The organism is Mycobacterium shunyiense, assembly GCF_058270035.1.
In genome coordinates this window covers 1-57353 of sequence record NZ_JBZDPT010000021.1, presented here as the reverse complement: position 1 = coordinate 57353, position 57353 = coordinate 1, and the positions used below count along the sequence as shown (strand labels likewise).

Below are 57353 nucleotides of genomic sequence, written 5' to 3'. Positions count from 1 at the left end.
GTGCTGCGGTGGTTTCGCGGCGGGCTGCACCGCGCGAAGAATTTTCGAAAATTGCTGAGCACCTGCTTAGCATGTCGTTAGAGTCATGGTCAAGATCACCTGGCTGCGTGAAAGTTACGATCAGCCATACATTGTCGGGAACTTGTCGTGAGGAGGACCGATGGCATCGGCGCGAAGGATCGGGGCGCCGGACGCGAAGAACCGGATCGTGCTGCTCGACGCCGCCGAGGCGCTGATGATCGAGGAAGGGTACGTCGCGGTCACGTCCCGGCGAGTGGCAGAACGGGCCGGGCTCAAGCCCCAGCTGGTGCATTACTACTTCCGCACGATGGACGACCTGTTCCTGGCGGTGTTCGTGCGACGTGCCGACGAGGGGTTGGCTGCGCAGGCCGAAGCCCTGAATTCGCCGCAGCCGCTGTGGGCGCTGTGGCGGTTCGGCACAGACCCGAGCGCTACGCGTTTGACGATGGAGATGACCGGGCTTGCCAACCACCGACCGGTGCTGCGCGCGGAGATCGGCCGCTACGCCGAGATGTTCCGCGAGGCGGAGACCAAGGCGATCGAGGCGGCGCTGCGGCGCTACGGCGTCGATGCGTCCGAGGTGCCGCCGATCGTGTGGACATTCATCGCGGCCAGTGTGTCGCGGGTGATGGTGATGGAGCAGGCGCTCGGCATGACGGCAGGCCACGCCGAGGTGCTTCAGTTCTGCGAGGACTGGTTGCGACGTCTGGAAGGTGAGCCGCAGCCGCTCGAGCTGCCGGCCTGAGGCCCGCGTCCGCCTGAGCGCTCCCCCGCAAGCGGGAGGGGCCCCCAGCGAACGTCCCCCGAAACCATGGTTGCGGGGGACGTTCACGTGGGGGCTCGGGAAACTAGAGCGAGAGGATGGTGGCCGAGGCGGTTCCCGGCGCGCCGTAGACCTGGGCCAGGCCGACGCGCGGGTTGCCCGGTACCTGACGTTCGCCTGCCTCACCGCGTAGCTGACGCACGAGCTCGTGCATCTGGCGTAGGCCCGAGGCGCCGATCGGCTCGCCGTTGGCGATCAGCCCGCCGTCGGTGTTGACCGGCATCGTGCCGTTGATCTCCGTCGCGCCTTCGAGCAGCAGCTTCTCCTGGTCGCCGTCGGCGCACAGGCCGGTTTCGGCCATGTGGATCACCTCGGCGCCGGCGTCGGTGTCCTGGAGTTGGGCGATGTCGACGTCCTCGGGTCCGATGCCCGCGGCCTCATAGGCGGCCTTGGCCGCGTACACCGTCGGCGAGGGGTCCTCATCCAGCGGAGCCGAGGTGCCGTGCACCTCGTAGGCGCCGTAGGTACGCGTACGGATCTCGCTGGCCCGCACATATACCGGCTTGTCGGTGTACTTGTGCGCGATGTCGGCGCGGCACATGATGACCGCGGCTGCACCCTCGTCGGGGGCGCAGAACATGTACTGCCGCAGCGGGTAGTTCAGCACCGGCGAGGCCATGATCTCCTCGACCGAGATCTCCTTGCGCCGGAACGCATTCGGGTTCTTCTCGCCGTTGCGGAAGTTCTTGTTGGCCACCCGCGCCAGCATCTCCTCGGAGATGTTGTGCTTGTGGATGTAGTGGTTGGCCTTGATGCCGAAGAACTTGGTGGTGACGAACTGGCCGTTCTCGGCGTACCACTGCGGCAGAGCGAGTTTCGCCGGATCGTCGGTGAACGCGCCGCGCGGGTGCTTGTCCAGGCCGATCGCGATGCCGATGTCGTACTTGCCCAGCCGGATGGTGTCGGCGGTCTGCTGGATCGCGCTGGCGGCGGTGGCGCACGCGTTGAACACGTTGGTGAACGTGATGCCGGTCAGCCCGACCAGGCGGGTGACCGCATCCGGGTTGGACACCTCATAGCTGCCGCCGAATCCGAACTGGATGTCCTTCCACTCCAGGCCGGCGTCCTCGAGCGCCAATTGGATTGCCTCGGCACCCATCTGCATCGCGGTCTTGTCGAAGCGGCCGAACGGGTGCAGGCCGACTCCGATGATGGCTACATCGTTGGTCATGTTGTTGCCTCTCTACACCGGCTGGAAGGCGAAGGTGACAACTTCGTTGCCATCTTCATCGGTGGTGAACGGGATCATGGTGAGTTCGACGTCCATGCCGAATTGCAGTTTGGCGGGGTCGTTTTCGGTGAGTCGTCCTTCGACGCGGATGACGGGTCCGTTGTCGTCGGTGAGCTCGACGAGGCCGACGCCGAAGGGGACGAAGTTCTTGCCGGTGGGGCCTTTGTAGGGGGCGCCGGGTGGGAAGCCCTGGGTGGTCCAGGCGATGACGGTGCCGCGTCGGGGCAGTAGGGCTTGTTCGGTGTTGCCGCCGGAGCACTTGGGGCAGCGGGCCTGGGCGGGGAAGGTGGTGGCCGCGCAGTCGGTGCAACGGCTGCCGATCAGCTGGGGTTCGGCGTCGGGCCACGTCGAGATCTCGGGCGCCAGAGCAATCTGTGTTGACACGTCGCTGACGATAACTGGAAATGCAATTCTCGTCTAGTGAGAACCGCTTCTCGGTAGGCTCTCGTGGGCAGTTCAGACGGGACGGCGGAGGGAGTCGGCTTGAGCGAGGTTCTACCCGGGGAGGTCCGCCAGATCGGGTACGTGGTCACCGACCTGGACGACGCGATATCGGGCTGGCTGAAGATGGGCGTCGGCCCGTGGTTCGTGATCCGCAACCTGCCGCAGCGAGTGAGCTACCGCGGTGAGCCCTGCGAGGTGAGGCTGTCTCTCGCGTTGTCCAACAGCGGTGACCTGCAGGTCGAGTTGATCCAACAACTCGATGACACGCCCAGCATCTTCACCGAGTTCCTCGCGGGCGCTCCGACCGGTGGCGGCTTTCACCAACTCGCCTATTGGACAGCCGATTTCGATACGGCGATGGCGAAGCTCGCCGAGGCCGGTTGGCCCCTGGTGTGGTCGGGTGGCGACGGCGAGGGCGTGCGCTTCGCTTACTTCGAACCGCCGACCGGGGCGGCGATCGTCGAGAGCCGCTGACCCATGCTTCGGGCGGCATGGGTGCCTATGTGCGGGAACAGGCTGTCGCTTGGGACGGCAGTGATCCGGTCCGGGAATTGGGCGGCTGATCCCGGTGCGGTGACGTATGCCCGCCGGCGATGATTCAAGCCGGCGGTCAGTGGGAACCCAGTCGTTCCGAGCGCAAAAAGTGCCCTGGCTGAACTGGAGTCTCACCATGTCAATAACCCGGCCTACGAGGACGGCCCGTAACGGCGACCCTTGGGTCCGTGTCCGGAAGTGGTCGATGACCGTGGGGATGGGCCTCGCGCTCACCGCGGCGCCACTCGCCGGTTGCGGGTCGAGTGAGGACACTGCCCCGTCGACGACATCTGTCACCACGCCCACCACCACCGTCACCACACCCGCCACTGTGGAGACCACGGCTCCGGCCCCCGGTGGCGAAGGCACCGTTCCGGGTGGTCCCACCGGTGGCGGCGGTCCCGAAGGCGGGGGTGGTTCGATTCCCGGTGGCCCGACCGGTGGCGGTGGCCCCGGCGGTGGCGGCGGTGAGATTCCCGGTGGCCCGACCGGCAGTGGCGGACCGGGCGGTGGCGGCGGCTCGATTCCGGGTGGCCCGACCGGTGGCGGCGGACCGGGTGGCGGTGGCGGCTGCGTTCCCGGCGTGGGCTGCGTGCACGTGCCCTGACGTTGCCCGCAAGGCCTACTTACCCTTGTTCATCACCTTGTCCGCGGCGGCCCAGTGCTCGTCGGCGCACCAGAGTCGGGCGAAGGCCGAAACGGCCTCGGTGGTGGACACACCGTTGATCACTCGTTTGACCTCACCGGCCTGACGCCGCGCCAGCAACTGCGCCGTCGACCGCCAGGTCTCGGCGAACTCGGCGCGGGGTACCACCTGGTCGATCAAGCCGAACTGCTCCGCCTCGCGCGCACCGAAGATCCGGCCGGTTCCGGCAAGCAGCAGGGCCCGGCTGCGACCGACCAGAGTGGCCAGCCGTTCGGCCCCGCCCCAGGCAGGCATGATCGCCAGGGCGACCTGGTTGAAGCCGATCTTGATGTCATCGGCGGCGATTCGGATGTCTGCGGCCACGGCGACCTCGGCCCCGCCGCCCAAGGCATGGCCGTTGAGCGCCGCGATGACCGGTCCGTCGAACCCGGCGATGCGGTCGCAGATCGTGCGCATCCGCCAGGCCATCTCCGACGCCTCGAGTTCCGTGCGCAATGCTGCCAGTTCTTTGAGGTCACCTCCGGAGACAAAGGCGCGGTCGCCGCCCCCGGTGATCACCAGAGCGGAGGCGCCGGCGGCGCCGTCCAACGCTTTGTTCAGCGCATCCATGGTGTCCAGCGAGATGGCATTGCGTGCCTGCGGGCGGTCGATCGTGATGACCGCCAGTTCGCCGTCGATTTCGAGGTCGACCATCAAACGTTCTCCAGTTCCGGGATTGGCATTCTCGTTTGATGAGAATAACATCACCGTTGTGCGCGACATCCCCGTTGAGCTGACCAAACGGTACGTCGAAGAAGGCTGGTGGCGGCCCGAAACCTTGGGCCAGATGCTGGCCGACGGTCTGGCTGCCAGCCCCGATGCCGGCTTCCACGTGCATTCCGCGACACGTCCGTACCGCGGCACCTTCGGCGAGGTCGAGCGCACCGCCCGGCGCCTGGCGGCCGGGCTTCGTGATCGCGGAGTCGGGCCCGGCGACGTCGTGGCCATGCAGCTGCCGAACTGGATGGAGGCTGCGGTCGCGTTCTGGGCCTCGGCGTTCCTCGGAGCTGTGACGGTGCCGATCGTGCACTTCTACGGACGCAAGGAACTCGGCCACATCATGGCCACGGCGAAGCCGAAGGTGTTCATCACCACCGAACAGTTCGGCCGGATGACGTTCCAGCCCGACCTGTGTGCCGAGGTGCCGATCGTCGGGCTGGTCGGACAGGCCAGTTTCGACGACCTACTCGCCGACGAGCCGATGAGCGGCACGCTGACCGCCGATCCGGCGGCGCCGGCCCTGATCGCGTTCACCTCTGGAACCACCCGTGAGCCCAAGGGCGTCATCCACAGTCACCAGACGCTGGGCTTCGAAACCCGCCAGCTGCTGGAGAACTACCCGCCGGACCGGGGCCGTCAGCTCACCGCCACGCCCGTCGGGCACTTCATCGGCATGCTCGGCGCGTTCCTGATCCCGGTGCTCGAGGGTGCGCCGATCGATCTGTGCGACGTGTGGGATCCGGGCAAGGTGCTGGAGCTGATCGAGCAGGACGAATTGTCGATCGGCGGCGGGCCACCGTATTTCGTCACCAGCCTGATGGACCATCCGCAGTTCAACGAACGCCATCTGGCCCGGTTCACCACCGTCGGGCTGGGTGGCTCGACGGTGCCGGCGGCCGTCACCCGGCGACTGGCCGATCTGGGCCTGTTCGTCTTCCGTTCCTATGGGAGCACCGAGCATCCGTCGATCACCGGGTCCGGCGCAGGGGCTCCTGAAGCCAAGCGGTTGTACACCGACGGCAATGTGCGTCCCGGCGTGGAGATCAGGCTCGGGCCCGACGGCGAGATCTTCAGCCGCGGACCGGACTTGTGCCTCGGCTACACCGACGATGCCCTCACCGCAAAGCATTTCGACGCCGACGGGTGGTACCGGACCGGGGACATCGGGGTGCTCGACGACGACGGGTATCTGACGATCACCGACCGCACCACCGATCTGATCATCCGCGGCGGCGAGAACATCAGCGCGCTGGAGGTGGAGGAGGTGCTACTCGGCCTCCCGGATGTGATCGAGGCGATCGTGGTGGCCGCTCCCGATGCCCGGTTGGGGGAGCGGGTGGCCGCCGTGCTGCGGGTGCGCGACGGCGGCACGATGCCCACCCTCGATCAGGTCCGGTCGCATTTCGAATCCAACGGGGTGGCCCGGCAGAAGTGGCCGGAAGAGCTACATCTGGCCGAAGACTTGCCCCGCACGGCCAGCGGCAAGGTGCAGAAGTTCGTCATCCGTCAGCAGATTGCTGCAATCGCCCGTTGAGCAGCCTCTGGGGCCAGCTGGGCATTGCGGCAGCTAGCAAGTGAGAATATGATTCTCGTGAATTGCAAAGGAGTTTTCCATGGGACAACTGTCGCATAGGGTCGACATTCCGTTTCCGCTGTTCGATGCGGACAACCACCTGTACGAGCCGCCGGAGGCGATGACCAAGTACCTCCCCAAGGAGTACAAGGACATCGTCCAGTACGTCGAGGTCAACGGCCGCACCAAGATCGCGATCGACGGCCACATCAGCAACTACATCCCGAACCCCACGTTCTCGCATGTCGCCAAGCCCGGCGCTTGGGAGGAGTACTTCAAGTTCGGCAACCCGGACGGCAAGAGCAAGCGTGAACTGTTCGGTGAGCCGATGCGGTCCATCCCGGCGTTCTTCGAGCCGGCTCCGCGCCTGGAGCTGATGAACGAACTCGGCGTCGACCGCAGCCTCATGTTCCCGACGCTGGCCAGCCTCATCGAGGAGCGGCTGCGCGACAACCCAGTCGCCATCCACGTCATCATCCACTCGCTCAACCAGTGGCTCGACGAGGTCTGGGGCTTCAACTACCAGAACCGCATCTTCGTAACCCCGGTCATCACCCTGCCGATCGTCGAGAAGGCGATCGAGGAACTGGAGTGGGCCGTCAAGCGCGGTGCCCGCGCCATCCTGGTCCGCCCGGCGCCGGTGCCCGGCTTCCGTGGCCCGCGCTCGTTCGCGTTGCCCGAGTTCGACCCCTTCTGGGAGCGCTGCGTCGAGTACGACGTGTTCGTCGGCATGCACTCCTCCGACAGTGGTTACTCGCGCTACACCTCGGAATGGGACGGCACCGTGCAGGAAATGCTGCCGTTCCAGACCAACGCGATGGGCATCCTCAACGAGTGGCGCCCGATCCAGGACGCGGTGGCATCCTGGGTCATCCACGGAGCCCTGTTCCGGCATCCGAAGCTCAAGGTCGGCATCGTCGAGGCCGGCTCCAAGTGGATGTTCCCGCTGCTGGATTCGATGGCCGAGGTCTGGAAGAAGGCTCCGGAAGCTTTCCTTGGCAACCCGATCGAGGAGATCAAGAACCGCATCTACGTCAGCCCGTTCTACGAGGAAGGCATCGATGACCTGATCAACCTCATCGGTGTCGACCAGGTGCTGTACGGCTCCGACTGGCCGCACCCGGAGGGTCTGGCCGAGCCCACCCACTACGTGACTGCGCTTGAGCACCTCGCTGTCGAGGATCAGGCCAAGATCATGGGTGGCAACCTCGGTCGCCTCGTCACGACGTAACGGGTGTCGAACTGGCAGACCATCCCCGAGATGGTCTTGAGTGCAGCGGACCGGTTCGGCGAGGCCGAAGCTGTCGTCGACGGTCCGCTGCGTCTGTCGTTCACCGAACTCGTCGAGCGCATCCGGAGGGCTTCGGGTGCGTTCGCCGAGTTCGGCGTCGACAAGGGGGACCGGGTCGCGGTCTGGGCGCCCAACTCGGCCGAGTGGATCATCGCCGCGTTCGGGATCATGGCCGCCGGCGGCGTCCTGGTTCCGGTCAACACGAGGTTCAAGGCCGACGAGGCCGCCGATGTGGTCGCGCGGAGCGGCGCCAAGGCGGTGATGATCCAAAAGGGTTTCCTGGGACAGGATTTCGCGTTCACCGGGACCGATCTCGATGTTCCGACGATCGATCTGAAGTCGGACTTCTTGAGCAGTGGAACCCCGTTCACCCGGGACGTGAGCCCCACGGACGTCTCCGACGTCATCTTCACGTCGGGTACCACCGGCAGGCCCAAGGGCGCGATGATGAATCATCGTCAGACGCTGCGGGCCTACGAGGAGTGGGCCACCCTGGCGGATTTGCGCGAGGGTGACCGCTATCTGATGATCAACCCGTACTTCCACACTTTCGGGTTGAAGGCCGGGTTGGTGGCTTCCTTCCTCCGCGGTGCGACCATGCTGCCGGTCGCGGTGTTCGACGTCGACAATGTCGTGGAACTCATTGAGCGCGAGCGCATCACGATGCTGCCCGGGCCGCCCACGCTGTACCACTCGCTGCTGGCCGTCGCCGACCGCGACCGGCTGGCGACGTTGCGCGCTGGGGTGACCGGCGCCGCCGACATTCCGGTGGAACTGGTGCGACGCATCCGTGAGGAGCTGCCGTTCCAGACACTGATGACCGGCTACGGGCTCACCGAGGCGGGCAACGTCACGTTGTCACGACCCGGTGACTCGGCCGAGGACGTGGCCACCACCGCCGGACTTCCGTGCGGGGACGTCGAGGTGCGCATCGCCGATGACGCCGAGGTGCTGGTGCGCGGATACAACGTGATGCAGGGCTACCTGGACGATCCGGCCGCCACCGCCGAGGCGATCGACCCCGACGGCTGGTTGCACACCGGAGATCTCGGCGAGTTCACCGAATCCGGTCGGCTGCGGATCGTCGGACGCAAGAAGGACATGTTCATCGTCGGCGGCTTCAACGCCTACCCCGCCGAGATCGAAGGATTCCTGCTGGAGCATCCGGCGATCGCCCAGGTTGCCGTCATCGGCGTCGCCGACGAGCGGATGGGCCAGGTCGGCAAGGCGTTCGTCGTGCTGCGGGCCGAGCCCGCGGTCTCGCCTGTGGTGGCCGAGGACCTCATCGCGTGGAGCCGCGAGCGCATGGCTGGCTACAAAGTGCCTCGGTATGTCGAGTTCCTCGACGAACTGCCGCTCAATGCCACCGGCAAGGTGATGAAGAACCAGCTCGAGTCCCGGATAACCGCCAGCCCGGGTTAAGTGAACGCACAGCACGTAAACATCATTTCCGCAGGTAAATGGCCATTTAAGTGCCTGCTGTCGATGATGTACTCTCGGGTCACTACCGCAAACTGATAACGTTATTCTCGTTAAGCAGGCTGCTGAACGGACAGGAGGTCGGCATGCCGTCCCGCAAGCCTTCGTCGCCGGTACTCGATACTAGCGAAGATGACGCGTCGCCAGGCGACGCACTCGAACAGGCCGAGTTGGCCGAGGCCGAGGCCGCAGAGGCCGAGGCCGTAGCGGCTGCCGCACGCGCCAGGGCCCGCGCCATTCGGCTGCGCAACCAGGCTGCCGCGGACGCGGTGGTCACGACGGTGACCGAAGATGCCGACGATCCGGCGGACACCGAAAGCTCCGATACCCCTGAGATCACCGAAACCACCGGCGTAGATGCAGAGGCAGGAGCCGTCGAGGCCGAATCGATCGACGATGCCGAACCGGAGACAGCAGTAGCGGTCGCCGACGGCACGTCGTCGCGTCGCCTGCCGCGGCTACAGGTCTCGCGCCTGTTCTGGAAGGTGCTGGCGAGTTGCCTGACGATCATCGTCATCGTGGGCCTGCTCGTCGCCAGCGGCTGGATGATCTGGCACCACCGCCAAGCTGAGCATCGCCAGCAACTCGCGGCCGAGTACACCGCCGCAGCCCGCCAGACCGTCGTGACGCTCATGTCGCTGGATTTCAACCACGCTCAGGACGCCGTCAAGAACATTCTCGACAACTCGACGGGCGAGTTCCGGGGCGATTTCGAGTCGCAGTCGAAAGACTTCGTCAAGCTGGCACAGGACGCCAAGGTGGTGACCGAGGCGAAAGTGACCGCCGCCGCTGTGGACACCATGAGCGATGACAAAGCAGTGGTCCTGGTCGCGGTCAACACCCAGGTCACCAACACCACAGGTGCCAACAAGCAACCGCGGCCGTGGCGGGTGGCCGTTGACATGGTCCGCGAGGGCGACCAGATCAAGCTGTCGAAAGTCGAGTTCGTGCCGTGACCGTGGACATCAAGAAGACCGAGAAGGACACCGAGACGGCAGTCGAGATCGACGGCACCGAGACGGCAGTCGAGATCGACGGCACCGAGGCGGCAGTCGAGATCCAGAGCCCCGACGAGGCCGAGAACGTCACCGACACCGCAGCCGACGAGCCCGCGTCAGGGTGGTCGCAGAAGCTGGCGAAGCTGTGGGTCCCGCTGGCCCTGGTGGTGGCGCTGATCGCGTCAGCAGCTCTCGCCGGGTGGCTGTACTTCGCGCAGTTCCGCAACGACCAGCAGACCGGTGAGGCAGCGTCGGCGACGGTGCTCAAGGCGGCGAGCGACGGCACCGTGGCCCTGCTGAGCTACGCGCCGGACAGTCTCGACCGGGACTTCACAGCGGCCAAGACTCATCTGACCGGCGATTTCCTGTCCTACTACACCCAGTTCACCCAGGAGATCGTCGCTCCGGCGGCAAAACAGAAATCGGTCAAGACCACCGCTGCGGTGGTGCGCTCGGCCGTCTCGGAGATCCATCCGGATTCAGCCGTGGCGCTGGTGTTCGTCAACCAGGCCACCACGAGCGCCGAGAACCCCAACGGGAGCTTCACGGCCAGCGCGGTCAAAGTGGGACTGAGCAAGATCGACGGCAACTGGTTGATCTCGTCGTTCGATCCGGTGTAGCGGGACCTTCCACCGACCGGCGTCAATCCTGAGCGTGACGCTCGTACTCCCAGCGCTCCAGCCACGTCTGCAGCTCGTGTACCGCCAACGCGGTCGCGAATGCGCTGACCACGACGAGGCCGAGCAGCAACGCACTCATGGTCGGCACCATGCGTTGTCGTTGTGGCGGAGGCCCCCGCGGGCGGCGGGACGGTGCGCAGAGCCTCCGACCGCGTAGTGCGTTACCTGCCTCGGCACGGCGCTGTCGGGGGTGTCCCGAACGGACTGCTGGATGGCTCGGTAGCGGTCACGCTCGGTCTTGCACCAGGAATCCGTCCAGCCTTCGAGCAGGTCGCCGCTGCGCACCAGCCGGTGCAGGGTCGGATGAGCGCCCGCGGGCACCGGTCGTCCTTCGATCATGGTCAGCGCCTCGTGCAAGGCGACCGCTTCGTGCCAGTCGACCGCCACCTCGGGCGCCAGGCTGACGTACTGGTGTCGCACGACGAGCAATGCGTCGGCTCCCAGCGGCCGTAACCGCCACAGCGCAGAACGCAGCGAGGACACCGCCTTGTGCGGAGGGCTGCCCGGCCACAGCAAGTCACAGACCCAGCTGCGGTGCAGCTCACGGCGCTTCACCGCAGCCAGGGCCACCAACCGGCGACACGACGGCGGCAATACCAGCGGTTCCGTGTCTCGATACACGGCGAACTCGCCGAGGAGGTTCAGCCTGAATTGCTTGGACATATACACATCCTCGAGTGAGGCCGGCGCCCTGGCATCAGTAGTCGACTACTTGTATTTCGGTGAGTTTCTGCCCACCACGCCGTCGGCAATCCACTGTCCTGCGCCCGGATGCGATGGAATTGCGGGAAATCGTGGTGAGAAAGGGACACATCAGGTTGAACGAAGAAACATCGAACCCGGTTCAATCCCACCGCCTGAGCAGGATGTCCGGACGCGACCCGCACGAGCAGCACCGGGTGGCGAGTCCGTTGGAACTGCTGTTCGACCTGACGTTTGTCATCGCCTTCGGGGTGGCCGCCGCACAGTTCGCGCATCTGATGGCCGAGGGGCATGTGTCGGCTGGTCTGGTGGGCTTTGCCTTCGCTGCATTCGCGATCTGGTGGGCGTGGATGAACTTCACCTGGTTCGCGTCTGCCTATGACACCGACGACTGGGTGTACCGCGTCATGACGATGCTGCAGATGGTCGGCGTCATCATTCTCTCGCTCGGCATACCGGCGATGTTCGCGTCGGTCGAACACGGTGGGCACGTCGACAACTCGGTACTGGTGGCCGGTTATGTGGTGATGCGAATTGCTCTGGTGGGGCAGTGGTTACGGGCTGCTGCGCAGGATCGACAACATCGGTCCGCCTGCCTGACGTACGCCTGTGCGGTCGTCGTCGCCCAGATCGGCTGGATCGTCCAGATCTTCGTGGAGACCTCGGTTCCGGTCTTCTTCGTCACCGCGCTGGGGCTGGTGCTGGTGGAGATCAGCGGTCCGCTGCTGGCCGAGCGGCGCATGGGAGGCACGCCATGGCACGCCCACCACGTCGCGGAACGATACGGACTGCTCGCGATCATCGCGCTGGGCGAAGGTGTGGTCGGCACCGTGGCGTCGTTGACGGCAGCGGTGGGGGAGCACGGCTGGTCCACCGACGCCATCCTGCTGGTGGCCGCAGGCACCGGTCTGACCTTCGGTATGTGGTGGGTGTATTTCCTGATTCCGGCCGGTGAGTTGCTGCACGCCAGGCGCCAACTGTCGTTCTGGTACGGCTATCTGCACGTGGCAGTGTTCGGTGCCATCGTCGCGACTGGCGCCGGGCTCCATGTGGCCGCCTACTACGTCGACGGCCAGTCGAAGCTGGATTCCGTCGGCACCGTGCTGGCGGTGGCCATCCCGGTGGGCATCTACCTGTTGTCGATGTTCGTCATCTACTCATGTCTGGTGGGCGAGACCGATCTGCTCCACGCGCTGTTGCTGGTGCTGGCCGGGGCTGCGCTGGTGGCTGCGGTGGCGCTGGCCGCATCCGGAACGTCGATGGCGGTGTGTCTGTTGATCGTCACCGCGGCTCCCGTGGTTGTCGTCGTCGGGTTCGAGGCCGTCGGGCACCGGCATGCCGCGGCGATCGTCAGTCGGCGTCTGGACATTCATCGACCGGGGTGAGTTTCGAAGCTTTCCAACAGCATTCGTTCCTGCTCGGCAGCCAGTAGGCGGCGCGTCTTGTGGCGGGTGATCAGGATTCCGATGGTGGCGAGGACCCACACCGCGTACTGGACGGACCATGCCACGCGGAACGAGGCGAACGAGTAGCTGTCGGTGCCGGACAGGATCAGTCCCATGGCCTGCATCACCAGCAGTGCCGCCAGGAAACCGCCCATGTTCACCATGCCCTGCGCGGTGCCGAGGTTGTGACTCGGATTGAACGTGCGGGCGAAGTCGAAGCCGACCATCGACCCGGGGCCGCCCACCGAGATGACCACGATGAGCACCACCAACAACCACACCGGCGCCGGGCCGGGCAGGGCCAGCACTACGGTCCACACCAAGGCGTTACTGGCGATGATCCAGAGCACGAGGCGCGACCTGCGGTGTGGATGGCGCCCGGTGAAGATACCGATCATGATCCCGGCGGAGATGGCGGCCACCACCGAGACGGTCAGCAGCGACCCCGCCGCTGTCTCCGAAAGCCCCTGCGCCACGGTGAGATAGGGCACCCCCCACATCAACGCGAAGACCGTCACCGAGAACTGGGTGCCCATGTGGGTGAAGAACCCGAGCCGGGTGCCGGGTCGGAGCCAGACGGTCTTGATGCGAGACAGGGTGGTGTGCATCGAGATCGGCTCGGGCGTCATCGCCGAACCGTGCGGTGTGTTGCGGATCAGCGCCAGTGCCAACACGATCACCACCAGGCCGAATGCGGCGACCGACAGATAGGCGGGCGTCCAACCCCTACCGGTGAGGATCGCCAGGAACGGGACCGCGGAGAGCACCTGGCCTAGCTGGCCGCAGATGCCGGTCAACTGGGCCACCAACGGGACCCGAGCCGGCTCGAACCAGTGGGGCACCAGGCGGAGAACCGAGATGAAGGTCAGTGCGTCGCCGAGGCCGACGATTGCCCGTGCACCGATGGCGGCCGGTAATGACTCGCTGAGCGCGAGCACGAGCTGCCCGGCGGTCATCAGCGCGGCCCCGCAGACGATGAGAACTCGGGAACCGAAGCGGTCCAACAGTAGTCCGGCGGGAACCTGTGCCGCGGCGTAGACGATCACCTGCAACACCACGAATGTGGACAGGACACTCGGACTCGCGGCAAACCTGTCGGCTGCCTGCAGGCCCGAGACGCCGAGCGTGGTGCGGTCGAGAACGGCGATGATGTACGCGAGTAGCCCGGTGGCCCAAACGATCCAGGGACGCACGCGGGCACCTTTCGTCAAATGTGTTTCGCAGGGCAGGGGTACATGGTCTCTCACCGTAGGCGTCGGAGCGACAGGGCCTGTTTGTCGCCGTTGTGAATTTCGCCTCCAACCCGGTTTTCCACCGATTCACCAAGTTGGCTGAAAATGCACTCTCATGTACGACTTGAGGGAGGGTGTAGGGCATATCCGCAGCTGATCGCGCTGACGATCCTGCCATCGGGTGATGGAATGCTGGAGCTGCGAATTCGCTCGCACCAATAACTGGGGAGTAGGGTGTCGGCATGAATCGCTGTTCAAACCGACGCGGAGGACGCCGGCTTGGCTGAGTACCGTCTTGAAGACCTGGCGCGCATTTCCGGCGTCAGCGCTCGCAATATCCGCGCTTATCGTGAACGCGGGTTGCTCGATTCGCCGCGGCGCGTCGGGCGCTCGGCGTATTACGGCGAGCGGCACCTGGATCAGCTGACAGCGATCAGCCAGCTACTGGCCAAGGGTTTCAACTCGGCACACATCGCCGAATTCTTCGTGGCGTTGCGCGGCGGCAAGGATCTGGCCGACGCCTTGGGGATTCGGGCCTCGGACTGGTGCCGGCCGTCGACGCTGGTTTTGAACGTGGACCCGGCGGGAGCTGACGTCCACACGCTTGTGGAGTTCGGGTTGGTACGCATCGTGGACGGTGCTGTCGAGGTGACCGATCCCGCCTTGGCCGCGCTCATCAACGGCACCGAGGACCATCGGCGCCTCGTCCGCAGCATGGCCCACCTCGCCCGGGTGACAGGACCGGCGATCCATCGTCTGGCCGAGTCTGCTGCCGCTGCTGTCGCTGAATGTCAGGAGGGTCCTTCGGATGCGGGCCTGCCCGAACTGGCCCGGGCGGTGGTCTCGGCCGGGGTGGGCCAGGCCCTGCGTGCGGGCGCGGCCACCGCTGAGTGATCGTCCACCCACAGCCAACGGTGATGGCGGGTCGCCCAATGTCCGAGGCGTCGGAGTGGACATCAACCACGTCCTGAAGCCGAGATTCGGTCGGCGGGACTGAGGTCAGCGAGACTGAATAGTTACCGGTGAGTAAGATATTCCAGCAAACTTTCGGCTCGGGTGCGTGTGATTCGCTAGACAGAATCGGTCGGATTGTCTGCTGGTTCGCGGCCGGTTCGCGGGCCTGGATGCGGCGGAAAATTTAGATAACGATTCGATAACAATACTGCCTTGATCTGCGCAGTTATCCCTACTCGACCGTAACCACCTGCCAACAGGACGTTTGTCCCGAATGTCTTTGGGCGCCACTCGACGCGGCGTTACGTTACCGGCGGTTACCCATGCGTAGAACTCGCCAGTAACCAATCTGGGCGGAAAAAGCCCGCCACCTCTTATGACACTCTTAGTACGGCGGGAATGCGCGTGACACCGTCCGGAGGGCTCCGGCGGCACCGCGTTCCTCGCCTGATTCGACGCTGAATCGCCGTGGGCCTGTCGCCGGGCAGCCACACCGCCCCAGACATGCAGACAGATACCCAAGACCGCACGCGACAGCCACACGCGACACCATTCACCGCAGAACCACAGCAGCACCGAGGAGATAGCGCCAGTGACGATCTATGAACACGACCGGGTGTCCGCCGGTCGCAACGACGACTCAGGATCCGACGGTCGGCAGGCTGACTCCACCCACGCTCTCGTGGACCGGCTGAGCGCCGGTGAGCCCTACGCTGTCGCCTTTGGCGGCCAGGGCAGCGCCTGGCTGGAGACTCTTGAGGAGTTGGTGTCCTCGGCCGGTATCGAGGCCGAACTGGCGACCTTGGCCGGCGAGGCCGAGCTGTTGCTCGAGCCCGTGGCCGCCGAGCTCGTCGTGGTCCGGCCCATCGGGTTCGAGCCCCTGCAGTGGGTCCGTGCGCTGGCCGCCGAGGAGCCGGTGCCCTCTGACAAGCAGCTGACGTCTGCCGCGGTGTCGGTGCCCGGCGTCCTACTCACCCAGATCGCCGCCGTGCGGGCACTGGCCCGTCAGGGCATGGACCTGGCCGCCACCCCGCCGGTGGCTGTCGCCGGTCACTCCCAGGGTGTGCTGGCCGTCGAGGCCCTGGCCGCCAAGGGCGCCAAGGACGTGCAGCTGCTGGCGCTGGCGCAGCTGATCGGTGCAGCTGGCACGCTGGTCGCCCGTCGTCGCGGGATCACCGTGCTGGGTGACCGCCCGCCGATGGTGTCGGTGACCAATGCCGAGCCCGAGCGCATCTACGAGCTGCTCGAAGAGTTCAGCCAGGACGTGCGCACCGTGCTGCCCCCGGTACTGTCCATCCGCAACGGCCGGCGTTCCGTTGTGATCACCGGCACACCCGAGCAGCTGTCGCGGTTCGAGCTGTACTGCAACCAGATCGCTGAGAAGGAAGAGGCCGAGCGCAAGAGCAAAGTCCGCGGCGGCGCCGTCTTCGCCCCGGTCTTCGACGCGGTGCAGGTCGAGGTCGGTTTCCACACTCCGCGTCTGGCCGACGGCATCGAGATCGTCGCCCGCTGGGCCGAGGCCGTCGGCATCGACGTCGAACTCGCCCGCGCGATGACCGAGTCCATCCTGGTCAGCCAGGTGGACTGGGTCGACGAGATCACCGAGATCAGCGACGCCGGCGCTCGATGGATTCTCGACCTCGGCCCCGGCGACATCCTGACCCGCCTGACCGCCCCGGTGGTCCGCGGACTCGGCATCGGGATCGTGCCCGCCGCAACCCGCGGTGGCCAGCGCAACCTGTTCACCATCGGCGCGGTGCCCGAGGTGGCCCGCCCGTGGTCCAGCTACGCCCCGACCGTGGTCAGCCTGCCCGACGGTTCGGTCAAGCTCTCGACCAAGTTCACCCGTCTCACCGGACGTTCGCCGATCCTGCTTGCCGGTATGACGCCCACCACAGTGGACGCCAAGATCGTCGCGGCCGCAGCAAACGCCGGCCACTGGGCCGAACTCGCCGGTGGCGGACAGGTCACCGAGCCGATCTTCAACGATCGCATCGCCGAACTGGGTGAGCTGTTGGAGCCCGGCCGGGCCATCCAGTTCAACACCTTGTTCCTTGATCCGTACCTGTGGAAGCTGCAGGTCGGCGGCAAGCGTCTGGTGCAGCGCGCCCGCCAGTCCGGCGCGCCGATCGACGGCGTCATCGTCAGTGCCGGCATCCCGGACCTCGAAGAGGCCGTCGAGCTGATCGGTGAACTCAACGACCTCGGCATCAGCCACGTGGTGTTCAAGCCGGGCACCGTCGAGCAGATCCGCTCGGTCATCCGGATCGCGGCCGAGGTGCCCACCAAGCCGGTGATCGTCCACATCGAGGGCGGCCGCGCGGGTGGCCACCACTCGTGGGAGGACCTCGACGACCTGCTGCTGGCCACCTACTCCGAGCTGCGCAGCCGGTCCAACATCACCATCTGCGTCGGCGGCGGCATCGGCACCCCCGAGCGGTCCGCCGAGTACCTGTCCGGCCGCTGGTCGGCCGCCCACGGCTACCCGCTGATGCCGATCGACGGCATCCTGGTCGGTACCGCCGCCATGGCCACCCTTGAGGCGACCACGAGCCCGCAGGTCAAGCAGCTGCTGGTGGACACCAAGGGCACCGACGCATGGGTTGGGGCCGGCAAGGCCTCGGGCGGCATGGCCTCCGGGCGCAGCCAGCTCGGCGCCGACATCCACGAGATCGACAACACCGCGTCGCGTTGCGGCCGGCTGCTCGACGAGGTGGCCGGTGACGCCGATGCGGTGGCCGCCCGCCGCGACGAGATCATCGCCGCGATGGCCGACACCGCCAAGCCGTACTTCGGTGACGTCGCCGACATGACCTACCTGCAGTGGCTGCGTCGCTACATCGAGCTGGCGATCGGCGAGGGCAACAGCACCGCCGACACCAAGCGCGACCACTCGCCGTGGCTGGACGTGACCTGGCGCGATCGCTTCGAGCAGATGCTCAAGCGCGCCGAAGCGCGTTTGAGTGCGCAGGATTTCGGCCCCATCGAGACGCTGTTCGATGCCGCCGGCGACGGCGAGGCGCTGCTGGAGGACCCGAAGGCCGCTCTGGCCGCGCTGGTTTCGGCCTACCCGGACGCCGCTTCGGTGCAGCTGCACCCGGCCGACGTGCCGTTCTTCGTCGAGCTGTGCAAGACGCTGGGCAAGCCGGTCAACTTCGTCCCGGTGATCGACAAGGACGTGCGCCGCTGGTGGCGCAGTGACTCACTGTGGCAGGCCCACGATGCGCGCTACGCGGCCGATCAGGTCTGCGTCATCCCCGGTACCGAAGCGGTGGCCGGTATCACCCGGGTCGACGAGCCCGTCGGTGAACTGCTGGACCGCTTCGAGCAGACCGCCGTCGACGAGGCGCTGGCCGCCGGTGCGCAGCCGCAGGCCGTGCTGTCGCGCCGTCAGGGCCGCGACGACGTGACCGGCCCCTTGGCCGTGCTGCTCGACGCCCCCGACGTGTTGTGGGCTGGGCGCACCTCGGTCAACCCGGTGCACCGGATCGCGGCGCCGGTCGACTGGCAGGTGCGTGAAGGATCTGAGAACCGTTCGGCCACACACCCTTCCACGGGTGCGCGGCTTGAGGTGGCCGACGATCAGCACGTGGTGCTGTCGGTGCCGCTGTCGGGTACCTGGATCGACATCCGGTTCACCCTGACCGACGCCGTCCGCAGCGGCGGCGCACCCGTCGTCGAGGTCGAGGACGCGGCGACCGCGATGCGCTCGGTGCTCGCCATCGCCGCCGGCGTCGACGGACCGGACGCCCTGCCTCCCGTCGTCGACGGGGCCGCAACGGTCACCGTCGCCTGGAACCCCGAGCAGGTCGCCGACCACACCGGCGTCACCGCCACGTTCGGTGCCCCGTTGGCGCCGACGCTCACCGTCGTCCCCGACGCGCTGGTCGGCCGCTGCTGGCCCGCGGTCTTCGCCGCGATCGGTTCCGCCGCCACCGACTCCGGGTTCCCGGTCGTCGAGGGTCTGCTGAGCCTGGTGCACCTGGACCACGCCGCGCACCTGTTGTCGGCGCTGCCGACCGAACCTGCCGAATTGACCGTCACCGCAACGGCTTCGGCCGCACATGACACCGAAGTCGGCCGCGTTGTGCCGGTTTCGGTGACCGTGACCAGTGCAGATGGCACCGAGCTGGCCAAGCTCGAGGAGCGGTTCGCGATCCGCGGCCGCACCGGCGAGGCCGAGCTGACCGACCCGGTTCGAGCCGGCGGCGCGATCTCGGACAACGCCACCGACACCCCGCGTCGTCGCCGTCGCGACGTCACGGTCGGCGCGCCCGTGGACATGCGGCCGTTCGCCGTGGTCTCCGGTGATCACAACCCGATCCACACCGACCGGGCCGCCGCACTGCTGGCCGGTCTGGAATCGCCCATCGTGCACGGCATGTGGCTGTCGGCTGCTGCACAGCACGTCGTCACCGCCACCGACGGCAAGCCGATTCCGCCGGCGAAGCTGGTCGGCTGGACCGCCCGCTTCCTGGGCATGGTCAAGCCGGGCGACGAGGTCGACTTCCGGGTCGACCGGGTCGGAATCGACGTCGGCGCAGAGGTTGTCGAGGTTCAGGCCCGCATCGGCTCCGAGCTGGTGATGGCTGCGACCGCACGCCTGGCCGCACCCAAGACCGTGTATGCGTTCCCCGGCCAGGGCATCCAGTCCAAGGGCATGGGCATGGAGGTCCGGGCCCGGTCCAAGGCCGCCCGCAAGGTGTGGGACAAGGCCGACAAGTTCACCCGCGAGACGCTCGGCTTCTCGGTGCTGCACGTGGTCCGCGACAACCCGACGTCGCTGATCGCCTCCGGTGTGCATTATGAGCACCCCGAGGGCGTGCTGTACCTGACACAGTTCACCCAGGTCGCCATGGCCACGACGGCCGCGGCCCAGGTTGCCGAGATGCGCGAGCAGGGTGCGTTCGTCGAAGGGGCGATCGCCTGCGGCCACTCCGTCGGTGAATACACCGCGCTGGCATGCGTTTCCGGGGTGATCGAGCTCGAAGGTCTGCTGGAGGCGGTGTTCCACCGCGGCTCCAAGATGCACGACATCGTGCCGCGTGACGAGCGGGGCCGGTCCAACTACCGGCTGGCCGCGATCCGGCCGTCGCAGATCGACCTCGCCGATGATGACGTCGAGACCTTCGTCGCCGAGATCGCCGAGCGCACAGGTGAATTCCTGCAGATCGTGAACTTCAACCTGCGTGGTTCGCAGTACGCGATCGCCGGAACGGTGCGCGGTCTGGAGGCGTTGGAGGAGGAGGTCGAGCGTCGTCGCGAGATCAGCGGCGGCAAGCGGTCGTTCATCCTGGTGCCCGGCATCGATGTGCCGTTCCACTCCAGCGTGCTGCGGGTGGGCGTGGACGATTTCCGGCGCAGCCTGGAACGCGTCCTGCCGCGCGACCGCGACCCGGAGTTGGTCGTCGGCCGCTACATCCCGAACCTGGTGCCCCGGCCGTTCACGCTGGACCGCGACTTCATCCAGGAGATCCGGGATCTGGTGCCGGCCGAGCCGCTCGACGAGATCCTCGCCGACTACGACACCTGGCGTAACGAGCGTCCGATCGAGTTGTGCCGCAAGATTGTCATCGAGCTCCTGGCCTGGCAGTTCGCCAGCCCGGTGCGCTGGATCGAGACGCAGGACCTGCTGTTCATCGAAGAGGCCGCAGGCGGACTCGGGGTGGAGCGGTTCGTCGAGATCGGCGTGAAAAACGCGCCGACCGTCGCCGGTCTGGCCACCAACACGCTCAAGCTGCCCGAATACGCCCACAGCACCGTCGAGGTACTCAACGCCGAGCGCGATGCCGCGGTGCTGTTCGCCAGCGACACCGATCCGGAGCCGGAGCCGGAGGCTGAAGAGGTCTCGGCAAGCCCGTCCGCTGAGGCCGCACCTGCGGCCGAGGCCGCCCCGGCACCGGCAGCCGCCCCGGCGGCTCCGTCCGGTGGCCCACGGCCCGACGACATCACGTTCGACGCGGCCGACGCCACAGTGGGTCTCATCGCACTGAGCGCCAAGATGCGTATCGACCAGATCGAGGCGCTGGACTCCATCGAGTCCATCACCGACGGTGCGTCCTCGCGTCGCAACCAGCTGCTGGTCGATCTGGGTTCCGAGCTGAACCTGGGCGCCATCGACGGTGCGGCCGAAGCGGATCTGGGTGCGCTCAAGGGACAGGTCAGCAAGCTGGCCCGGACCTACAAGCCGTTCGGTCCGGTGCTCTCGGACGCCATCAACGATCAGCTGCGCACGGTCTTCGGCCCGTCGGGCAAGCGCCCGGGCTACATCGCCGAGCGGGTCACCAAGACCTGGGAGCTCGGTCCGGGCTGGGCCAAGCACGTCACGGTCGAGGTGGCGCTGGGCACCCGTGAGGGCAGCAGTGTCCGTGGCGGCGACCTGGGCGGTCTGCACCCGGGTGCGCTGGCCAGTGCCGCCGATGTCGACAAGGTCATCGATGCTGCGGTAGCCGCGGTGGGTGCCCGTCGGGGTGTGCCCGTGAGCCTGCCCTCGGCCGGGGGTGGCGCCGGTGGCGGCGTGGTCGATTCGGCCGCGCTGAACGAGTTCGCCGAGAAGGTCACCGGTGCCGACGGTGTGCTGGCCTCGGCCGCGCGCACGATCCTGGGTCAGCTTGGTCTGGATGCTCCCGTGGGCGCCCCCGAGGCCGCCACCGATGCCGAGCTGATCGACCTGGTCACCACCGAACTCGGTTCGGACTGGCCGCGATTGGTGGCTCCCGCGTTCGATGCCAAGAAGGCTGTCGTGTTCGACGACCGCTGGGCCAGCGCACGTGAGGACCTGGTCAAGCTGTGGCTGGCCGACGAGGGCGAGATCGACGCCGACTGGCCGCACCTGTCGGAGCGGTTCGAGGGTGCCGGGCATGCCGTTGCCACGCAGGCGAATTGGTGGCAGGGCAAGGCGCTCGCCGCCGGTCGCACCATCCACGCGTCGTTGTTCGGTCGCATCGCGGCCGGTGCTGAAAACCCGGGCAAGGGTCGCTACACCAACGAGGTCGCCGTGGTGACCGGTGCGTCGAAGGGCTCCATCGCCTCATCGGTCGTCGGGCAGCTGCTCGACGGCGGTGCCACCGTCATCGCCACCACCTCGCGTCTGGACGACGACCGGCTGGCGTTCTACAAGAAGCTCTACCGCGAGAACGCCCGCTTCGGCGCCACCCTGTGGGTGGTCCCGGCCAACATGGCGTCCTACTCCGACATCGACAAGCTGGTCGAGTGGGTCGGTAGCGAGCAGATCGAAAGCCTTGGGCCGCAGTCGATCCACCTGAAGGATGCGCAAACCCCGACGCTGCTGTTCCCGTTCGCCGCGCCGCGCGTGGCCGGGGACCTCTCCGAAGCGGGTTCACGCGCCGAGATGGAGATGAAGGTCCTGCTGTGGGCCGTGCAGCGGCTCATCGGCGGGCTGTCGACGATCGGCGCCGAGCGTGACATCGCCTCGCGCCTGCATGTGGTGCTGCCGGGCTCGCCCAACCGCGGCATGTTCGGCGGCGACGGCGCGTACGGCGAATCCAAGTCGGCGCTCGACGCGCTGGTGAACCGCTGGAGCGCGGAAAGCTCGTGGGCCGAGCGGGTCAGCCTCGCGCACGCGCTGATCGGCTGGACCAAGGGCACCGGGCTGATGGGTCACAACGACGCCATTGTCAGCGCGGTCGAGGAGGCCGGCGTCACCACCTACAGCACCGCGGAGATGGCGGCCATGCTGCTGAACCTGTGCACGGTGGAGTCCAAGGTGGCCGCGGCCAACGCGCCGATCAAGGCCGACCTGACCGGCGGTCTGGGCGACATCAAGATCGACATGGCTGAGTTGGCTGCCAAGGCTCGCGAGGACATGTCCAGTGCCGCAGGCGAATCCGAGGAGGAGGGTGGTAGCAACACCGTTGCGGCGCTGCCGTCTCCGCCGCGCGGACACAACCCGGCGCCTGCGCCGGAGTGGGCCGACCTGGATGTCGACCCGGCCGACCTGGTGGTCATCGTCGGTGGTGCCGAGCTCGGGCCGTACGGCTCGTCGCGTACCCGCTTCGAGATGGAGGTCTCCGGCGAGTTGTCGGCGGCCGGTGTGCTGGAACTGGCCTGGACGACCGGTCTGGTCAAGTGGGAAGACGATCCCAAGGCCGGCTGGTATGACACCACCACCGGTGACCTGGTGCCCGAATCGGAGATCGTGGAGCGCTACCACGACGCTGTCGTAGAGCGTTGTGGCATCCGCGAATTCGTCGACGACGGTGCGATCGATCCCGATCACGCCTCGCCGCTGCTGGTCAGCGTGTTCCTGGACAAGGACTTCTCGTTCGTCGTCTCCAGTGAGGCCGACGCTCGGGCGTTCGTGTCCTTCGACCCCGAGCACACAGTGGCCCGGCCGGTTCCCGAATCCAGTGACTGGCAGGTGATCCGCAAGGCGGGCACCGAGATTCGAGTTCCGCGCAAGACCAAGCTGTCGCGCACGGTCGGTGCCCAGATCCCGACGGGCTTCGACCCGACGGTGTGGGGCATCACCCCGGACATGGCCAACTCGATCGACCGGGTTGCGCTGTGGAACATCGTCGCCACCGTCGACGCGTTCCTGTCCTCGGGCTTCACCCCGACCGAGCTGATGCGTTGGGTTCACCCGAGCCTGGTGGCCTCCACGCAGGGCACCGGCATGGGCGGCATGACCTCCATGCAGACCATGTACCACGGCAACCTGCTGGGCCGGGCGAAGCCGAACGACATCCTGCAGGAGGTGCTGCCCAACGTCGTTGCGGCACATGTCATGCAGAGCTATGTCGGCGGCTACGGCGCGATGGTCCATCCGGTCGGCGCCTGCGCCACCGCGGCCGTCTCGGTCGAGGAGGGTGTGGACAAGATCCGCCTCGGCAAGGCCGACCTGGTGATCGCCGGCGGCTTCGACGATCTGACCCTGGAAGCCATCATCGGCTTCGGTGACATGGCGGCCACCGCCGACACCGAGATGATGCGGGCCAAGGGCATCAGCGACTCGAAGTTCTCCCGCGCCAACGACCGTCGTCGCCTCGGCTTCCTGGAAGCCCAGGGCGGTGGCACCATCCTGCTGGCTCGCGGTGATCTGGCCGCCAAGATGGGTCTGCCGGTGCTGGCCGTCGTCGGTTACGCGCAGAGCTTCGCCGACGGTGTGCACACCTCGATCCCGGCTCCGGGCCTGGGTGCCCTGGGTGCCGGACGTGGCGGCAAGGACTCGCAGCTGGCCCGCTCGCTGGCCAAGCTGGGTGTCGGCGCCGACGACATCGCGGTGATCTCCAAGCACGACACCTCGACGCTGGCCAACGATCCCAACGAGACCGAGCTGCACGAGCGGCTGGCCGACTCGATGGGTCGCTCGGCGGGCAACCCGCTGTTCATCGTCAGCCAGAAGACGCTGACCGGACACGCCAAGGGCGGCGCGGCGGTGTTCCAGATGATGGGCCTGTGCCAGATCCTGCGCGACGGCGTCATCCCGCCGAACCGCAGCCTGGACTGCGTCGACGACGAGCTGGCCACCTCCGGCCACTTCGTCTGGGTGCGCGAGACCCTCGACCTGCGCGGGAAGTTCCCGCTCAAGGCCGGTCTGATCACCAGCCTCGGGTTCGGTCACGTGTCAGGTCTGGTTGCCCTGGTGCATCCGGAGGCCTTCATCGCGTCGCTGGATCCGGTCGAGCGCGACGAGTACCGCAAGCGGGCCGAGCAGCGCACGCTGGCCGGTCAGCGCCGCCTGGCCGGAGCGATCGCCGGCGGGCGTCCCATGTACGAGAAGCCCGCCGACCGCCGCTTCGACCACGATGTGCCGGAGAAGCGTCAGGAAGCCGCGATGTTGCTGAACGCAGACGCCCGGCTCGGTGAGGACGATCTCTATGTGCGGTGAGTGCGGGCACGGAGAGGTGAGCTAGGTTCGCTTCCATGGCGATTATGGGCATAGGCATCGATGTGGTTTCCATACCTGATTTCGCCGAGCAGGTGGACCGGCCGGGAACCGTATTCGCCGAGACGTTCACGCCGGGTGAGCGCCGGGACGCCGCGGACAAGAGTTCGTCGGCGGCCCGGCACCTGGCGGCCCGGTGGGCGGCCAAGGAAGCTGTGATCAAGGCCTGGTCCAGCTCACGGTTCTCCAAGCGGCCGGCCCTGCCGGAGGGGATCCACCGCGATATCGAGGTGGTCACCGACATGTGGGGTCGGCCCAAGGTGCGGCTGTCCGGCGAGATCGCCAAGCACCTCGAAACCGTGACCATTCACGTCTCGCTCACCCACGAGGCCGACACCGCCGCCGCGGTGGCGATCATCGAGGAGCTCTAGCGTTGCTCCGCGAGCGTGCGTGTCTGCTGCCAGACACGCCGTGATCGAGCGGCACTTCGTGCACGTTCGCAGCATTCGAGAGTGCGGCTAGTGTCGACACCATGACTGATGTCGTGGCGCGGGTTCAGCAGGTGTTGCCGTCGGTGCGGTCGGATCTGGAGGATCTGGTACGTATCCAGTCGGTGTGGGCCGACCCGGCCCGCCGTGATGAGGTGCACCGCAGCGCCGAGGCCGTCGCAAAGCTGTTGGCCGAGACAGGCTTTCCTGAGGTCCGCATCGTCAGCGAAGGCGGTGCGCCCGCCGTCATCGCGCATTACCCGCCACCTGCGGGAGCACCGACGGTGCTGCTGTACGCCCACCATGACGTGCAGCCTGAAGGGGATCCGGCCCAGTGGGATTCCGCACCGTTCGAGCCCACCGAACGTGACGGCCGGCTCTACGGCCGCGGCACCGCCGACGACAAGGCTGGTATCGCAACCCATCTGGCGGCCATCCGGGCGTTCGACGGCAAGCCTCCGGTCGGCGTCACGGTATTCGTCGAAGGCGAGGAGGAATCCGGTTCTCCGTCACTGGGTGCACTCCTGGCTGCCCACAAGGAAGCACTGGCCGCCGACGTCATCGTCATCGCCGACTCCGACAACTGGAGCACCGAGATCCCGGCGCTGACCGTGACCCTGCGTGGCCTGGCCGACTGTGTGGTCGAGGTGGCCACCCTGGACCATGGCCTGCATTCGGGCCTGTGGGGTGGGGTGGTGCCGGATGCGTTGAGCGTGCTGGTGCGGTTGCTGGCCAGCCTGCATGACGACGACGGAAACGTCGCGGTCGCCGGCCTGCACGAGGCCACCGCTGCCGACGTCGACCGTGGCGCCCACTGGGTCCGCGAGGAATCCGGACTGCTGGAGGGGGTGGCCGAAATCGGTTCCGGCTCAGTGGTGCAACGCATGTGGGCCAAACCCGCGATCACCGTCATCGGCATCGACACCACATCCATCGACAAGTCGTCGAACACGCTGATCCCGCGGGCCCGCGCCAAGATCAGCATGCGGGTCGCGCCCGGCGGTGACGCCCACGCGCATCTGGAGGCGTTGACCCGTCACCTCGAGACCCATGTGCCCTGGGGAGCCCAGGTCACCGTGACTCGCGGCGATGTCGGCCAGCCCTACGCGATCGATTCCTCCGGTGCGGTGTACGACGCGGCCCGCACGGCGTTCCGGACCGCTTGGGGCACCGATCCGGTGGACATGGGTATGGGCGGATCGATTCCCTTCATCGCCGAGTTCGCCGAAGCCTTCCCGGCCGCGACGATTCTGGTGACCGGCGTGGAGGACCCGGGAACCCAGGCGCACAGCGTGAACGAAAGCCTGCATCTCGGGGTGCTTGAGAAAGCGGCGACGGCCGAAGCGTTACTGCTCGAGGCACTGGGCAGTTAGCCCGAGATGGCCAGCAGCGTCGGCTGGTTCGTCGTCGGCCTGATCGCCTTGGCGATCGGCGCGGAGGTGATGGTCCGCGGCGGTGCGAAACTTGCTGCGCGCCTGGGAATCAGCCCGATCCTGATCGGTCTGACCGTGGTGTCGATCGGCACCAGTCTTCCCGAGCTGGCTGTCGGCATCACCGCCGCGACCACCGGCAGCGGCGAACTGGCCGTCGGCAACATCGCCGGCACCAACGTCGTCAACATCTTGTTCATCCTCGGGCTCAGTGCGTTGATCCGTCCGCTGGCGATCCAACAGCGCACCTTGCGCTTCGACCTGCCAGTGATGGCGGGAGCCGCGGTCCTGCTCTGGGTGTTGGCCGTCAACGGCGTGCTGTCGCGCGTGGACGGGCTGATTCTGGTGTCTGGAGCCATCGTGTACACCGCTGTGCTGATCCGGATGTCGCGGCGGGAGAGCCGGGCAACTGTGGCCGGGTACGCCGAAGCCTTCCCATCGGGACAGGCAAGCGGTGCCGCGGCGAAACCGCTTGGCGGCGGCGCACTTCAGGATACGGTCATGACGGTAAGCGGTATCGCCGTGGTGATTCTCGGGGCCGAATGGCTGGTAGGCGGGGCGGTGGGGATCGCCCGCGGATTCGGGGTGTCGGACGCGCTCATCGGCCTGACCGTCGTGGCGATCGGAACCTCGGCCCCGGAGTTGGTCACGACGATCGTCTCGACGGTGCGCGGCGAACGCGACATCGCAGTGGGCAACCTACTTGGCAGCAGTGTCTACAACATCCTGCTGATCCTGGGCATCACGTGCCTGGTACCCGCGCACGGGCTGGAGCTGACACACAACCTCGTGTGGATCGACATCCCACTGATGGTCGCGGCGAGCCTGGCCTGCATCCCGATCTTCGTCTCGGGCCGGCGGGTGCACCGAGCGGAGGGGGCCGCGATGATCGCGGCCTACCTCGGCTACCTGATGTTCCTGCTGACGACCCAGTTGTGACCAGTGTCAGACCGACAGGTCGCGGCGCAACTTGGCGACGTGGCCGGTGGCCCGCACGTTGTACTGCGCGACGGCGATCTTGCCCTTCTCGTCGACGAGGAACGTCGACCGGATCACACCCTGAACGGTCTTGCCGTACATGGTCTTTTCGCCGAAAGCGCCCCAGGCCGTCAACACCTCACGGTCCGGATCGGACAGCAACGGGAAGGTGAGTTCCTCCTTGTCGCGGAACTTGGCGAGCTTCTCCGGCTTGTCGGGGGAGATACCGATGACATCGAGGCCGGCGCCGTTGAGCTCGGCGAGGCTGTCCCGGAAATCGCACGCCTGCTTGGTGCAGCCGGGTGTCGATGCCGCGGGGTAGAAGTACACGATGACCTTGCGGCCCTTGTAGTCGGAGAGCTTGACGACGTTGCCGTCGGCATCGGGCAGGCTGAAAGCGGGGGCGGTGTCTCCCACCTCGAGGCGCGGGGTTTGCGGCATTCGTGGGTATCCCTTCTTGTCGACCGGTTCCGTCGTCACGGCGCCGGCTGATCTAGGGTAGTGCGGCAGGGCAGCACGACATGGAGCGGCTTGGAGGAGCAAACAGTGGCGAACCGGGACCCGGAGAGCATCAAGCGGGATATCGATCAGGCTCGCGATCAGCTGGCGGTGACTGTCGACTCCCTGGCAGAGCGGGCCAACCCGCAGCGCCTGGCCGACGATTTCAAGTCGGCGGTGATCGGCTTCATCAAGAAGCCCGCCGTGACGGCGTCATTGGCCGGTGCAGGAGTGCTGGTGGTGTTCGTCGTCGTGCGACGGATTAAGCGGCGCTGAGTGTAGATCCGCAGGGCGCGCGTTGTGCGCCCTGCGGAGATGCCCCGTTCAGCGGCCCGGGCTTAGACGCCGCTCAGCGGCCCCGGCCTATACGCCACTCAGCGGCGGCGGAACAGGAGCCAGTCCGCCAACGAGAAACTCGGCGGATTGGCGATCCGGCCCAGGCGGTTGCACGTATACACCATGACGGGCTGGTTCGCAGCAACAAATGCGGCAGTCGATGCAGCTGTGGGATCGGCGCCACCTACGGCAGGCATCAGCTAACACCCCTCATCTTGGCGCAATCGCCACGCGGTACCGGATCACAATTAATCAGCTAACTTGAGATTAACACGGTTTCTGCCGTCTGACCAGCGGAAGCGCTGGAGTTGGATTCTAAGCAGTAACTTACGACTACGTCAACGGTAGAGTGTTGCCGCGGTTCGCCGGGTTGCGTCACGGTTATCAGCACATTATCGAAGTATGTCGCCGACGGGCCTCTGACTGTTACGGGTCTCGTCCACCGCAAATTCGGCCGGGGCCTCCGGTGGCGGATGGAGACTGGCTGCGTAGCGCGGGATGGAATCGGATCGGTTCACAGAAAAGTTTGCTGGCATGTTGGCGTCGCGTGACGCGTGGTCAGCCGTTCTGTCCTGATCCACGCTGATTTGGTGGGGAAAACGGTTGGCAAACACGTATCGGTCTGATAATCGCCGGGTCTCTGTGCAACTCGGTGTCGAGCGGGCGCGATAGCTGAAATCTGCTGCATAGCAGTGCGGGAACGGCTCTTTCTTGTCGAACCGGTTGCTAGTGCATAGGTGTCCAGCTAAGGTCGACGTCGGGTCAGGATCGGGGAGGCGACCCTGGGTATTGATCCCGACCGCAACACGGGACAATCGTGTGACAAGGGGGTATTGCGTTGCAGCTAACTTATTTTCCGTTTGCCAGGATCGCTGCATGGGCTATCGCCGGTCGAGCCGATCCCGGCGGGCTCATCGTCGGGATTCGCTGACGACACCCAATGGCTCATGTCGAACTTCTGTAAAGCGATGTGGGCCGTGGTCACACCGACGGGAGGTAGCCATATGGCGCATGTGAGCGACGAGACCCTGGGCGATCTGCGCAGGGAGCTCGACCGCTTCAAGAGCGAGCAGTACCGGGATCACGGCTATGCGGCCGCACATCTGGCCGGGGCCGTGGAGATGTTGTTGGAAGAGGCTGAACCCAGCATCGGCGACCGACTGGCCGAGAGGTACCGAGCCTGACAGACGATGAGCAATCCCGGTAACGCCGAAACCCTGAAACGCAAAAACCCTGCCGAGGCAGGGTTTTTGGTTGGTGCGCCGTCAGGGTTTCGAACCCCGGACCCGCTGATTAAGAGTCAGCTGCTCTACCAACTGAGCTAACGGCGCGCGAGAGAGACAATAACAGGAGTTTCTCTCAACAGTGAAATCCGCTGGTGGCGGGCCTGGGACGCGCTTCTGGTCGGCCCGATCCGGCCAGAACCCTTAGACTATTGCCAAGAATTTGCTATCGACCATGCGAGGGGTAGGACGACCATGGGGCAGGCCCAGACGGTGACCCGTCCGTATCGGGGTGTGTTCCGGCGGGCAGTGGTTGCCATGGTGCCGGCAATGATGTTGGGGCTTACCGCGTGCGGGGGTGAAGACTCACAGGGGCCGGCTCCGGTGATCACTGACAAGGGCACTCCCTACGGCGATTTGTTGGTGCCCAGGGTCAACGCGTCGGTGACCGATGGCGCTGTCGGCGTAACCGTCGATGCGCCGGTCACGGTGAGCGCGGAGAACGGTGTGCTCGGCGGCGTCACCATGACCAACGAAGAAGGCGCCAGCGTCGCAGGCAAGTTCAGTGCCGACGGGCTGACATGGTCCACCACCGACCCACTCGACTACAACGAGCAGTACACCCTCAACGCGCGGTCTCTGGGCCTCGGTGGCGTCGCCAACCGCAGACTGCGGTTCGAGACGCACTCCCCGGCCAACTTGACGATGCCGTACGTCCTGCCGAACAACGGGGAAGTGGTTGGGGTGGGGCAACCGGTGGCAATCCGGTTCGACGAGAACATCTCCGATCGACTGGCTGCCCAACGTGCCGTCACCGTCAAGACCGATCCGCCTGTCGAAGGTGCGTTCTACTGGCTCAACAACCGCGAAGTACGTTGGCGCCCCGCGAAATACTGGAAGCCCGGCACCTCGGTGGACGTCACGGTCAACACTTACGGTGTCGAGTTGGGCGATGGATTGTTCGGTCAGGGCAATGTCACGACCCACTTCACGATCGGCGATGAGGTGATCGCGCAGGCCGACGACACCACCAAGACACTGACCGTCCGGCGCAACGGCGAGGTCGTCAAGGCCATGCCGATCTCCATGGGCAAGAACAGTTCTCCGACCAACAACGGCGTCTACATCGTCGGCGACCGTTTCGACCACATGGTGATGGATTCCTCCACCTACGGGGTGCCCGTCAACTCGCCGAACGGCTATCGCACCGAGGTCGACTTCGCGACCCAGATGTCCTACAGCGGCATCTACGTGCACGGCGCCCCGTGGTCGGTCGGCAGCCAGGGTTACAGCAACGTCAGCCATGGCTGTCTCAATGTCAGCACCGCGAACGCCAGGTGGTTCTACGAGAACACCAAACGCGGCGACATCGTCGAGGTCGTCAACACCGTGGGCTCGGTGTTGCCGGGCACCGAGGGCCTGGGGGACTGGAACATCCCTTGGGACCAGTGGCGCACCGGCAACGCCAGTACCTGACCCGATTACCCCTGCGGTAATCGACATCTCGCTTCGAGTCGGTGAATCTGGCTGAGTCCCAGTCGATTACCGTGAAAGAGGCGAAATGGCCGAGCTCAACGACACCGTCACCGCGTACCTCAGTACCTGGAATGCCACTGATGCCGCCGACCGACGGGCCTTGTTGGAACGGCACTGGTCGGCCGGCGCCACCTACACCGATCCGCTGGCTGAGGTGAGCGGACACGCCGGGGTGTCCGCCGCCATCGAAGCGGTCCACTCCCAGTTTCCGGGATTCGTGTTCACCCTCGTCAGCGGGCCCGACACCCACCACCGGCAGGCGCGTTTCCAGTGGGGGCTCGGTCCGCGCGACGCCGACCCGATCGTGGTCGGATTCGACGTACTCGCCACTGACGACGAGGGCCGGATCCAGACCGTGCTCGGGTTCCTGGATCAGGTGCCGGCCTGACTAATTCGATGAACGATCCAGTGCCGCAAGCGATTCGTCGAGGAATTCGGACCCGAACGGTGGCATCCCGCCGATCTGGTCGCGGAAGCTCTGCGGGGTGTCGGTCCAGTCGTAGGTGAGGGTGACGTCGGTCTGGTCCCCGTTAGGGGCCAGGTCGTACCGCCACCACCAGCCACCAGGCGCATGGTGGCCCTGCTCGTCGAGCTGGCCGGGCAACCAGGCGATGGTCCGGTCCTGCTCGAACTCGGTCACCAGGTTGTGCATGACGTAGTGGCCACCGGCCGCCGGCAGGAACATGTTGACCGCGAAGATCTGGCCGGTCCCGGTGATCGGTTCGGGGTCGATCGCGTCGCGCACCCAGTCGCCGGGCTCGGTGTCGCAATGCCGGGCCGGGTTGGCCAGGACGGCGAACACCTGCGCAGGGGAGGCGGAGATGGTGCGGGTGACGACGTAGCGCTGGCTGTCGGTTGCCGTCGTGTCGGTAGATGAAGTCACAGGGAGTCCTTTCCATACAGCTGGGCGATGTCGGGGCTGTCGAGCCAGCCCGAGTAGGTCGCCTGTTTGGGCCAGCCGTCGGGGGAGTCCTGCCATTGTTCCTGCCGGCCCCACGGCAGCAGGTCGATCAGCGCGAACGAGTGACTGAGTTGTTCGGTGCCACGGCCATTGGTGTGCCAGGTGCGGTAGACGGTTTTTTCACCCGATGGCGCGGTCGCACAAAAGAACACGTTGACCGCGAAGCCTTCGCCAGGCGCGGCGTCGACGTCGGACCCGAAGGAGCTCTCCGATGAGGAGAACCAGTCCATGCGGTTGCCGACCTTCTCGCGGTACGCCAGCGCCTCCTCTATGGGCCCGTTGGTGACGATGACGAAGCGGGCGTCGTAGTTGTCCAGAAAGTCGAGACGCGTGAATTGCGACGTGAAGCCGGTGCAGCCGCCGCACTGCCATTCGGCACCGTCGGTCCACATGTGGTGGTAGGTGATCAACTGAGCACGTCCGTCGAATACATCGGCCAGGCGCACCGGGCCGTCGGCACCGATCAGTGTGTACTCGGGCAGCTCCACCATCGGCAGCCGGCGGCGTGCGGCGGCGATCGCGTCCAGTTCCCGGGTGGCGGCCTTCTCCCGGCGCCGCAGGTCGTCGAGCGCGGTGCGCCACGCCTGCTGGTCGACTATCGGCGGTTTTCCTGTCGTCATGAAGGGCTCCTGACTGCTGCTCGGAGAATCTCGTTCTCTTAAGTGGACCCACCGAGCGTCCGGAATTCATCGCACCCGGTAATGTCCGACGAGCGAAGGGTGACCTAACACCTTGAGATGAACCATGGAGGTTGATCCAGAATGAGCGGTCAGCGAGCCGACGCAGCAGGGCTGCGTCTCCTCGTCGTCGGTGCTTCCTCGGGCATCGGCCACGCTGTTGCGGTCAGTGCCACCGAACGCGGCGCCAAGGTCGCCGTCGCCGCGCGACGCGTCGATCTGCTGAATTCCCTGGCAGACGCCATCGGCGGATTTGCCTTCGAGCTCGACGTCGAAGACTCCTCGGCCATCAGTCGCGTGGTCAACGAGGCAGCGGACGCGCTCGGCGGCCTGGACGCCGTGGTGTTCACCAGCACCGTGATCCCCTTCGCCTACATCGAGGACACCGACGTCGCCACCTGGTTGCACGCGTTCAGCGTCAACACGGTGGGTGCCAACAACGTATTGCGGGCGGCGACACCGCGGCTGTCCGAGAACGGTGTGGTGCTGGTCGCGTCGAGCTATGACGTGGGCCGTCCGCGGGCCGGTGTGGCGGCATACAGCGCGAGCAAGGCCGCGCTCGACGAGATCCTGAACTCCTGGCGCATCGAGCATCCCGAGCTGTCGCTGATTCGGGTGGGCGTCGGCCCCACCGACGACACCGAGATCCTGCGCGGTGCGGACCGCGACCTGCTGGACCAATTGGTCAAGACGTGGGTGGCCCAGGGCGCCCTGCCGGCCCGGATGTCGGCCCTGGGCGACGTCGCCAACACCCTGGTGTCGCTGGTGACCACCGCCTACGAGAATCCGACCGTGGTGCCCGAGATCGTGCAACTGGCGCCGCGGATCAGGAAGAAGACGGACGCGGTCGACGCGACGAAGTAGTCCGCGGTAGCCCGCAACGCGATCTCGCGGCCGGTGACTCCGGTCGCTGCGATACCTCGAAGGGTGTGAGGGCCGTTCGGCCACACGGCCTTTGGGGTCCTTTGTGTGCCTGCGCTGTGCACTCCGCGACGCATGATGTCCGCGATGTCACGTAGTGGCCTTCGTCGGCGGGTTCATCGCTGTGCCCGAGCGTCACGCCGGGTAGTAGATCTCGCCGTTCTCGGCACGGTGCCGTGGCGATCCTGCAGACCTTGAAGCTGCTTCCGGACGGCTTTCTATGAGTTTCAAATGGATTGATTGATAACGACAATCGTATTCAATAACTTGGACCCTTCGGGTAGATGGTCTACAGGGAGGGTTTCTCGTGGTCGCGGTATGGATGGCCTCACCGCCAGAGGTGCATTCAGCGTTGCTGACCAGCGGCCCGGGTCCTGGTGCGATGTTGGCCGCGGCCGGCGCATGGTCGTCCTTGAGTGTCGAATATGCCTCGGTGGCAACAGAACTCGCTGCAGTGTTGGGTGCGGTGCAAGCAGGAGCATGGCAGGGTCCGAGTGCCGAACAGTACGTGGCTGCTCACCTTCCGTACCTGGCGTGGTTGCAGCAGGTCAGCGCCGACAGCTCGGCGATCGCTGTCCAGCATGAAACCGCGGCCGCGGCTTACACCAGTGCATTGGCAGCGATGCCCACCCTGGCCGAGCTGGCCGCCAACCATGCTCGGCAGGCGGTCCTGGTGTCCACGAACTTCTTTGGGATCAACACCATCCCGATCGCGGTGAACGAGGCCGACTACGTGCGGATGTGGATTCAGGCTGCGACGACGATGACCGTCTATCAAGGGGTCTCCGAGACGTCTGTGGCATCCGCGCCATCCACCCCGGCGGCGCCGCGGATCCTGCACGACGAACACGACCACGACCACGAACACGACGACGATCATGACCATGACCATGACGGCGACCACGATCACGATCATGACGGCGACCACGATCATGACCACGACGACCATGGCCACGGTGACCTGAGCCCGCTCGACCCGCGGTGGTGGCTGGAAGTCGGCCACGAGCAGATCGAGAACATCGGCTTGCTGATCGACAACCTGCTGAACGACCCTGCTGCGTTGTTGACCAATTTACCGATGGTGTTGGCCGACATGGCTTTCCATGCAGCCCAGCTGCTGCAGGTCGTCGTTCAGTTGTCGCCGGCCCTGATCCAGCCCGCCCTGAGTGTCGTGATTGCCAACCTGGGGTGGGCGATCACCGGCCTGGCGGCAATCCAGCCGCCCGCCTTGGTCGGCGCGGAAATTCCGGCCGGCGCCGATCCTCAATCATGGCCGGCGGCCGGGGGCGCATCGACGGTAACGAGTGGGACGCCGGCTTCGGCTGCGCCGTCGGCTCCCGCGGCCCCCTCGACCGGCGCGTCGGCGTCGGCACCCGTCGCCTCCGCGTCGGCGCCCTCGGCTGCTCCGGGTGGTGGACCGGGATTCTTCCCGCCCTATCTGATCGGCGCGCCGGGCGCCGCCGTCCCGGCTGCGGCGCGGGCCAACGCCGCGGCCGGCGCCAAGAGGAAGGCCTCCGAACCCGATGCCGCTGCGGCCGCTGCCGGCGAAACGGCCCGCGACGCCCGGGCCCGCCGCAGGCGCCGCGCAGCGATGCGCGAGAAGGGCCACGGCTACGAATACATGGACCTGCAAGCTGATCCGGACGGGAACACCGCACCGGAGACGTCACCGACGGCCTCGGGCCGCGGTGCGGGGCCGCTGGGCTTTTCCGGAGTGCTCGACAAGCCGGAAGCGACGACAACCGGCTTGGCGACGCTGGGCGGCGCCGAGTTCGGCGACGGTTCGACGGTGCCACTGTTGCCATCCACCTGGGATCCGGACTCGAAGGAGTGAGGCGGCGGGGCTGTGTCGGCCGAACACCGCTGACGCAGCTGCCAGACTCTGTGCGTGCGTTGGGATTGGTTGCTGCTAGGTGCGTTGGTGTGCACTCTGGCCGGTTGGCTGTTGCGCCGCTACGGCCCTGATGCGCCTGATCTCCAGGTGGCGGCCAGGGTTCTGATGATCGGCGGACTGTCGGTCGTTGCCGCCGTGACGGCACTGTACGTGGGGTTTTTCGCCCTGCTGCTCTACTGGCCGGTGGTGCGGGTCTTCGACGACGGTTGGCCTATGACGTTCGCGGTCTACGCTCAGGCGGCTGTGATGTTCGGCCTCGTCGTCATCGCAGTGCGGCGAAATGTGCTGAGCCGGCTCCCCGTGCTGGTGTTCGCCGCGACGACGCTGGCGTTCAGCGCGTGGCTCTGCCTGCATCCACTGGAATGGCTTCCACAACCGAGTTGAGCTTCATCGAGGCCCGAAACCAGAAACGCCGCCTGCTTGCGCAGACGGCGTCCCCGATATCGGGGTGGCTGACGGGACTCGAACCCGCGACAGCCAGGATCACAACCTGGTGCTCTACCAACTGAACTACAGCCACCATCGCCGCGCTGCCTTTCGGCGTATGCGGCTCGTAGATACTAACTGCTCGGGTGTCCTACCGCCGAATCGGTTTCGGTCGCGTCGTTCTTCGGCGGGCCGAGCTCGGCGGCGATCGCAGCGATATCGCTGGTAGAAGGCCCGGGCTGGGCGACGAACGCGGTTGAGCGGTAGTACTTGAGTTCGCGGATCGACTCGTGGATGTCGGCCAGGGCGCGGTGTGCGAGACCTTTCTCCGGCTGGCCGAAGTAGATCCGGGGGTACCAGCGGCGGCACAGTTCCTTGATCGAGCTGACGTCGATCATCCGGTAGTGCAGGTAATCGTCGAGTTTGGGCATGTCGCGGGCGATGAAGCCACGGTCCGTCGCAATCGAGTTGCCGGCCAGGGGAGCGGCCTTGGCCGTCTTGACGTGCTCGCGGATGTAGTCGAGCACCATCTGCTCGGCGGTGGCCACGTCGACGGTCGACACCCGGACTTCCTCGATCAACCCGGACCGGGTGTGCATCTGTTTGACCACGTCGACCATGGAGGACAGCGCCTCGTCGTCGGTGTGAATGACCACGTCAAGGCCGTCACCGAGGATGTTCAGGTCAGCGTCGGTGACCAGAACCGCGATCTCGATCAGCCGATCGGACTTGAGGTCCAGGCCGGTCATCTCGCAGTCGATCCATACCAGTTCGTCTCGCACGAAGATCCACAGTATTCCTACACGTGACAACGAGCCGTCACACCCACCGCGCGCGCCGCCTGACAAGTAGTGTCAGACCCCGATTGGCTCGTTCGCGAAAACTGGGAGGACCGCGGCATGACCACCGAATCGACAGCCACGCCCGCGCAGCAGATTGCTGCCGGTTACGCAGTCGAAGGCCAGGCGTTGGAGCTGGGAACTGTGTTCGTCCCCGACGACACAGGCGGCACTGTCGACCCGAGCGCGCAGGTCCGCATTCCGCTGGCCACGGTCAACCGGCACGGGTTGATCGCCGGTGCCACCGGTACCGGCAAGACGAAGACGCTGCAGGTGATCGCCGAGCAGTTGTCCGCGGCGGGTGTCCCGGTGGTGATGGCCGACGTGAAGGGCGATCTGTCGGGGCTGTCGAAGGCCGGCGAGGCCAACGACAAGACCGCGCAGCGGGCCAAGGACACCGGCGACAGCTGGACGCCGACCGCCTTCCCGGTGGAATTCCTGTCGCTGGGCACCGAAGGGATCGGGGTCCCGGTGCGGGCCACGATCACCAGCTTCGGGCCGATCCTGCTGTCAAAGGTTCTGGGGCTCAACACAACTCAGGAGTCCACGCTCGGCCTGATCTTCCACTGGGCCGATCAGAAGGGCTTGCCGCTGCTGGACATCAAGGACCTGCGTTCGGTGATCCAGTTCCTCACCAGCGACGAGGGCAAGCCCGAACTCAAGGCCTTGGGCGCGGTGTCGACCACGACGGCGGGTGTCATCCTGCGGGCCCTGGTCAACCTGGAGGCCGAGGGCGCCGATTCGTTCTTCGGCGAACCGGAGCTGGAGCCCAAGGATCTGCTGCGCACCGACGCGCAGGGCCGCGGCATCATCAGCCTGCTGGAGTTGGGTTCGCAGGCCGCGCGCCCGGTGATGTTCTCGACGTTCCTGATGTGGGTGCTGGCGGATCTGTTCACGTCGCTGCCCGAGGTCGGTGACATCGACAAGCCGAAGCTGGTCTTCATCTTCGATGAGGCCCATCTGCTTTTCACCGACGCGTCCAAGGCGTTCCTGGAGCAGGTCGAGCAGACCGTCAAGCTGATCCGCTCCAAGGGGGTCGGCGTGTTCTTCTGCACGCAGCTGCCCACGGACGTCCCCAACAATGTGCTCTCACAGCTGGGTGCCCGGGTGCAGCATGCGTTGCGCGCCTTCACCCCGGACGATCAGAAGGCCCTGTCGAAGACCGTGCGCACCTACCCGAAGACCGATGTCTACGACCTGGAGAAGGCGCTGACGTCGTTGGGTATCGGCGAGGCTGTGGTCACGGTGCTCTCGGAGAAGGGTGCGCCGACACCGGTGGCGTGGACGAGGATGCGGGCGCCGCGGTCGTTGATGGACACGATCGGCACTGACGCGATCACGGCTGCCGCCAAGGCCAGCCCGCTGCAGGCGACGTACGGCCAGACAGTGGACCGGGATTCGGCCTACGAGCAACTGGCCGCCAAGCTGGCCCCACCGCCGTCGCCGGAGGATTCGGGCGGCTTCGGCGGTATCGAGGCGTCAGGTGAGATCGAGGCCATGCCGGCCCCGGCGCAACCGGCCGAGCCGGGGGTGCTCGAGCAGGTGCTCAAGAGCTCGGCGTTCAAGAGCGCCATGCGGTCGGCGGGCACCGTGATCGGTCGCGAGATCACCCGCAGCATCTTCGGGACGGGCCGCCGCCGGTAGTCCCCACGTCCGCCGAAATGGCATTCCGGCAGGGCGTTACTCGATGTTTCGCTGCTGGAATGCCATTTCGGCGAAAAAGCGGGAGAAGCTAGCCGCCGCCGAGCTTCTTGTACACAGCGCCCACGATCGGGGTGACGATGGCCCGCGGTGCGTATCCGCTGGCCATCGACATGGCCTTGGAGGTCACGCCGGGCACCACCCGCATCTTGTTCTTCTCCAGACCGTCCAGCGACAGCTTGGCGGTGTATTCGGTTGAGATCCACAGGAAGTCGGGGATCAGCCGCTCGACCAGAGACTGCTCGGACTCGTCGGGCAGGTCGGTACGCACCGGGCCTGGCGCCAGCACCGTGACGTGCACGCCGGCGCCCTTGAGCTCGCCGCGCAGCGACTCGCTGAAGGTATTGGCGAACGCCTTGGTCGCCGCGTAGGTGGCGTTGTTGGGGATCGGCGAATTACCGGCCGCCGAGCCCGAGGTCAGGATGCCGCCGGAGCCGCGCTTGACCATTCCGGGCAGCACCGCCAACACCAGATCGTGGACACCGAGCACATTCAGCTGCACCTGTGCCTTCTCTCCGGCCGGGTCGAGGTCGTTGACCGGGCCGAAGGTCGCGGTGCCCGCGTTGGCGCACAGGATCGAGATCTCGCGCTGGGCGAGTTCGTCGCACAGGACGCCTCGGGCCGCGGGGTCGGCGAGGTCGACGGCGCGCACCTCGACGGTCACCCCGTAACGCTCGGTGAGGCGCTGCGCGAGTGACGTCAGTACGTCCTCCCGTCGGGCGGTGATGATCAGGTGGTGGCCGCGGGCAGCGAGTTCGGTGGCCAACGCTTCGCCGATGTTCTGCGAGGCGCCGGTGACGACGGCACGGGCATCCGGACTGGGTGCGGGTACTGGCATGCGGCCAATCCTAGAAGGCGTCCGAACCCATAAGGTGTCGGTCATGACTAACCCCCGGCGGGCGAGGGTGCTCGCGTGGGCACTGTGGGACTGCGGCGCGACTGGGCTGAACGCCATCGTCATCACGTTTGTGTTCTCGGTGTATCTGACGAAAGGCGTCGGATCGGACCTGCCCGGCGACACCTCGCCGGCCAGTTGGCTGGGCTGGGCCATGTTCGCCGTCGGTCTCGCGGTGGCGCTGCTGGCGCCCGCCGTCGGGATCTGGGTCGACGCGCCGCAGCGGCGGCGTCGGGTACTGGCGGTGATGACGGGTGCCGCCGTGGCGTTCACCGCGGCGATGAGCCTGATCCGCGACGACCACCGTTACCTGCTGCCGGGGTTGATCCTGTTGGCCTGCACCGCGGCCTGCAACGAGCTGGCCACCGTGCCCTACAACGCCATGCTGCGACAGCTGTCCACCCCGGAGACGTCAGGGCGGATCTCCGGGCTTGGCCTGGCGATGGGCTACGGGGGCAGCGTCGTGCTGTTGCTGCTGGCCTACGTCGGATTCATGGCCGGTGACGGGGGCGCGCTGGGTATCCAGACCGAAGACGGGCAGAACGTGCGAGCGGTGATGCTGCTCACCGCGGTCTGGTTCGCGTTGTTCGCGCTGCCGATGTTCGTGATGGTGCCGCCGGTGACCGATGCGCCCCCTGTTGAGCGGGTCGGCTTCTTCGGCGCCTACCGCAAGTTGTGGTCCGAGATCCGCGGCGAGTGGCAACGCGACCACAACGTGGTCTACTACCTGCTGGCCAGCGCGGTGTTCCGCGATGGGCTGGCCGGGGTGTTCACCTTCGGCGCGGTGCTGGGGGTCAGCGTCTACGGCATCTCCGAGGCAGACGTGTTGTTGTTCGGGATCAGTGCCTGCGTGATCGCCGCGCTCGGGGCCGTCATCGGGGGGCAGCTCGATGACCGGATCGGTTCCAAGTCCGTCATCGTCGGATCGCTGGTCTCCCTGATCGCGGTGGGGCTGGCCTTGCTGGTGCTGTCAGGACCGGTGGCCTTCTGGGTGTGCGGCCTGTTGCTGTGTCTGTTTATCGGGCCGACGCTGGCCTCGGCCCGCACCTTGATGCTGCGGATCACCGCGGACGGAAAGGAGGGCGTCGCGTTCGGGCTCTACACCACCGTCGGACGCGCAGCGTCCCCCCTGGCGCCGTTGCTGTTCTCCATCTTCATCAATGTGTTCGGCGCCGACCGGGCCGGGATGGGCGGACTGGTGCTGGTGCTGGCGCTGGGGCTGGCGGGCATGTTGGCCGTGCGGGTGCCAGCCCGGCAGCCCAGCCCCGCCGTGCCCGCGCACTGAGCCGGGCTCAGGCCGTACCGACGCAGATGGTGATTCCCGAGCCGGTCCGATGTTGGGTCTGCACGCCGTTGACGGTCACGGTGCACGCCACCTCGGGGCCGAAATTCACGACGCTCACGCTGGCTGTTTCGGTCGCCGGCTGAGCCAATTCGACCTGCTTGCTCCAGGGCAGCATGACGTTGAACTCGGTTTGCAACACGTTTCCGGTGTCCAGGTAGGTGATGTTGATGGCCCGGCCCTCACCGGCGACCTCATAGGTGACGGTCTCGGTGGGCCCGGGCGTGGTCTCCGTGGGCGGGGCCGTGGTGGGTGCCGGGACCGGGCGTGGCGCCCGCGAGGTCGTGGTGGGTGTCTTCGGTGGCGTGCTGAAGTTGGGCTGCGGGGTGATCGGTTGCGGTGCGACCACGGTCTCCTGGCTGGAGCCGTTGGCGATCACCAGCGCGACGACCAGGCCGAGCGCGACCAGGACTGCCACGGCGGCAAGGATCCACAACCAGAGCCGGGGCTCGTGGCCGTCGGGTTCGGGCGGGGTACCCGGCGGCGGAGTGGGTGCGCCCGGCGGCTGGCCGGTTGCGCCTGCGTCGTACCCGTAGGGAGAGTATGGCGGTAGCTGTTGGGTGGGATTCGGGCCCGGCTGCGGCGCCGAACCGGGCACAGCCGGGTACGCACCCTGATACGGCGGCTGGTTCGAGTACGCCGGATCTGGATAGTCCACGGGGTAGCCGCTACCGAACGATTGGGTCGGCTCGGACGTGTCGCGGCGTGGTGAATCTGTCATGCCCACCTCATGGCTGCGAGGGTACCTGTGCGGGCGCTCAGTCCGCTGCGGCCGAGGTCCCAGGGATCGAGTGGTGATGAGAGATGCTGGAGTGGACTGCGCAAGTGACGGGAGGACGCGAGGTGGCCGCAGATCGGCATGTGCGGGTGAACTACGGCGCGTCGTTGTCACCGGATGCGACGGCATTTGCCCACTTGGTCGACGATGGCGGCTATCCGCGGGCGGTGCAGCGCTTCCTGCGCGGATGGCGGGCCAGTTCCTCGCGCGACGTCGAACTGCCCGTGGTCGGGCCCGTGACGAAGGTCATCCATTCCGCCGACGGCCACTGGCTGGCGTGCCAGGTGGCCCCCGAAGGTGGGACCCGCAGCCAGATCTGGGTGGTCACGACCGATCCCGACGACCGTGACGCGCGCCGGATCGACTACTGGCCGCCCAACGCCGAGGGCACGGCCGAACTGATCAGTTGGGACGGCAGCCAGGTCGCGGCGATCCTCACCGGAGAGGACGGTGTCGGCAGCTCGTGCCTGATCGACCCGGCGACCGGGGGCACCCTCATTCTCGACCGACGGTCGGGCGGGCGGCTGGTCGATGCGTGGGCGGGCGCCTCGCTGGTGCGGGTCGGACCGCGTGGGTACCAGGAGCTCATCATGCTGTGGGGGTTGACCGAGATCGCGCTGCTGCCATCGGATCCCGGGTCGGTCACCGATTTCGGTGTGATCCTCGACGATCACACCCCGCGACGGCTCCGCAGCGGCGTCGAAGGTGAGACCACCCTGTACTACCCGGCCAGCACCTATGAGCCGGGCAGCACCGAAGGCTTCGTGCGGGCCCTGATCCGCAGTGACAACGGCGCCGCGCACGCCCGTCTGCTGGAGGTGACGGTGACCGCCGAGGGCGTGACGTACCACGTCGTCGCCGAACGGGCCGGCTATGAGCTCGACGAGTTCGTGGTCAGTGACGATATGTCCACCGTCGCGTTGTTGTGGAACATCGACGGCCGCAGCGAGTTGCAGGTCCTGGAATATGCCGACGAATCGCTGTCGGCACCGATTCCCATGCCCGGTCCGGTCGCCGGTGAGCTCAGCATCAGCGCGGGCGGGTCCATGGTGGCGGTGACCGTGCAGGGGCCGTCGTTGCCGCGCACCGTCGAACTCGTCGATCCGCGCTCACTGGAATGGGAGCGGATCGACCGGGAACCCAGCAGCGGGCCCCTGACTGCGGCGCCGACGCTGGAGCGGATCACCGCACGCGACGGGTTGGAGCTCACCGGGTGGTTGTACCGGCCGCAGGGGGAGACGGTGGGTGCGGTGATGTTCCTGCACGGTGGCCCTGAGGGACAGGCGCGGCCCGAATACAACGAGATCTTCCCGGCGCTGCTGGAGGCCGGTTTTGCGGTGCTGGCGCCGAACGTGCGCGGCTCGGGCGGGTTCGGTCGGGCTTTCGTGCACGCCGATGACAAGGAGTTGCGGTTCGCCGCGATCGACGATGTCGCCGATTGTGCGAAGTATCTGGTGGACCAGGGTGTTGCGCCGGCCGATCGGCTGGCCTGTACCGGGTGGTCGTACGGCGGCTATCTGACCCAGGCGGCGCTGGCCTTCCATCCGCAGCTGTTCGTCGCCGGCATCAGCATCTGCGGGATGAGCGATCTGAACAGCTTCTACCACACCACCGAGCAGTGGATCGCCGCCGCCTCCTACCCCGAGTACGGCCACCCGGTCGCGGATCGTGATCTGCTGGAACGGCTTTCGCCGCTGCCGAGGGCGGATGCCGTGATCGCCCCGCTGTTGCTGGTGCACGGCGGCAACGACACGAACGTGCTGCCCGACGAATCCCGTCAGATGTACGAGGCGCTGGTGGCACTCGGGCGCACCGCCGAACTGCTGATCTTCGACGACGACGGCCACGAGATCGTCAAACGGGAGAACCGCGCCGTGCTGGTCGATGCGGCGACCCGCTGGCTGTCCAAGGCGTTCGGTGTCTAGTCGGCGGTGAGCGCGGCCAGCGTCATCCGGCGCAGTACCGCGCGGGAATGTGTCTTGGGGACAGCGGGTCTCACGCTGTAGGGGGTCGAGTTCAGCAGGCCGAACGCGGCGTGAGCCATCACGCGGGCGTCGTCCTCGGCCAGATCCGGGTTCACCTGGGTCAGGACCGCCACCCAGATCTCGACATACTGCCGCTGGGACCGCCGCACCTGACGCTTGGCGGTGTCGGGCAGATGTGCCAGGTCGCGGTCCTGGATACGGATCAGGTCGGGCTCGCCGAAGACGAAGTCGAGATGGAAGTCCACGAGGCCGTTCAGGGTGTCGGCGGGCGGGGCGCTGCGGGCGGTGACCTCCTGCGCTCCGGCGAGCAGGCGGGTACTGATCCCGACCAGCAGTTCGACCAGCAGGGCCTCTTTGTTGGGGAAGTGCCGATAGATGGCCGGCCCGGAGATGCCGACCGCAGAGCAGATGTCCTCCAGGCGTACCGCGAGGTAACCGCGTTCGGCCACAAGCCGTTCGGCGGCAGCGATCAGTTGACTGCGGCGGTCGGACTTCGCCTTGCTGCGACGGGTGACGGCGCTGTCGGACATGGCGCCTCCGGGGGTAGACAACTCAGTTAATGAAAACTAACCTAGCACGAGTTAGTCGTCATTAACCGAAATGGGAGCTGCCTTGTCATCGCACCGCGAGGAGCATCTGGCGCTGGTTGGGCAGTTGCGCGCCAAGCTCGCCACCGCCGCACTCGGCGGCCCCGAGCGGGCCCGTCAACGCCACGTCGACCGGGGCAAGTTGCTGCCCCGCGATCGGGTCGACGGGCTGCTGGACCCGGGCAGCCCGTTCCTGGAGATCGCCGCACTGGCTGCCGACGGGATGTACGACGACGAGTGTCCCGGTGCCGGGATGATCGCGGGCATCGGCCGGGTGTCGGGCCGGGAATGCCTGATCGTCGCGAACGACGCGACCGTCAAAGGCGGCACGTATTACCCGGTCACGGTCAAGAAGCACCTGCGTGCGCAGGAGATCGCGCTGCAGAACAAGCTGCCGTGCATCTATCTCGTCGACTCCGGCGGTGCCTTCCTGCCGCGTCAGGACGAGGTGTTCCCCGACCGCGAGCACTTCGGCCGGATCTTCTACAACCAGGCCACGATGAGCGCGCAGGGCATCGCCCAGATCGCCGCGGTGCTCGGCTCGTGCACTGCGGGTGGCGCCTATGTGCCCGCGATGAGCGATGAGGCCGTCATCGTGCGCAACCAGGGCACGATCTTTCTGGGAGGTCCGCCGCTGGTGAAGGCCGCGACCGGTGAGGTCGTGACCGCCGAGGACCTCGGCGGCGGTGACCTGCATTCCAAGACCTCCGGTGTCACCGACCATCTGGCCCACGACGACCGTGATGCGCTGCGGATCGTGCGCAACATCGTCGCCACCCTCGGGCCGGCCGAGGCCCCGCCCTGGGCCGTGACACCCACCGTGGACGCCGTCGCCGACCAGAGCGAGCTCTACGACGTGGCCCCGGTCGACTCCCGCGTGCCGTATGACGTGCACGAGGTGATCACCCGGATCGTCGACGGCGGCGAGTTCAGCGAGTTCAAGGCCGAGTACGGCACCACCCTGGTCACCGGGTTCGCCCGCATCCACGGCCACCCGGTCGGCATCGTCGCCAACAACGGTGTGCTGTTCGGCGAATCCGCGCTCAAGGGAGCGCATTTCATCGAGCTGTGCGACAAACGCAAGACCCCGTTGTTGTTCCTGCAGAACATCGCCGGGTTCATGGTCGGCCGCGACTACGAGGCCTCGGGTATCGCCAAGCACGGCGCCAAGATGGTCACCGCGGTGGCCTGCGCCCGGGTGCCCAAGCTGACCGTCGTGATCGGCGGCTCCTACGGGGCCGGCAACTACTCGATGTGCGGGCGTGCCTATTCGCCGCGGTTCCTGTGGATGTGGCCCAATGCCCGCATCTCGGTGATGGGCGGCGAGCAGGCCGCCTCGGTGCTGGCCACGGTGCGCGGCGACATGAGCGCAGAAGAAGAAGAGCAGTTCAAGGCGCCGATCCGGGCCCAGTACGAGCATCAGGGCAACCCGTACTACTCGACGGCCCGGCTCTGGGACGACGGGGTGATCGACCCGGCCGACACCAGAACCGTGCTCGGACTTGCTCTTTCGGTTGTCGGCCAGGCTCCGCTGGAGCCGGTCTCCTACGGCGTATTCCGGATGTGATGATGAGCCTCTCCCTATTCGACACAGTCCTCGTCGCCAACCGTGGCGAGATCGCGGTGCGGGTCATCCGCACGCTGCGAGCCATGGGCATCCGGTCGGTGGCGGTGTTCAGCGACGCCGACGCCGGCGCCCGACATGTCGCAGAGGCAGACGTGGCCGTCCGTATCGGACCGGCCGCGGCCCGGCAGAGCTACCTCGACATCGACGCGGTGGTTTCGGCTGCGCAGCGCACCGGTGCGCAGGCAGTGCACCCCGGCTACGGATTCCTTTCCGAGAACGCCGAGTTCGCCGCCGCACTGCAGGCCGCGGGCATCGTGTTCATCGGCCCGCCCGCTTCGGCGATCGCCACCATGGGCGACAAGATCGCGGCCAAGGCCGCGGTGTCCGCGTTCGGCGTCCCCGTCGTACCCGGCATCTCGCGTCCAGGCCTGACCGATGACGAGCTGATCGCGGGCGCACCCGAGGTCGGGTTCCCCGTTCTGGTGAAGCCGTCGGCAGGTGGTGGTGGCAAGGGCATGCGTGTGGTCGAACAGGCTGCCGATCTGCCTGCCGCGCTGACCAGCGCCCGTCGCGAGGCCGCGGCCGCGTTCGGTGACGACACCCTGTTTCTGGAACGATTCGTGTTGCGGCCCCGCCATATCGAGGTGCAGGTGCTCGCCGACGGCCACGGCAGCGTGATCCACCTGGGGGAGCGCGAATGCAGCCTGCAGCGCCGCCACCAGAAGGTCATCGAGGAAGCGCCGTCACCCCTGTTGGATCCGGCCACCCGGGCTCGCATCGGGGCCGCCGCCTGCGACACCGCGCGTAGCGTCGACTACACGGGCGCCGGCACGGTGGAATTCATCGTGTCCGCGGATGCGCCCGATGAGTTCTTCTTCATGGAGATGAACACCCGGCTTCAGGTGGAACACCCGGTCACCGAAATGGTGACCGGTGTGGACCTGGTGGAGCAGCAGGTGCGCATTGCCGCGGGGGAGAAGCTCGTGCTCGGCCAGGACGACATCGTCATGACCGGACATGCCATCGAGGCCAGGTTGTACGCCGAGGACCCGGCCAACGGCTTCCTTCCCACGGGAGGGCCGGTACTGGGCTTGCGCGAGCCGACCGGGCCCGGCGTGCGGGTGGATTCCGGCCTGGCCGCGGGCACGGTCGTCGGCAGCGATTACGACCCGATGCTCTCGAAGGTCATCGCCTACGGCGCCGACCGGGCCGCGGCGCTGCACAAGCTGGACCGGGCGCTGGCCGATACAGCGGTACTGGGCCTGACCACCAACACCGAGTTCCTGCGCTTCCTGCTGGCCGATCCCGATGTGGCGGCCGGCCGACTGGACACCGGCCTGCTGGACCGTCGGGCGCCGGATTTCGCGCCCAAGGCCCTCGGCGACGCCGAGTTGATCGCCGCGGCGGCCTACCAGTGGATCAGCAACTGGACCGAGGCCGGCGACGATCTGTGGGCACGGCCGACCGGTTGGCGGGTGGGGGAGCGTGCCCCCGCGGCGTTCCGGCTGCGGGCCGGCGAGCGCACCGACCACGTGTACCTCACCGGTACTCCCGATCAGGCCACGGCCACCGTCGAGCACGGTGAAACCCACACCGTCAGCGCGGCATTCGTCGGAGATCGGTTCACCCTCACCCTCGACGGGATGCGGGCCGAGTACCTGGTCGCCACGCAACTGAGCGGGGGTGTCGGTCAGCTGTGGCTCTCCGGCGCCGGACGCAGTTACCTCGTCGAGGAGGTCCGCGAGGCGCCGGTGCGACCCGACGACGAGCACAGCGGCAACGCCGAACTCGTCAGCCCCATGCCGGGATCGGTTGTCGCCGTGGGCGTTGCGAGCGGCACCGAGGTGACCGCCGGAACCATGGTCGTCACCGTGGAGGCGATGAAGATGGAGCATGCCCTGACGGCGCCCACCGATGGTGTGGCCGAGCTACTTGTCGCCGTCGGCGACCAGGTCAAGGTGGGCCAGCCGCTGGCCCGGATTACCGCTGCAACACAGGAGAACGAGCAATGACGGACTTTCTGTCCACCGGCACCTTGCCGGACCATTACGCGGAACTGGCCAAGACCGTCCGCGACTTCGCCCAGAGCGTCGTCGCCCCGGTGGCCGCGAAACACGATGAGGAACATTCGTTCCCGTATGAGGTCGTGGCCGGCATGGCCGACATGGGTCTGTTCGGACTGCCTTTCCCCGAGGAGTACGGCGGCATGGGCGGCGACTACTTCGCGCTCTGCCTGGCCCTGGAGGAACTCGGCAAGGTGGACCAGAGCGTGGCCATCACGCTGGAGGCGGGGGTTTCCCTGGGCGCCATGCCGGTCTACCGCTTCGGTAACGACGCCCAGAAGGAAGAGTGGCTGCCGCTGCTGGCCAGTGGCAAGGCGCTGGGCGCCTTCGGCCTGACCGAGGCCGGCGGCGGCAGCGACGCCGGCGCCACCAAGACGACCGCGAAGATGGACGACGGCCACTGGATTATCAATGGCTCCAAGCAGTTCATCACCAACTCCGGTACCGACATCACCAAGCTGGTCACGGTCACCGCGGTCACCGGCGAACGTGACGGCGGCAAGAAGGAGATCTCGTCGATCCTGGTGCCCGTGCCCATCGAGGGATTCACCGCCGAACCGGCCTACAACAAGGTCGGCTGGAACGCCTCGGACACCCACCCCCTGAGCTTCGACGACGTCCGGGTACCCGCCGAGAACCTGCTGGGTGAGCGCGGCCGCGGTTATGCCAACTTCCTGCGCATCCTCGACGAGGGCCGCATCGCCATCGCGGCGCTGTCCGTCGGTGTGGCGCAGGGTTGCGTGGACGAATGTGTGAAGTACGCCAAGGAACGTCAGGCCTTCGGCGCGGCCATCGGCACGTACCAGGCCATCGCCTTCAAGATCGCCCGGATGGAGGCCCGCGCCCACACTGCCCGCGCCGCGTACTACGACGCCGCGGCGTTGATGCTGTCCGGCAAGCCGTTCAAGAAGGCGGCGTCGGTGGCCAAGCTGGTCTCCAGCGAGGCGGCGATGGACAACGCCCGCGACGCCACCCAGATCTTCGGCGGCTACGGTTTCATGAACGAGTACCCGGTGGCGCGTCACTACCGGGACAGCAAGATCCTCGAAATCGGTGAGGGGACAACCGAAGTGCAGCTGATGCTGATCGCGCGGGAGGCGGGTCTGTGACCGAGGAGCGAGTGATCGAACAGCGTGGGCTCTGGTTCGAGGAGTTCGAGACCGGAGTGTGCTACCTGCACCGTCCCGGGCGCACCATCACCGAGGCCGACAACACACTGTTCACCGCGGTGACCATGAACACCCAGGCGCTACACCTCGATGCGGCCTGGTCCGAGCAGCAGCCGCCGTTCAACCAGCGGCTGGTGAACTCGATGTTCACGCTGGCCACTCTGGTCGGGCTCTCTGTCTCTCAGCTCACCCAGGGCACCACCGTCGGAAACCTGGGGTTCTCCGAAATCGCTTTCCCCAAGCCGATGTTTCATGGCGATACGCTCTACGCCGAGACCGTCGTCACCGAGAAGCGGGCATCCAAGAGCCGTCCCGGCGAGGGCATCGTCACGTTCGTGCACACCGGCCGCAACCAGCACGGTGACATCGTGGCCACGGCTACCCGCAAGGCCCTGATGCGGATGCGCCCGGAGGGGGATTCCTGATGGCACTCCAGGCACCCGGTCCAGGCTGGCTGTTCTGCCCGGCCGACCGTCCGGAGCGATTCGAAAAGGCCGCGGCGGCAGCCGATGTGGTGATCCTCGATCTCGAGGACGGATGCGCGGCCAAGGACCGCTCCGCCGCCCGCCAGGCCTTGATCGACACGCGGCTGGATCCGGCCCGCACCGTGGTGCGGGTCAACCCGACCGACACCGCCGATCACGAACTGGACCTGAAGGCAGTCGCCGCAACCGATTACACCACCGTGATGCTGGCCAAGACCGAGCATGCCGATCAGGTGCGCGCCCTGGCCCCGCTGGATGTCGTGGTGTTGATCGAGACCCCGCTGGCCGCGCTGAACGTCGTCGAGTTGGTGCAGCCCGACAACGCCTTCGCGGTGATGTGGGGAGCCGAGGACCTCTTCGCGGTCACCGGTGGCACCGCCAACCGGTGGCCTGACGGCACCTACCGTGACGTCGCCCAGCACGTGCGGTCGCAGACCCTGCTGGCGGCCAAGGCCTACGGGAAGCTGGCGCTGGATTCGGTGTACCTCGACATCAAGGATCTCGACGGCCTGCGGGCCGAGTCCGACGACGCGGTCGCGGTCGGTTTCGACGCCAAGGTGGCGATTCACCCCACACAGGTCGCCGTCATCCGCTCGGCCTATGCGCCCACCGATGAGCAGATCAGCTGGGCGCGGGCAGTACTCGCCCGGGTGGCTACCGAACGCGGCGTCTTCCAGCACGACGGTCTGATGGTCGACGCCCCGGTGCTGCGCCGGGCCGAGCGGATCGTCGCCCTGGCCCCCTAGTCGCTACCGCGAGCAGACGCGTCGGTACCCGAAACCAGTGTTTCTGGGGTACCGCAGCGTCTGCTCGCCGGCGTCTCCGACACGCACCCAATCGTTACCGGCGATGGACCCGGCCGAACTCGGTTCGGGCGCATAATGGCGATATGCCCCAGTGCTGCGACGGGCCGAGCGGATCGTCTGACTAGCGCCACACCCAGGCATTAGCCGGAGGCCTCTCACCAGGGGTTTTGCACGTACCGCCGCTGCTCTGAGCACCTCACGGACTGGCGGCGCGACATGCCGTCACCTGAGAAGGAGGCGGGATGGCTGGGATGTATGCGGCACCGAGTGTCGAACTGGACCCGGTAGGCCTGGTGGACGCAGACGGGTCACCCACCGCCGAGACCCGCTTCAGCCGCGATCTGCCCCACGAAACCCTGGCCTGGCTCTACGAGTCCATGGTGGTGACCCGCGATCTGGACACGGAATTCATCAACCTGCAACGCCAGGGTGAGCTGGCGCTGTACGCGTCGTGTCGGGGTCAGGAGGCCGCGCAGATCGGGGCCACGGCCTGCCTACGCAAGACCGACTGGTTGTTCCCCCAGTACCGGGAGATCGGCGCGTTCTTGCTGCGCGGCATCACGCCGGGCCAGATGGGTGCGGTGTGGCGAGGCAAGTGGCACGGGGGCACGGAGTTCACCGGGCGCTGCGTCGCCCCGATCGCCATTCCGATCGGCACTCACGGACTTCATGCCGTCGGCGCGGCGATGGCTGCCCAACGTCTCGGCGAGGATTCGGTGACCGTCGCATTTCTCGGCGACGGCGCGACCAGTGAGGGTGACGCGCACGAAGCGCTCAACCTGGCTTCGGTGTTCAAGGCGCCGTGCGTGTTCTTCGTGCAGAACAACCAGTGGGCAATCTCAGTGCCGGTCAGCAGGCAACAGGCCGGGCCGTCGATCGCGCACCGCGCCACCGGCTACGGCATGCCGGGTGTCCGCGTCGACGGCAATGACGTGCTGGCCTGTTATGCGGTGATGGCAGAGGCGGCCGAACGTGCCCGGCAGGGCGGCGGTCCCACGCTCATCGAGGCCGTCACCTACCGGATGGGTCCGCACACCACCTCCGACGATCCCACCCGCTACCGGTCGGCCGGTGAGCTCGATGACTGGCTGGCCCGTGATCCGATTGCGCGCTACCGCACCTACCTCCAGACCACCGGAGTGCTCGACGACCGTCTCGAGCAACGAGTCGCGGCGCGGTCACTGCGGCTGCGCACAGAGTTGCGCGACACGATCGTCGGAGCCGCCGACGCCGATCCGGCCGAGCTGTTCGACAACGTGTATGCCGAGACCACCCCGGATCTGGCACGCCAACGCGATCAGTTGTTGGCCGAACTGGCGAAGGAGGCGTGAGACCCATGACCCAGATCATCGATCGTCCTGCCGCTCAGGGGGATTCGCCGGACCCGTGGGAGCGGGAGCTGACTCCGCTCAGAAGGCCCGCGCCCCCGCGGTCCGAGCCTGCGGTCGCCGAACTGACCATGGTCGCGGCCATCAACCGGGCGCTACGTGACGCCATGGCCGCCGATGAACATGTCCTGGTGTTCGGCGAGGATGTCGCCACCCTGGGCGGCGTCTTCCGGGTCACCGAGGGGCTGGCCGAAACCTTCGGTGCCGACCGGTGCTTCGACACTCCACTGGCCGAGTCGGCGATCATCGGTATCTCCATCGGCTTGGCGATCCGCGGTTTCATCCCGGTCCCGGAGATGCAGTTCGACGGATTCAGCTATCCGGCCTTCGACCAGATCGCCAGCCACCTGGCGAAGTACCATATGCGCACCCACGGTGACGTGAAGATGCCGGTGACGGTGCGGATTCCGTCGTTCGGCGGTATCGGCGCGGTCGAGCATCACTCGGAGTCCACTGAGTCGTACTGGCTGCACACCGCCGGCCTCAAGGTCGTCGTACCGTCGACCCCGTTGGATGCGTACTGGCTGCTGCGGTATGCGATCAGCAGCCCCGATCCGGTGATCTTCCTGGAGCCCAAGCGGCGCTACTGGGCCCGCGAACTCGTCGACACGAGCGCACCTGCGCCGCCGATCGGCCGGGCCGCGGTGCGGCGCAACGGAACCGACGTCACGGTCATCACCTACGGCGGGCTGGTGGGCACCGCGCTCAACGCTGCCGAGCTGGCCGCCGACCGCGGCTGGAGCCTTGAGGTGGTGGACCTGCGATCACTCAACCCGCTCGACTTCGACACAGTCGCGGCCGCGGTGCAGCGCACCGGTCGCGCGGTGGTGATGCACGAAGGCCCTCGGACTCTGGGCTTCGGTGCCGAACTTGCCGCCCGGATCTCCGAGGAATGTTTCTACGACCTTGAGGCACCGGTGTTGCGCGCCACGGGTTTTGACACACCGTATCCCCCTGCCCGGCTGGAGAAGGCGTGGCTGCCCGGCGTCGACCGGTTGCTCGACTGTGTCGAGCGTGCGCTGGAACAGCCGTGAACCGCGAGTTTCTGGTCCCTGATCTCGGCGAGGGCCTGCAGGACGCCACCATCACCAGCTGGAGTGTCGCGGTGGGCGACACGGTCGAACTCAACCAGACACTGTGCACCGTCGAGACGAACAAGGCCGAGGTGGAGATCCCCAGCCCGTTCGCCGGGCAGGTGCTCGAACTCGGCGGCGCGGCAGGGGACACCTTGACCGTCGGGTCGTTGCTGGTCCGGATCGATGCCGGTGAGCCGGCCGCTGCCCCCACCCTTCCTGCGAAAAACGGTGCGACGCCGCGTAAATCGGTGCTGGTCGGATACGGCGCCGACGACAGCATGGATGCCAGTAGGCGAACGCCACCAATGGGTGACCGGGCCCGTGCCAAACCACCGGTGCGGAAACTGGCAGCTGATCTGCAGGTGGACCTCGACGCACTTGCCCCGGGATCCGGGCCCGAGGGGATCGTCACCCGCGACGATGTGCTGGCCGCCGCGGGTAATTCGGAGAATCTCGATGTCACTGGCGTGCAGGCCGCCATGGCGCGAAGGATGTCTCTGTCGCACAAGGAAATTCCTGATGCCCACGCCCGCGTCGAGGTCGATTGCAGTGCGTTGTTGCAGCTGCGCGACCGGATTCGGGCCGCCGATGCGGAGCTGCCCGTCACACCGTTCGTGCTCACGCTGCGGCTGCTGGTGATGGCGCTGGGGCGGCATCAACTGCTGAACTCCACGTGGCTGGAAACCACGGAAGGTGCTCAGATCCACCGGCATCCGGCTGTGCACCTGGGCTTCGGGGTGGCCGCACCGCGTGGCCTGCTGGTTCCCGTGGTCCGTGACGCGCAGACCACGACGACCCGGCAGTTGGCCGCTGCGGTTGCCAGGCTCGTGGAGCGGGCCAGAGCCGGCACACTCAGCCCGGCGGAGCTCAGTGGGTCGACGTTCACGGTGTCGAACTTCGGTGCCCTGGGCCTGGACGACGGCGTACCGGTGATCAACTATCCGGAGGCGGCGATTCTGGGCATGGGTTCGATCAAACCGCGTCCAGTCGTCGTGGACGGTGCGGTGGCGGCCCGCCCGACCATGTCGTTGACGTGTGTATTCGACCACCGCGTCGTCGACGGCGCGCAGGCCGCGGCATTCCTGGTTGACCTGCGCGCCCTGGTCGAGGCGCCCGAGCTCGCCGTGCTGGACCTCTAGGGGAGAGTTGTAGCCCGCTACTTCCGCTTGGCGGCAGCCAAACGCGCTGCGAACTCGGGAGATTCGATCGAGCGTGCCTGCGGACCGAGTTCGATGTCAACGGCTGTCCCGTGCTGGTCGGTGTCGACCGTTCCCGGATTGGCGGTGGCCCGCATCGAGGCCTTCGTGGCGATCACCACGTCACGCGGAGCACTGGCGGGGCCTGCGGCGAGCATGCGCGCGGCGCCCACCGGATCCTCGGCGATCGACAGCGCCAACCCGTGGCGCACCGCGGATTCGGCGTCGAAGCGCATGCCGAACAACAGTGCCGCCCGGGCCACCTGTGGGCCGACGCCTCGCTGCAGCATCCAGGTGGCGCCGCCGCCGGGGTGGATGCCCAGCTTCTGGAACCGTGGATCGAACAGCGCGCCCGGGCCGGCGATGCGGACATCAGCGGCCAGCGCCAGGTTCAGGCCCGCGCCGACTGCGGCGCCGTTGACCGCGGCGATCGTCGGCAGCGTGCAGTTGGCGACCGCCAGGAACCCGTCGTAGATCTTGCGCAGCCCGTCCTCGGTGGCCTCGCCGAGCGCGGTGAGGTCGGCCCCGGCGCAGAACGCCTTGCCCGCACCCGTGACGATCACGGCGTGCACGTCGGGGTTGGCCTCGGCCCCCTCGACCGCGGCGCGCAGGGCTGCCGACATCTCGAAGGTCACCGCATTGCGGCGATCGGGATCGTTGACGGTGATGACTGCGATGTGATCGTCGACGCTGACCAACACTGAATCCGGCACCAAGCCACCCTAGCCTCCGTGGGTATTGCCCGTGAGCGTCACGCCAGAGTGGCGCCCGCGGTCGCGCGCCACTCTGGCGTGACATTCGGCGCGGGGTATTCGGCACGTGATGTTCGGCGCGGGGCGTTCGGCGCGGGTGACCACAAACGTTCATCGGAACGTCGGCCCCATTGCCCAGCGGTCCCGCCGGCATGAGCGGACAATGATTCGGTGACGGCTGACATTGCCGGTATTTCTGGCGCGCAGTCGGCAACGCCGACGCGGCGTCGGCTCCTCTTCATGGCAGCCGGGGCGATCTTCCTGCTCGATCTGGGGACCAAGGCGCTGGCGGTGGGCACGCTCGAACCGGGCCATCCCGTCCCGTTGTTGGGCACCTGGCTGTCCTGCGAGCTCACCCGCAATTCCGGTGCCGCCATGTCGATGGCCGCGGACCGGACCGTGCTGCTGACCATCGTCGTCCTGTCCGTGGCTGCGGCCATCGCCTGGATCGGTGTGAACGTCCGCTCTCGGTGGTGGGCCGTGGGTCTGGGGACCATCCTCGGCGGCGCCGGGGGGAACCTCATCGATCGATTCTTCCGTGCCCCTGGTCCGATGCGGGGGCACGTGGTCGACTTTCTGGCCATCGGCCCGATGCCGGTGTTCAACGTCGCCGATCTCGCCGTGCTGTCAGGTGTGGTCTGGTTGATTGCGTTGTCGCTGTCGGGTTTTCCGTTCAACGGCGCCGCCCGGAGCCCGGAGCCGCATGCTGGAAACTAATCCCGACCACCGGGTCGGTTCAGGGACGACCGACCGAGCGCCGCATGGCACGAGACCCGCACTGCGATGGTCTTTGCCGGAATCGGGGCCGTGGTGGCCATCGGTGCGCTGGTGTTCGCGATTCTGATGACGTCACACCAGTCGGTGCTGCCTCCTCAACCTGATCGGCTGACGCCGGTGACGCCGGTGAAGCCGTCGTCGCGCGCGGTGACAACCAGCACGAGCACGACGCCGCAGACGCCGGTGAGCACCAGCGAGGACATCGGACCTTCGAATGCGCCACCGCCACCCCCGGAAGCCCCGTCCGACACAACCGCGCCGCCGACCACGACGATGTCGAATCCCTATGCCACGACTTCGGTGCCCAACGGGGCCGCGTTCTGATGCGTACTGACCGACACGCGCGTGGACCGGGTCAGCCGAACCCGATTCCGATGCCACCCCAGATGTCGTCGTCGGGCTCGTTGGGGCACGAAACGTCTACGTAGACAGTCGTGTTCGACGGGTCGACGCCGGGTGACCGATCGGGATTGTGAACCGCCGTTGCCCGGCAGCGTGTGAGTGGCTCGCTGCTGACTCCGCTGACCCAGTTGATTTGGACGTTGTAGCCCTTCGCGGTGAGATCGTTGATCGTGTCGGCGGCCGATCGGGTGCCTGCCGTCGGGTCCGCTACGGCAGATGGAGCCAGGACCATGCCGACACACAGCGCTGCGAAGGGTGTGAACACCTTCGCGCAACGCACTACTCGTCGCATGATGACCCTTCCGGCGGTCGGATCGGCTTGTGCCAGTCTATTCCGCCGGCAAAGGTATGACGTGGTTCAGGAATTCGAGCCCTCGTCGGGGCATTGCACATCGACGTAGACCGTTACGTCTGACTTGGGTAGGGGTGGCGACCCGCGGTTGGGATTGTGGATCGAATTGACGCGGCACAGCGACAGCGACAATGTGCTCTTGCCGCCGACCCAGTTGATCGCCACGTTGTAGCCCTCGGCGCTGAGGGCCGAGATCGTTTCGTCGGCCCGTTGGCCGCTGCCCGCAGTCGGCTCCGCCGTGGCAACCGGGGTGGCCCCGATTGCGATGGCCGGTATGAGCACAACCAGTCCGACGATCTTGGTATATCGAGCATGGAACAGCATCCCGACCCTCCTGACGGTCGGATCTCATGCTGTCGCTCTCACCGGTAGCCCCGGCCGTCATCAGTCAGTGTATTCCTGGTGTACGGAAAGTTAACAGAAAGTGACGGAATATTTGCGCGGCCGACAGCTCCGGGCCGGTCTGGCTCGGCTCGGCTCACGCAGCGGTAGGGGCCAAGAAAATCGGGCAGCATCCGGGATTACCGGACGCTGCCCGAATGTGTCAGGGAGCAGGTGGCGCGGGAGGTGCTCCCGGCGCCGGCGGACCTCCTGGTGCCGGAGGCGGTGCAGCCGGATCCGGCAGGTACTCACCGAGACCCGAAGGCACGTTCGTCCCGGGTGGCGGTGCGGTGCCCGGAAGCGGTTCACCGAGTTGCTCTTTGGGCAGCTGGCCGAGCATCGCGCCACGCAGGTTCCCGTTGCGGTACATGTCGCGCATGTTCCGCATCCAGTCGAGCCCGGAGATGTCCGCGTTCTCCTGACCCGGCGGGACTCCGACCACGGTGCCCTGACCGGGCGCCGACGGTTTCTCGTTCTGCGGGAAGAAGTTTCCGTTGTTGAACGCCCTGAGGTTGGGTGCCTCGGTCGGGGGCGGTCCACCCGGTGCCGACGGCACCGTGTATTGCCCGAGCAGCGCACCGGGACTCATGTCGACCCCATTGGGGACGCCCAGGCGCCCAGGTGCCGTCTCGGTCCCGGTCTGTCCGAGTACCGACAACCCACTCGGGCCGAGGGGTGCGCCCATCAGGGGCACGTCGGGTCCAGGTGGGGGAGCCGGAGCAGGAGCCGGGGCGGCGACCGCGGGAGCACCAGGAACCTCTGGTGGCGCCGGGTCGGCTGCGGCG

Annotated in this window: 49 protein-coding genes, 2 tRNA genes and 1 pseudogene; 34 read left to right on the top strand and 18 right to left on the bottom strand. The window is 66.8% G+C overall.

From position 1 onward, the window contains the following. Nucleotides 1-160 precede the first annotated feature (160 nt). Nucleotides 161-766: a TetR/AcrR family transcriptional regulator gene (locus AC4ELS_RS14880; protein WP_064886998.1), complete on the top strand. Its 606-nt coding sequence runs from the start codon at nt 161-163 to the stop codon at nt 764-766. A gap of 103 nt (nt 767-869) precedes the next feature. Here the strand turns inward: AC4ELS_RS14880 and AC4ELS_RS14875 are convergent, their stop codons facing one another. Beyond that, a complete protein-coding gene (locus tag AC4ELS_RS14875) occupies nt 870-2015 on the bottom strand; it encodes a thiolase family protein (RefSeq protein WP_448448799.1) in 1146 nt (381 codons plus the stop codon). A 12-nt stretch (nt 2016-2027) separates the two neighbouring features. Further along, nucleotides 2028-2471, bottom strand: coding sequence for a Zn-ribbon domain-containing OB-fold protein (locus AC4ELS_RS14870; protein WP_064957794.1), 444 nt, complete (start codon nt 2469-2471; stop codon nt 2028-2030). Between the two features lie 87 nt (nt 2472-2558). Here AC4ELS_RS14870 and AC4ELS_RS14865 point away from each other — a divergent pair. Both AC4ELS_RS14865 and AC4ELS_RS14860 read left to right on the top strand, forming a co-directional pair. After that, nucleotides 2559-3082, top strand: a pseudogene (locus tag AC4ELS_RS14865) (VOC family protein). 176 nt (nt 3083-3258) lie between these two features. Then, nucleotides 3259-3660, top strand: coding sequence for a hypothetical protein (locus AC4ELS_RS14860; RefSeq protein ID WP_448448801.1), 402 nt, complete (start codon nt 3259-3261; stop codon nt 3658-3660). A gap of 15 nt (nt 3661-3675) precedes the next feature. Here the strand turns inward: AC4ELS_RS14860 and AC4ELS_RS14855 are convergent, their stop codons facing one another. Next, complete coding sequence (locus AC4ELS_RS14855) at nt 3676-4392, bottom strand: enoyl-CoA hydratase/isomerase family protein (RefSeq protein ID WP_448448803.1); 717 nt, start codon at nt 4390-4392, stop codon at nt 3676-3678. Between the two features lie 58 nt (nt 4393-4450). On the opposite strand from AC4ELS_RS14855, the gene AC4ELS_RS14850 reads away from it, so the two are divergent. From AC4ELS_RS14850 to AC4ELS_RS14830, 5 genes are all read left to right on the top strand, one after another. Then, complete coding sequence (locus AC4ELS_RS14850; RefSeq protein ID WP_448448805.1) at nt 4451-5992, top strand: AMP-binding protein; 1542 nt, start codon at nt 4451-4453, stop codon at nt 5990-5992. Between the two features lie 79 nt (nt 5993-6071). Then, on the top strand, nt 6072-7262 hold the full coding sequence (locus AC4ELS_RS14845; RefSeq protein ID WP_064887039.1) for an amidohydrolase family protein: 1191 nt from the start codon (nt 6072-6074) through the stop codon (nt 7260-7262). Nucleotides 7263-7265: 3 nt separating this feature from the next. Beyond that, a complete protein-coding gene (locus AC4ELS_RS14840) occupies nt 7266-8744 on the top strand; it encodes a FadD3 family acyl-CoA ligase (RefSeq protein ID WP_448448807.1) in 1479 nt (492 codons plus the stop codon). A gap of 143 nt (nt 8745-8887) precedes the next feature. After that, entirely contained in the window at nt 8888-9757 is an 870-nt protein-coding gene (locus AC4ELS_RS14835) for an Rv1363c family protein (RefSeq protein ID WP_448448809.1), read from the top strand. Next, the gene (locus AC4ELS_RS14830) at nt 9754-10419 is read left to right on the top strand and encodes a twin-arginine translocation pathway signal (protein WP_448448811.1); all 666 of its coding nucleotides are present in this window, start codon (nt 9754-9756) and stop codon (nt 10417-10419) included. The genes AC4ELS_RS14835 and AC4ELS_RS14830 overlap by 4 nt, the downstream gene beginning before the upstream one ends. Before the next feature lie 135 nt (nt 10420-10554). On the opposite strand, the gene AC4ELS_RS14825 is transcribed toward AC4ELS_RS14830, so the two are convergent. Continuing rightward, entirely contained in the window at nt 10555-11142 is a 588-nt protein-coding gene (locus AC4ELS_RS14825) for an AfsR/SARP family transcriptional regulator (RefSeq protein WP_499047918.1), read from the bottom strand. A 203-nt stretch (nt 11143-11345) separates the two neighbouring features. Between AC4ELS_RS14825 and AC4ELS_RS14820 the strand changes: the two genes are divergently transcribed. Next, entirely contained in the window at nt 11346-12566 is a 1221-nt protein-coding gene (locus AC4ELS_RS14820; RefSeq protein ID WP_499047916.1) for a low temperature requirement protein A, read from the top strand. On the opposite strand, the gene AC4ELS_RS14815 is transcribed toward AC4ELS_RS14820, so the two are convergent. Further along, nucleotides 12551-13819 carry an MFS transporter gene (locus tag AC4ELS_RS14815; RefSeq protein WP_499047914.1) on the bottom strand — a complete coding sequence of 423 codons (1269 nt, stop codon included), beginning with the start codon at nt 13817-13819 and terminating at the stop codon, nt 12551-12553. The two genes, AC4ELS_RS14820 and AC4ELS_RS14815, sit on opposite strands and share 16 nt — an antisense overlap. 318 nt (nt 13820-14137) lie before the next feature. Between AC4ELS_RS14815 and AC4ELS_RS14810 the strand changes: the two genes are divergently transcribed. The 5 genes from AC4ELS_RS14810 to AC4ELS_RS14790 all read left to right on the top strand — a co-directional run bounded on the left by AC4ELS_RS14810 (nt 14138) and on the right by AC4ELS_RS14790 (nt 27516). Next, nucleotides 14138-14752 carry a MerR family transcriptional regulator gene (locus tag AC4ELS_RS14810; RefSeq protein ID WP_110777834.1) on the top strand — a complete coding sequence of 205 codons (615 nt, stop codon included), beginning with the start codon at nt 14138-14140 and terminating at the stop codon, nt 14750-14752. Between the two features lie 652 nt (nt 14753-15404). Further along, nucleotides 15405-24662 carry a fatty acid synthase subunit beta domain-containing protein gene (locus AC4ELS_RS14805; protein WP_499047911.1) on the top strand — a complete coding sequence of 3086 codons (9258 nt, stop codon included), beginning with the start codon at nt 15405-15407 and terminating at the stop codon, nt 24660-24662. Between the two features lie 35 nt (nt 24663-24697). Next, nucleotides 24698-25090, top strand: coding sequence for a holo-ACP synthase AcpS (acpS, locus tag AC4ELS_RS14800; RefSeq protein WP_003880044.1), 393 nt, complete (start codon nt 24698-24700; stop codon nt 25088-25090). A 101-nt stretch (nt 25091-25191) separates the two neighbouring features. Beyond that, entirely contained in the window at nt 25192-26520 is a 1329-nt protein-coding gene (locus AC4ELS_RS14795; RefSeq protein WP_499047909.1) for a dipeptidase, read from the top strand. Between the two features lie 6 nt (nt 26521-26526). Next, nucleotides 26527-27516, top strand: a complete 990-nt coding sequence (locus AC4ELS_RS14790) for a calcium/sodium antiporter (protein ID WP_064938066.1) — start codon at nt 26527-26529, stop codon at nt 27514-27516. 6 nt (nt 27517-27522) lie between these two features. Here the strand turns inward: AC4ELS_RS14790 and bcp are convergent, their stop codons facing one another. Beyond that, complete coding sequence (gene bcp / locus AC4ELS_RS14785; RefSeq protein ID WP_064887031.1) at nt 27523-27996, bottom strand: thioredoxin-dependent thiol peroxidase; 474 nt, start codon at nt 27994-27996, stop codon at nt 27523-27525. A 105-nt stretch (nt 27997-28101) separates the two neighbouring features. Between bcp and AC4ELS_RS14780 the strand changes: the two genes are divergently transcribed. Then, a complete protein-coding gene (locus AC4ELS_RS14780) occupies nt 28102-28329 on the top strand; it encodes a DUF3618 domain-containing protein (RefSeq protein WP_044524135.1) in 228 nt (75 codons plus the stop codon). Between the two features lie 1064 nt (nt 28330-29393). Next, nucleotides 29394-29573: a hypothetical protein gene (locus tag AC4ELS_RS14775; RefSeq protein ID WP_055115836.1), complete on the top strand. Its 180-nt coding sequence runs from the start codon at nt 29394-29396 to the stop codon at nt 29571-29573. A 71-nt stretch (nt 29574-29644) separates the two neighbouring features. On the opposite strand, the gene AC4ELS_RS14770 is transcribed toward AC4ELS_RS14775, so the two are convergent. Then, nucleotides 29645-29720: transfer RNA gene (locus tag AC4ELS_RS14770), tRNA-Lys, on the bottom strand. A 147-nt stretch (nt 29721-29867) separates the two neighbouring features. Here AC4ELS_RS14770 and AC4ELS_RS14765 point away from each other — a divergent pair. After that, nucleotides 29868-31088, top strand: coding sequence for a L,D-transpeptidase (locus AC4ELS_RS14765; protein WP_499047907.1), 1221 nt, complete (start codon nt 29868-29870; stop codon nt 31086-31088). Nucleotides 31089-31173: 85 nt separating this feature from the next. After that, nucleotides 31174-31536, top strand: coding sequence for a nuclear transport factor 2 family protein (locus AC4ELS_RS14760; RefSeq protein WP_499047905.1), 363 nt, complete (start codon nt 31174-31176; stop codon nt 31534-31536). On the opposite strand, the gene AC4ELS_RS14755 is transcribed toward AC4ELS_RS14760, so the two are convergent. Together AC4ELS_RS14755 and AC4ELS_RS14750 are read right to left on the bottom strand one after the other, a co-directional pair. After that, complete coding sequence (locus tag AC4ELS_RS14755) at nt 31537-32031, bottom strand: SRPBCC family protein (RefSeq protein ID WP_064957806.1); 495 nt, start codon at nt 32029-32031, stop codon at nt 31537-31539. Next, entirely contained in the window at nt 32028-32729 is a 702-nt protein-coding gene (locus AC4ELS_RS14750) for a DUF899 family protein (protein ID WP_499047903.1), read from the bottom strand. Before AC4ELS_RS14750 ends, AC4ELS_RS14755 begins: the two co-directional genes overlap by 4 nt. Before the next feature lie 141 nt (nt 32730-32870). Between AC4ELS_RS14750 and AC4ELS_RS14745 the strand changes: the two genes are divergently transcribed. The 3 genes from AC4ELS_RS14745 (at nt 32871) to AC4ELS_RS14735 (ending at nt 35985) form a co-directional block, all read left to right on the top strand. Continuing rightward, nucleotides 32871-33650: an SDR family oxidoreductase gene (locus tag AC4ELS_RS14745; RefSeq protein WP_064957808.1), complete on the top strand. Its 780-nt coding sequence runs from the start codon at nt 32871-32873 to the stop codon at nt 33648-33650. 379 nt (nt 33651-34029) lie between these two features. Next, nucleotides 34030-35541: a PPE family protein gene (locus tag AC4ELS_RS14740; protein WP_499047949.1), complete on the top strand. Its 1512-nt coding sequence runs from the start codon at nt 34030-34032 to the stop codon at nt 35539-35541. A 54-nt stretch (nt 35542-35595) separates the two neighbouring features. Then, nucleotides 35596-35985, top strand: coding sequence for a hypothetical protein (locus tag AC4ELS_RS14735; protein ID WP_131811705.1), 390 nt, complete (start codon nt 35596-35598; stop codon nt 35983-35985). Between the two features lie 63 nt (nt 35986-36048). Here the strand turns inward: AC4ELS_RS14735 and AC4ELS_RS14730 are convergent. Both AC4ELS_RS14730 and orn read right to left on the bottom strand, forming a co-directional pair. Further along, nucleotides 36049-36121 (bottom strand) — tRNA-His (locus tag AC4ELS_RS14730). Nucleotides 36122-36161: 40 nt separating this feature from the next. Next, a complete protein-coding gene (gene orn / locus AC4ELS_RS14725) occupies nt 36162-36809 on the bottom strand; it encodes an oligoribonuclease (protein WP_064887024.1) in 648 nt (215 codons plus the stop codon). Nucleotides 36810-36926: 117 nt separating this feature from the next. On the opposite strand from orn, the gene AC4ELS_RS14720 reads away from it, so the two are divergent. Beyond that, complete coding sequence (locus AC4ELS_RS14720; protein ID WP_064887023.1) at nt 36927-38510, top strand: helicase HerA-like domain-containing protein; 1584 nt, start codon at nt 36927-36929, stop codon at nt 38508-38510. An 88-nt stretch (nt 38511-38598) separates the two neighbouring features. Here the strand turns inward: AC4ELS_RS14720 and cmrA are convergent, their stop codons facing one another. Then, on the bottom strand, nt 38599-39405 hold the full coding sequence (gene cmrA / locus AC4ELS_RS14715) for a mycolate reductase (protein ID WP_055115808.1): 807 nt from the start codon (nt 39403-39405) through the stop codon (nt 38599-38601). Between the two features lie 43 nt (nt 39406-39448). On the opposite strand from cmrA, the gene AC4ELS_RS14710 reads away from it, so the two are divergent. Further along, nucleotides 39449-40747, top strand: a complete 1299-nt coding sequence (locus AC4ELS_RS14710; protein WP_064887021.1) for an MFS transporter — start codon at nt 39449-39451, stop codon at nt 40745-40747. 7 nt (nt 40748-40754) lie between these two features. Here AC4ELS_RS14710 and AC4ELS_RS14705 read toward each other — a convergent pair whose 3' ends face one another. Further along, entirely contained in the window at nt 40755-41525 is a 771-nt protein-coding gene (locus tag AC4ELS_RS14705; RefSeq protein ID WP_499047900.1) for an MmpS family transport accessory protein, read from the bottom strand. Nucleotides 41526-41629: 104 nt separating this feature from the next. On the opposite strand from AC4ELS_RS14705, the gene AC4ELS_RS14700 reads away from it, so the two are divergent. Continuing rightward, complete coding sequence (locus AC4ELS_RS14700) at nt 41630-43507, top strand: alpha/beta hydrolase family protein (RefSeq protein ID WP_498883418.1); 1878 nt, start codon at nt 41630-41632, stop codon at nt 43505-43507. Here AC4ELS_RS14700 and AC4ELS_RS14695 read toward each other — a convergent pair. Continuing rightward, nucleotides 43504-44097 carry an SACE_7040 family transcriptional regulator gene (locus AC4ELS_RS14695; RefSeq protein WP_064887020.1) on the bottom strand — a complete coding sequence of 198 codons (594 nt, stop codon included), beginning with the start codon at nt 44095-44097 and terminating at the stop codon, nt 43504-43506. The two genes, AC4ELS_RS14700 and AC4ELS_RS14695, sit on opposite strands and share 4 nt — an antisense overlap. A gap of 70 nt (nt 44098-44167) precedes the next feature. Here AC4ELS_RS14695 and AC4ELS_RS14690 point away from each other — a divergent pair, with 70 nt between their 5' ends. The 8 genes from AC4ELS_RS14690 to AC4ELS_RS14655 all read left to right on the top strand — a co-directional run bounded on the left by AC4ELS_RS14690 (nt 44168) and on the right by AC4ELS_RS14655 (nt 53847). Next, the gene (locus AC4ELS_RS14690; protein WP_499047898.1) at nt 44168-45721 is read left to right on the top strand and encodes a carboxyl transferase domain-containing protein; all 1554 of its coding nucleotides are present in this window, start codon (nt 44168-44170) and stop codon (nt 45719-45721) included. A 2-nt stretch (nt 45722-45723) separates the two neighbouring features. Then, nucleotides 45724-47733 (top strand): acetyl/propionyl/methylcrotonyl-CoA carboxylase subunit alpha, encoded by a 2010-nt coding sequence (locus AC4ELS_RS14685; protein WP_498887894.1) that lies wholly within the window; start codon nt 45724-45726, stop codon nt 47731-47733. After that, nucleotides 47730-48893, top strand: a complete 1164-nt coding sequence (locus AC4ELS_RS14680) for an acyl-CoA dehydrogenase family protein (protein ID WP_064887017.1) — start codon at nt 47730-47732, stop codon at nt 48891-48893. The genes AC4ELS_RS14685 and AC4ELS_RS14680 overlap by 4 nt, the downstream gene beginning before the upstream one ends. Further along, on the top strand, nt 48890-49378 hold the full coding sequence (locus AC4ELS_RS14675; protein WP_064957814.1) for a MaoC family dehydratase: 489 nt from the start codon (nt 48890-48892) through the stop codon (nt 49376-49378). Before AC4ELS_RS14680 ends, AC4ELS_RS14675 begins: the two co-directional genes overlap by 4 nt. After that, entirely contained in the window at nt 49378-50184 is an 807-nt protein-coding gene (locus AC4ELS_RS14670) for an HpcH/HpaI aldolase/citrate lyase family protein (protein WP_448448238.1), read from the top strand. The genes AC4ELS_RS14675 and AC4ELS_RS14670 overlap by 1 nt, the downstream gene beginning before the upstream one ends. Nucleotides 50185-50486: 302 nt before the next feature. Then, nucleotides 50487-51575: a pyruvate dehydrogenase (acetyl-transferring) E1 component subunit alpha gene (gene pdhA, locus AC4ELS_RS14665; protein ID WP_499047896.1), complete on the top strand. Its 1089-nt coding sequence runs from the start codon at nt 50487-50489 to the stop codon at nt 51573-51575. Between the two features lie 5 nt (nt 51576-51580). After that, complete coding sequence (locus tag AC4ELS_RS14660) at nt 51581-52666, top strand: alpha-ketoacid dehydrogenase subunit beta (protein ID WP_499047894.1); 1086 nt, start codon at nt 51581-51583, stop codon at nt 52664-52666. Continuing rightward, complete coding sequence (locus tag AC4ELS_RS14655; protein ID WP_448448241.1) at nt 52663-53847, top strand: dihydrolipoamide acetyltransferase family protein; 1185 nt, start codon at nt 52663-52665, stop codon at nt 53845-53847. Before AC4ELS_RS14660 ends, AC4ELS_RS14655 begins: the two co-directional genes overlap by 4 nt. Nucleotides 53848-53864: 17 nt before the next feature. On the opposite strand, the gene AC4ELS_RS14650 is transcribed toward AC4ELS_RS14655, so the two are convergent. Next, nucleotides 53865-54617, bottom strand: a complete 753-nt coding sequence (locus tag AC4ELS_RS14650; protein WP_448448242.1) for an enoyl-CoA hydratase — start codon at nt 54615-54617, stop codon at nt 53865-53867. Between the two features lie 210 nt (nt 54618-54827). Between AC4ELS_RS14650 and AC4ELS_RS14645 the strand changes: the two genes are divergently transcribed. Together AC4ELS_RS14645 and AC4ELS_RS14640 are read left to right on the top strand one after the other, a co-directional pair. Further along, nucleotides 54828-55373 carry a signal peptidase II gene (locus AC4ELS_RS14645; protein ID WP_064887010.1) on the top strand — a complete coding sequence of 182 codons (546 nt, stop codon included), beginning with the start codon at nt 54828-54830 and terminating at the stop codon, nt 55371-55373. Nucleotides 55374-55439: 66 nt separating this feature from the next. Further along, on the top strand, nt 55440-55757 hold the full coding sequence (locus AC4ELS_RS14640; protein WP_448448243.1) for a hypothetical protein: 318 nt from the start codon (nt 55440-55442) through the stop codon (nt 55755-55757). A gap of 31 nt (nt 55758-55788) precedes the next feature. On the opposite strand, the gene AC4ELS_RS14635 is transcribed toward AC4ELS_RS14640, so the two are convergent. The 3 genes from AC4ELS_RS14635 to AC4ELS_RS14625 all read right to left on the bottom strand — a co-directional run. Beyond that, nucleotides 55789-56127 (bottom strand): hypothetical protein, encoded by a 339-nt coding sequence (locus AC4ELS_RS14635; RefSeq protein ID WP_448448244.1) that lies wholly within the window; start codon nt 56125-56127, stop codon nt 55789-55791. A gap of 66 nt (nt 56128-56193) precedes the next feature. Then, on the bottom strand, nt 56194-56511 hold the full coding sequence (locus AC4ELS_RS14630) for a hypothetical protein (RefSeq protein ID WP_064887007.1): 318 nt from the start codon (nt 56509-56511) through the stop codon (nt 56194-56196). A gap of 220 nt (nt 56512-56731) precedes the next feature. Beyond that, nucleotides 56732-57353, bottom strand: a 622-nt coding sequence (locus AC4ELS_RS14625) for a hypothetical protein (protein ID WP_499047891.1), incomplete at its 5' end; no start/stop codon positions are given.

What these genes read in the sequence shown, in the direction of transcription:
- AC4ELS_RS14635 (WP_448448244.1), bottom strand. Translation starts at nt 56,127, where the DNA reads ATGCGACGAGTAGTGCGTTGCGCGAAGGTGTTCACACCCTTCGCAGCG.
- bcp (WP_064887031.1), bottom strand. Translation starts at nt 27,996, where the DNA reads ATGCCGCAAACCCCGCGCCTCGAGGTGGGAGACACCGCCCCCGCTTTC.
- pdhA (WP_499047896.1), top strand. Translation starts at nt 50,487, where the DNA reads ATGGCTGGGATGTATGCGGCACCGAGTGTCGAACTGGACCCGGTAGGC.
- AC4ELS_RS14880 (WP_064886998.1), top strand. Translation starts at nt 161, where the DNA reads ATGGCATCGGCGCGAAGGATCGGGGCGCCGGACGCGAAGAACCGGATC.
- AC4ELS_RS14690 (WP_499047898.1), top strand. Translation starts at nt 44,168, where the DNA reads ATGGGAGCTGCCTTGTCATCGCACCGCGAGGAGCATCTGGCGCTGGTT.
- AC4ELS_RS14705 (WP_499047900.1), bottom strand. Translation starts at nt 41,525, where the DNA reads ATGACAGATTCACCACGCCGCGACACGTCCGAGCCGACCCAATCGTTC.
- AC4ELS_RS14685 (WP_498887894.1), top strand. Translation starts at nt 45,724, where the DNA reads ATGAGCCTCTCCCTATTCGACACAGTCCTCGTCGCCAACCGTGGCGAG.
- AC4ELS_RS14820 (WP_499047916.1), top strand. Translation starts at nt 11,346, where the DNA reads ATGTCCGGACGCGACCCGCACGAGCAGCACCGGGTGGCGAGTCCGTTG.
- AC4ELS_RS14875 (WP_448448799.1), bottom strand. Translation starts at nt 2,015, where the DNA reads ATGACCAACGATGTAGCCATCATCGGAGTCGGCCTGCACCCGTTCGGC.
- AC4ELS_RS14825 (WP_499047918.1), bottom strand. Translation starts at nt 11,142, where the DNA reads ATGTCCAAGCAATTCAGGCTGAACCTCCTCGGCGAGTTCGCCGTGTAT.
- AC4ELS_RS14670 (WP_448448238.1), top strand. Translation starts at nt 49,378, where the DNA reads ATGGCACTCCAGGCACCCGGTCCAGGCTGGCTGTTCTGCCCGGCCGAC.
- AC4ELS_RS14750 (WP_499047903.1), bottom strand. Translation starts at nt 32,729, where the DNA reads ATGACGACAGGAAAACCGCCGATAGTCGACCAGCAGGCGTGGCGCACC.
- AC4ELS_RS14795 (WP_499047909.1), top strand. Translation starts at nt 25,192, where the DNA reads ATGACTGATGTCGTGGCGCGGGTTCAGCAGGTGTTGCCGTCGGTGCGG.
- AC4ELS_RS14760 (WP_499047905.1), top strand. Translation starts at nt 31,174, where the DNA reads ATGGCCGAGCTCAACGACACCGTCACCGCGTACCTCAGTACCTGGAAT.
- AC4ELS_RS14720 (WP_064887023.1), top strand. Translation starts at nt 36,927, where the DNA reads ATGACCACCGAATCGACAGCCACGCCCGCGCAGCAGATTGCTGCCGGT.
- AC4ELS_RS14745 (WP_064957808.1), top strand. Translation starts at nt 32,871, where the DNA reads ATGAGCGGTCAGCGAGCCGACGCAGCAGGGCTGCGTCTCCTCGTCGTC.
- AC4ELS_RS14775 (WP_055115836.1), top strand. Translation starts at nt 29,394, where the DNA reads ATGGCGCATGTGAGCGACGAGACCCTGGGCGATCTGCGCAGGGAGCTC.
- AC4ELS_RS14640 (WP_448448243.1), top strand. Translation starts at nt 55,440, where the DNA reads ATGGTCTTTGCCGGAATCGGGGCCGTGGTGGCCATCGGTGCGCTGGTG.
- AC4ELS_RS14680 (WP_064887017.1), top strand. Translation starts at nt 47,730, where the DNA reads ATGACGGACTTTCTGTCCACCGGCACCTTGCCGGACCATTACGCGGAA.
- AC4ELS_RS14740 (WP_499047949.1), top strand. Translation starts at nt 34,030, where the DNA reads ATGGCCTCACCGCCAGAGGTGCATTCAGCGTTGCTGACCAGCGGCCCG.
- AC4ELS_RS14660 (WP_499047894.1), top strand. Translation starts at nt 51,581, where the DNA reads ATGACCCAGATCATCGATCGTCCTGCCGCTCAGGGGGATTCGCCGGAC.
- AC4ELS_RS14860 (WP_448448801.1), top strand. Translation starts at nt 3,259, where the DNA reads ATGACCGTGGGGATGGGCCTCGCGCTCACCGCGGCGCCACTCGCCGGT.
- AC4ELS_RS14845 (WP_064887039.1), top strand. Translation starts at nt 6,072, where the DNA reads ATGGGACAACTGTCGCATAGGGTCGACATTCCGTTTCCGCTGTTCGAT.
- AC4ELS_RS14855 (WP_448448803.1), bottom strand. Translation starts at nt 4,392, where the DNA reads ATGGTCGACCTCGAAATCGACGGCGAACTGGCGGTCATCACGATCGAC.
- AC4ELS_RS14695 (WP_064887020.1), bottom strand. Translation starts at nt 44,097, where the DNA reads ATGTCCGACAGCGCCGTCACCCGTCGCAGCAAGGCGAAGTCCGACCGC.
- AC4ELS_RS14835 (WP_448448809.1), top strand. Translation starts at nt 8,888, where the DNA reads ATGCCGTCCCGCAAGCCTTCGTCGCCGGTACTCGATACTAGCGAAGAT.
- AC4ELS_RS14790 (WP_064938066.1), top strand. Translation starts at nt 26,527, where the DNA reads ATGGCCAGCAGCGTCGGCTGGTTCGTCGTCGGCCTGATCGCCTTGGCG.
- cmrA (WP_055115808.1), bottom strand. Translation starts at nt 39,405, where the DNA reads ATGCCAGTACCCGCACCCAGTCCGGATGCCCGTGCCGTCGTCACCGGC.
- acpS (WP_003880044.1), top strand. Translation starts at nt 24,698, where the DNA reads ATGGCGATTATGGGCATAGGCATCGATGTGGTTTCCATACCTGATTTC.
- AC4ELS_RS14710 (WP_064887021.1), top strand. Translation starts at nt 39,449, where the DNA reads ATGACTAACCCCCGGCGGGCGAGGGTGCTCGCGTGGGCACTGTGGGAC.
- AC4ELS_RS14630 (WP_064887007.1), bottom strand. Translation starts at nt 56,511, where the DNA reads ATGCTGTTCCATGCTCGATATACCAAGATCGTCGGACTGGTTGTGCTC.
- AC4ELS_RS14765 (WP_499047907.1), top strand. Translation starts at nt 29,868, where the DNA reads ATGGGGCAGGCCCAGACGGTGACCCGTCCGTATCGGGGTGTGTTCCGG.